This is a genomic window from Cyanobium sp. ATX 6A2, from assembly GCF_024346355.1.
Classification (GTDB): Bacteria; Cyanobacteriota; Cyanobacteriia; order PCC-6307; family Cyanobiaceae; genus NIES-981.
This window is the reverse complement of record NZ_JAGQCU010000008.1, coordinates 1-54071: the sequence shown is the minus strand read 5'-3', so window position 1 is coordinate 54071 and position 54071 is coordinate 1. Positions and strand designations below refer to the sequence as shown.

57 protein-coding genes and 3 pseudogenes are annotated in these 54071 nt (G+C 68.0%); 26 read left to right on the top strand and 34 right to left on the bottom strand.

Translation table 11 applies throughout. The annotated features are described in order from the left end of the window. Nucleotides 1-31: 31 nt before the first annotated feature. Entirely contained in the window at nt 32-1540 is a 1509-nt protein-coding gene (locus KBY96_RS09065; protein WP_254979033.1) for a glycoside hydrolase family 13 protein, read from the bottom strand. Between the two features lie 70 nt (nt 1541-1610). Between KBY96_RS09065 and glpK the strand changes: the two genes are divergently transcribed. Further along, a complete protein-coding gene (gene glpK, locus KBY96_RS09060) occupies nt 1611-3173 on the top strand; it encodes a glycerol kinase GlpK (protein WP_254979032.1) in 1563 nt (520 codons plus the stop codon). Continuing rightward, nucleotides 3173-4663, top strand: a pseudogene (locus KBY96_RS09055) (FAD-dependent oxidoreductase); the annotation flags it as partial. The gene glpK and the pseudogene KBY96_RS09055, both read left to right, overlap by 1 nt. Here the strand turns inward: KBY96_RS09055 and KBY96_RS09050 are convergent. The 9 genes from KBY96_RS09050 to KBY96_RS09010 form a co-directional block, all read right to left on the bottom strand. Continuing rightward, the gene (locus tag KBY96_RS09050) at nt 4557-6428 is read right to left on the bottom strand and encodes an alpha-amylase family protein (RefSeq protein WP_254979031.1); all 1872 of its coding nucleotides are present in this window, start codon (nt 6426-6428) and stop codon (nt 4557-4559) included. The pseudogene KBY96_RS09055 and the gene KBY96_RS09050 sit on opposite strands and share 107 nt — an antisense overlap. 88 nt (nt 6429-6516) lie before the next feature. Beyond that, entirely contained in the window at nt 6517-7542 is a 1026-nt protein-coding gene (locus KBY96_RS09045; RefSeq protein WP_254979030.1) for an ABC transporter ATP-binding protein, read from the bottom strand. Continuing rightward, entirely contained in the window at nt 7539-8360 is an 822-nt protein-coding gene (locus KBY96_RS09040; RefSeq protein ID WP_254979029.1) for a carbohydrate ABC transporter permease, read from the bottom strand. The genes KBY96_RS09045 and KBY96_RS09040 overlap by 4 nt, the downstream gene beginning before the upstream one ends. Next, nucleotides 8357-9196 carry a carbohydrate ABC transporter permease gene (locus KBY96_RS09035; protein ID WP_254979107.1) on the bottom strand — a complete coding sequence of 280 codons (840 nt, stop codon included), beginning with the start codon at nt 9194-9196 and terminating at the stop codon, nt 8357-8359. The genes KBY96_RS09040 and KBY96_RS09035 overlap by 4 nt, the downstream gene beginning before the upstream one ends. 14 nt (nt 9197-9210) lie before the next feature. Continuing rightward, a complete protein-coding gene (locus tag KBY96_RS09030) occupies nt 9211-10512 on the bottom strand; it encodes an ABC transporter substrate-binding protein (RefSeq protein ID WP_254979028.1) in 1302 nt (433 codons plus the stop codon). Between the two features lie 8 nt (nt 10513-10520). Continuing rightward, complete coding sequence (gene ggpS / locus KBY96_RS09025; RefSeq protein WP_396122309.1) at nt 10521-11969, bottom strand: glucosylglycerol-phosphate synthase; 1449 nt, start codon at nt 11967-11969, stop codon at nt 10521-10523. A gap of 497 nt (nt 11970-12466) precedes the next feature. Continuing rightward, nucleotides 12467-12658, bottom strand: a complete 192-nt coding sequence (locus KBY96_RS09020; protein WP_254979026.1) for a Thivi_2564 family membrane protein — start codon at nt 12656-12658, stop codon at nt 12467-12469. A gap of 136 nt (nt 12659-12794) precedes the next feature. After that, nucleotides 12795-12941 (bottom strand): lmo0937 family membrane protein, encoded by a 147-nt coding sequence (locus KBY96_RS09015; protein ID WP_254979025.1) that lies wholly within the window; start codon nt 12939-12941, stop codon nt 12795-12797. 29 nt (nt 12942-12970) lie between these two features. Then, entirely contained in the window at nt 12971-13414 is a 444-nt protein-coding gene (locus KBY96_RS09010) for a CsbD family protein (RefSeq protein ID WP_254979024.1), read from the bottom strand. A gap of 240 nt (nt 13415-13654) precedes the next feature. On the opposite strand from KBY96_RS09010, the gene KBY96_RS09005 reads away from it, so the two are divergent. Next, entirely contained in the window at nt 13655-14377 is a 723-nt protein-coding gene (locus tag KBY96_RS09005) for a transglutaminase family protein (protein ID WP_254979023.1), read from the top strand. A 109-nt stretch (nt 14378-14486) separates the two neighbouring features. Next, complete coding sequence (gene argS / locus KBY96_RS09000) at nt 14487-16304, top strand: arginine--tRNA ligase (RefSeq protein ID WP_254979022.1); 1818 nt, start codon at nt 14487-14489, stop codon at nt 16302-16304. A gap of 26 nt (nt 16305-16330) precedes the next feature. Here the strand turns inward: argS and KBY96_RS08995 are convergent. The 4 genes and pseudogenes from KBY96_RS08995 to KBY96_RS08980 all read right to left on the bottom strand — a co-directional run bounded on the left by KBY96_RS08995 (nt 16331) and on the right by KBY96_RS08980 (nt 19088). Next, nucleotides 16331-17353, bottom strand: a pseudogene (locus KBY96_RS08995) (NAD(P)-dependent alcohol dehydrogenase). Nucleotides 17354-17532: 179 nt separating this feature from the next. Next, complete coding sequence (locus KBY96_RS08990) at nt 17533-18096, bottom strand: VOC family protein (RefSeq protein WP_254979021.1); 564 nt, start codon at nt 18094-18096, stop codon at nt 17533-17535. A 146-nt stretch (nt 18097-18242) separates the two neighbouring features. Then, on the bottom strand, nt 18243-18338 hold the full coding sequence (locus KBY96_RS08985; RefSeq protein WP_315859486.1) for a hypothetical protein: 96 nt from the start codon (nt 18336-18338) through the stop codon (nt 18243-18245). Between the two features lie 36 nt (nt 18339-18374). Continuing rightward, entirely contained in the window at nt 18375-19088 is a 714-nt protein-coding gene (locus KBY96_RS08980) for a phage integrase N-terminal SAM-like domain-containing protein (RefSeq protein WP_254979105.1), read from the bottom strand. Between KBY96_RS08980 and KBY96_RS08975 the strand changes: the two genes are divergently transcribed. Next, nucleotides 19071-19223, top strand: a complete 153-nt coding sequence (locus KBY96_RS08975; protein WP_254979109.1) for a hypothetical protein — start codon at nt 19071-19073, stop codon at nt 19221-19223. The genes KBY96_RS08980 and KBY96_RS08975 overlap by 18 nt on opposite strands. Further along, complete coding sequence (locus tag KBY96_RS08970) at nt 19220-20329, top strand: histidinol-phosphate transaminase (RefSeq protein ID WP_254979020.1); 1110 nt, start codon at nt 19220-19222, stop codon at nt 20327-20329. The genes KBY96_RS08975 and KBY96_RS08970 overlap by 4 nt, the downstream gene beginning before the upstream one ends. On the opposite strand, the gene KBY96_RS08965 is transcribed toward KBY96_RS08970, so the two are convergent. The 6 genes from KBY96_RS08965 to prfB form a co-directional block, all read right to left on the bottom strand. Further along, nucleotides 20330-21064 carry an MBL fold metallo-hydrolase gene (locus KBY96_RS08965; RefSeq protein WP_396122308.1) on the bottom strand — a complete coding sequence of 245 codons (735 nt, stop codon included), beginning with the start codon at nt 21062-21064 and terminating at the stop codon, nt 20330-20332. It abuts the gene before it with no gap. A 38-nt stretch (nt 21065-21102) separates the two neighbouring features. After that, on the bottom strand, nt 21103-21729 hold the full coding sequence (locus tag KBY96_RS08960; protein ID WP_254979019.1) for an aminodeoxychorismate/anthranilate synthase component II: 627 nt from the start codon (nt 21727-21729) through the stop codon (nt 21103-21105). 63 nt (nt 21730-21792) lie between these two features. Further along, complete coding sequence (locus KBY96_RS08955) at nt 21793-22206, bottom strand: diacylglycerol kinase family protein (RefSeq protein WP_254979103.1); 414 nt, start codon at nt 22204-22206, stop codon at nt 21793-21795. Between the two features lie 112 nt (nt 22207-22318). Beyond that, on the bottom strand, nt 22319-22903 hold the full coding sequence (gene ybeY, locus KBY96_RS08950; RefSeq protein ID WP_254979018.1) for an rRNA maturation RNase YbeY: 585 nt from the start codon (nt 22901-22903) through the stop codon (nt 22319-22321). 1 nt (nt 22904) lies between these two features. After that, entirely contained in the window at nt 22905-23075 is a 171-nt protein-coding gene (locus KBY96_RS08945) for a DUF3285 domain-containing protein (protein WP_254979017.1), read from the bottom strand. Beyond that, nucleotides 23068-24196 (bottom strand): peptide chain release factor 2 gene (gene prfB, locus KBY96_RS08940; RefSeq protein ID WP_254979102.1). Its coding sequence is split into 2 segments (ribosomal slippage): nt 23068-24120 and nt 24122-24196, totalling 1128 coding nucleotides; the frame shifts between segments, so codons are not numbered across the junction. Before prfB ends, KBY96_RS08945 begins: the two co-directional genes overlap by 8 nt. Nucleotides 24197-24453: 257 nt before the next feature. On the opposite strand from prfB, the gene grxC reads away from it, so the two are divergent. The 3 genes from grxC to KBY96_RS08925 all read left to right on the top strand — a co-directional run bounded on the left by grxC (nt 24454) and on the right by KBY96_RS08925 (nt 26437). Next, nucleotides 24454-24714 (top strand): glutaredoxin 3, encoded by a 261-nt coding sequence (gene grxC, locus KBY96_RS08935; protein ID WP_254979016.1) that lies wholly within the window; start codon nt 24454-24456, stop codon nt 24712-24714. 3 nt (nt 24715-24717) lie between these two features. After that, nucleotides 24718-25698, top strand: a complete 981-nt coding sequence (gshB, locus tag KBY96_RS08930; protein WP_254979015.1) for a glutathione synthase — start codon at nt 24718-24720, stop codon at nt 25696-25698. 64 nt (nt 25699-25762) lie between these two features. Next, nucleotides 25763-26437, top strand: coding sequence for a Coq4 family protein (locus tag KBY96_RS08925; protein ID WP_254979014.1), 675 nt, complete (start codon nt 25763-25765; stop codon nt 26435-26437). Here the strand turns inward: KBY96_RS08925 and KBY96_RS08920 are convergent, their stop codons facing one another. Genes KBY96_RS08920 through KBY96_RS08910 form a run of 3 tightly spaced genes read right to left on the bottom strand, consistent with a single transcriptional unit; the run spans nt 26438 to nt 30523 of the window. After that, complete coding sequence (locus tag KBY96_RS08920) at nt 26438-28150, bottom strand: patatin-like phospholipase family protein (RefSeq protein ID WP_254979013.1); 1713 nt, start codon at nt 28148-28150, stop codon at nt 26438-26440. It lies immediately after the preceding gene. After that, nucleotides 28147-29049: an ion transporter gene (locus tag KBY96_RS08915; protein ID WP_254979012.1), complete on the bottom strand. Its 903-nt coding sequence runs from the start codon at nt 29047-29049 to the stop codon at nt 28147-28149. Before KBY96_RS08915 ends, KBY96_RS08920 begins: the two co-directional genes overlap by 4 nt. A gap of 40 nt (nt 29050-29089) precedes the next feature. Further along, entirely contained in the window at nt 29090-30523 is a 1434-nt protein-coding gene (locus KBY96_RS08910) for an isochorismate synthase MenF (protein ID WP_396122307.1), read from the bottom strand. Between the two features lie 65 nt (nt 30524-30588). Here KBY96_RS08910 and menA point away from each other — a divergent pair, with 65 nt between their 5' ends. The 5 genes from menA to KBY96_RS08885 are packed head-to-tail and all read left to right on the top strand — an operon-like array spanning nt 30589 to nt 34318. Beyond that, nucleotides 30589-31548, top strand: coding sequence for a 2-carboxy-1,4-naphthoquinone phytyltransferase (gene menA / locus KBY96_RS08905; protein WP_254979011.1), 960 nt, complete (start codon nt 30589-30591; stop codon nt 31546-31548). A 4-nt stretch (nt 31549-31552) separates the two neighbouring features. After that, nucleotides 31553-32563 (top strand): enolase C-terminal domain-like protein, encoded by a 1011-nt coding sequence (locus KBY96_RS08900; RefSeq protein WP_396122306.1) that lies wholly within the window; start codon nt 31553-31555, stop codon nt 32561-32563. Next, a complete protein-coding gene (locus KBY96_RS08895) occupies nt 32553-33851 on the top strand; it encodes an AMP-binding protein (protein ID WP_254979010.1) in 1299 nt (432 codons plus the stop codon). The genes KBY96_RS08900 and KBY96_RS08895 overlap by 11 nt, the downstream gene beginning before the upstream one ends. After that, nucleotides 33832-34110, top strand: coding sequence for a TM2 domain-containing protein (locus tag KBY96_RS08890; protein ID WP_254979009.1), 279 nt, complete (start codon nt 33832-33834; stop codon nt 34108-34110). The genes KBY96_RS08895 and KBY96_RS08890 overlap by 20 nt, the downstream gene beginning before the upstream one ends. Nucleotides 34111-34141: 31 nt before the next feature. Then, complete coding sequence (locus KBY96_RS08885; RefSeq protein ID WP_254979008.1) at nt 34142-34318, top strand: hypothetical protein; 177 nt, start codon at nt 34142-34144, stop codon at nt 34316-34318. Between the two features lie 15 nt (nt 34319-34333). On the opposite strand, the gene KBY96_RS08880 is transcribed toward KBY96_RS08885, so the two are convergent. Genes KBY96_RS08880 through KBY96_RS08860 form a run of 5 tightly spaced genes read right to left on the bottom strand, consistent with a single transcriptional unit; the run spans nt 34334 to nt 37194 of the window. Next, nucleotides 34334-34798 (bottom strand): thioesterase family protein, encoded by a 465-nt coding sequence (locus KBY96_RS08880; RefSeq protein WP_254979007.1) that lies wholly within the window; start codon nt 34796-34798, stop codon nt 34334-34336. Nucleotides 34799-34839: 41 nt separating this feature from the next. After that, a complete protein-coding gene (locus KBY96_RS08875; RefSeq protein WP_315859484.1) occupies nt 34840-35301 on the bottom strand; it encodes a DUF2752 domain-containing protein in 462 nt (153 codons plus the stop codon). Beyond that, complete coding sequence (locus KBY96_RS08870) at nt 35291-36475, bottom strand: NAD(P)H-quinone oxidoreductase subunit H (protein WP_254979006.1); 1185 nt, start codon at nt 36473-36475, stop codon at nt 35291-35293. Before KBY96_RS08870 ends, KBY96_RS08875 begins: the two co-directional genes overlap by 11 nt. 36 nt (nt 36476-36511) lie before the next feature. Next, on the bottom strand, nt 36512-36928 hold the full coding sequence (locus KBY96_RS08865; RefSeq protein ID WP_254979005.1) for a type II toxin-antitoxin system VapC family toxin: 417 nt from the start codon (nt 36926-36928) through the stop codon (nt 36512-36514). Beyond that, nucleotides 36925-37194, bottom strand: a complete 270-nt coding sequence (locus KBY96_RS08860) for a type II toxin-antitoxin system VapB family antitoxin (protein WP_254979004.1) — start codon at nt 37192-37194, stop codon at nt 36925-36927. Before KBY96_RS08860 ends, KBY96_RS08865 begins: the two co-directional genes overlap by 4 nt. Before the next feature lie 61 nt (nt 37195-37255). Here KBY96_RS08860 and rsmH point away from each other — a divergent pair, with 61 nt between their 5' ends. Both rsmH and KBY96_RS08850 read left to right on the top strand, forming a co-directional pair. Next, a complete protein-coding gene (gene rsmH / locus KBY96_RS08855) occupies nt 37256-38209 on the top strand; it encodes a 16S rRNA (cytosine(1402)-N(4))-methyltransferase RsmH (protein ID WP_254979003.1) in 954 nt (317 codons plus the stop codon). 15 nt (nt 38210-38224) lie between these two features. After that, on the top strand, nt 38225-38788 hold the full coding sequence (locus KBY96_RS08850) for a DUF456 family protein (protein ID WP_254979002.1): 564 nt from the start codon (nt 38225-38227) through the stop codon (nt 38786-38788). A 19-nt stretch (nt 38789-38807) separates the two neighbouring features. Here KBY96_RS08850 and KBY96_RS08845 read toward each other — a convergent pair whose 3' ends face one another. Both KBY96_RS08845 and KBY96_RS08840 read right to left on the bottom strand, forming a co-directional pair. Further along, on the bottom strand, nt 38808-39560 hold the full coding sequence (locus tag KBY96_RS08845; RefSeq protein WP_254979001.1) for a hypothetical protein: 753 nt from the start codon (nt 39558-39560) through the stop codon (nt 38808-38810). Nucleotides 39561-39598: 38 nt separating this feature from the next. Then, nucleotides 39599-40735 carry a cysteine desulfurase family protein gene (locus tag KBY96_RS08840; protein ID WP_254979000.1) on the bottom strand — a complete coding sequence of 379 codons (1137 nt, stop codon included), beginning with the start codon at nt 40733-40735 and terminating at the stop codon, nt 39599-39601. A 21-nt stretch (nt 40736-40756) separates the two neighbouring features. Here KBY96_RS08840 and KBY96_RS08835 point away from each other — a divergent pair, with 21 nt between their 5' ends. From KBY96_RS08835 to KBY96_RS08815, 5 genes are all read left to right on the top strand, one after another. Beyond that, nucleotides 40757-41290 (top strand): hypothetical protein, encoded by a 534-nt coding sequence (locus KBY96_RS08835; protein ID WP_254978999.1) that lies wholly within the window; start codon nt 40757-40759, stop codon nt 41288-41290. A 20-nt stretch (nt 41291-41310) separates the two neighbouring features. Beyond that, nucleotides 41311-42093 (top strand): response regulator transcription factor, encoded by a 783-nt coding sequence (locus KBY96_RS08830; RefSeq protein ID WP_254978998.1) that lies wholly within the window; start codon nt 41311-41313, stop codon nt 42091-42093. Between the two features lie 9 nt (nt 42094-42102). Further along, nucleotides 42103-43146, top strand: coding sequence for a pseudouridine synthase (locus KBY96_RS08825; protein WP_254978997.1), 1044 nt, complete (start codon nt 42103-42105; stop codon nt 43144-43146). Beyond that, nucleotides 43139-43831 (top strand): alpha-ketoglutarate-dependent dioxygenase AlkB, encoded by a 693-nt coding sequence (locus KBY96_RS08820; protein ID WP_254978996.1) that lies wholly within the window; start codon nt 43139-43141, stop codon nt 43829-43831. The genes KBY96_RS08825 and KBY96_RS08820 overlap by 8 nt, the downstream gene beginning before the upstream one ends. A gap of 147 nt (nt 43832-43978) precedes the next feature. After that, entirely contained in the window at nt 43979-45511 is a 1533-nt protein-coding gene (locus KBY96_RS08815) for a DUF6398 domain-containing protein (protein ID WP_254978995.1), read from the top strand. Here KBY96_RS08815 and bchM read toward each other — a convergent pair whose 3' ends face one another. Next, nucleotides 45512-46237 carry a magnesium protoporphyrin IX methyltransferase gene (bchM, locus tag KBY96_RS08810; protein ID WP_254978994.1) on the bottom strand — a complete coding sequence of 242 codons (726 nt, stop codon included), beginning with the start codon at nt 46235-46237 and terminating at the stop codon, nt 45512-45514. It lies immediately after the preceding gene. Between the two features lie 124 nt (nt 46238-46361). Here bchM and KBY96_RS08805 point away from each other — a divergent pair, with 124 nt between their 5' ends. Continuing rightward, complete coding sequence (locus KBY96_RS08805) at nt 46362-46631, top strand: type II toxin-antitoxin system VapB family antitoxin (protein WP_254978993.1); 270 nt, start codon at nt 46362-46364, stop codon at nt 46629-46631. Next, nucleotides 46631-47047 (top strand): type II toxin-antitoxin system VapC family toxin, encoded by a 417-nt coding sequence (locus tag KBY96_RS08800; RefSeq protein ID WP_254978992.1) that lies wholly within the window; start codon nt 46631-46633, stop codon nt 47045-47047. The genes KBY96_RS08805 and KBY96_RS08800 overlap by 1 nt, the downstream gene beginning before the upstream one ends. Nucleotides 47048-47087: 40 nt before the next feature. Here the strand turns inward: KBY96_RS08800 and KBY96_RS08795 are convergent, their stop codons facing one another. Continuing rightward, nucleotides 47088-48332: an amidohydrolase family protein gene (locus KBY96_RS08795; protein ID WP_254979098.1), complete on the bottom strand. Its 1245-nt coding sequence runs from the start codon at nt 48330-48332 to the stop codon at nt 47088-47090. Between the two features lie 45 nt (nt 48333-48377). On the opposite strand from KBY96_RS08795, the gene purE reads away from it, so the two are divergent. The 3 genes and pseudogenes from purE to KBY96_RS16535 all read left to right on the top strand — a co-directional run. Further along, nucleotides 48378-48920: a 5-(carboxyamino)imidazole ribonucleotide mutase gene (gene purE / locus KBY96_RS08790; RefSeq protein ID WP_396122305.1), complete on the top strand. Its 543-nt coding sequence runs from the start codon at nt 48378-48380 to the stop codon at nt 48918-48920. A gap of 92 nt (nt 48921-49012) precedes the next feature. Further along, nucleotides 49013-49228 (top strand): hypothetical protein, encoded by a 216-nt coding sequence (locus KBY96_RS16540; RefSeq protein ID WP_396122304.1) that lies wholly within the window; start codon nt 49013-49015, stop codon nt 49226-49228. A 12-nt stretch (nt 49229-49240) separates the two neighbouring features. Then, a pseudogene (locus KBY96_RS16535) lies at nt 49241-49384 on the top strand (transposase); the annotation flags it as partial. 258 nt (nt 49385-49642) lie between these two features. On the opposite strand, the gene KBY96_RS08780 reads toward KBY96_RS16535, so the two are convergent. Next, a complete protein-coding gene (locus KBY96_RS08780; protein WP_254978991.1) occupies nt 49643-51364 on the bottom strand; it encodes a hypothetical protein in 1722 nt (573 codons plus the stop codon). Nucleotides 51365-51435: 71 nt separating this feature from the next. Continuing rightward, a complete protein-coding gene (locus tag KBY96_RS08775; protein ID WP_254978990.1) occupies nt 51436-53289 on the bottom strand; it encodes a hypothetical protein in 1854 nt (617 codons plus the stop codon). Between the last annotated feature and the right edge of the window lie 782 nt (nt 53290-54071).

The following is a 54071-nucleotide window of genomic DNA, read 5'->3' as shown; positions in this document are numbered from 1 at the left end:
GGCCGGGGGCGGCGGTGGTGCCGGCGGCAACTTAGGGGCCGGCGGCGGTGTCGGCGGCCGCGCTCGCCGCGTCGCGGTCCGGCTCCAGGGCCAGGATCAGGGCCGACCGCCCCGGAACCCTCGCGACGCGCGGCTCCCCGTCGTGGCTGCGCTCGCCGTCCCCAGCCGCGCTGTCTGGCGTCTGGGGCCACAGCCGGTGGCCGGCCCCGGCCGGCGCCGCCACGGCCAGCGTCTCGTCGCCGCGGTTGATCGCCACCCACAGCCGCCCGGCCCCGGCACCCCGCTCCAGCAGCACCAGGTCGTTGTGGGGGCTGGGCAGGAAGCGCAGCTCGCTGGAGCGCAGCGCCGGCTGCTCCCGGCGCAGGGCGCTCAGCCCCGCGATCCACTCCGCCAGGGGGCCGGGGTTGCGCTCCCAGGGGTAGGCCTCGCGGCAGAGCGGCTCCGGCCCGCCCGCCAGCTCCAGCTCGGTGCCGTAATAGAGGCAGGGGGCTCCGGGCAGCAGGAACAGGAACAGCAGGCAGAGCCGCAGCGCGTCCGTGTCCCCCTTCAGCACGTGCAGGGCTCGGGGGGTGTCGTGGCCGTCGAGCAGGTTGAGCTGGGCCCGCCGGGTGGCGGCGGGATACCAGCCCAGCACCGTCTCCACCTGCCTCTCGAAGGCGGCCCGCTCGAGGGGCTGGTAGGGAGCGCTGTTGAGGGCTGGCAGCACCAGGTCGCTGCGCAGGCTGGCGGCCCCGAAGTAGCCCAGCACCGGCCAGGCCAGCGGGTAGTTCATCACCCCGTCGAACAGCGGCGGACTGGCCAGCCAGGGGCGGCCGTCGCGCCAGATCTCGCCCACGATCCAGGCGTCGGGCCGCTCGGCCCGCACCACCTCCCGGAACTCCCGCCAGAAGTCCACCGGCACCTCATCGGCCACATCCAGCCGCCAGCCGTCGATGCCGGCCGCCAGCCAGTGGCGGGCCACCGCCAGCAGGTAGCGCCGCACCCCCGGGTGGGCGTGGTTGAACCGGGGCAGGGCCGGATCGTTCCACCAGCAGTGGTAGCCGCAGTCCTCGCCCGGCCCCGGAAAGGGGTTGAGGGGCCAGCGCTCCACGTGGAACCAGTGCCGGTAGGGGGAGGCCTCGCCGTTCTCCAGCAGGTGGTGGAAGGCCCAGAAGCCCCGCCCGCAGTGGTTGAACACGCCATCGAGGATCAGGCGCATGCCGCGGGCGTGCACGGCCTCGATCAGGGCCGCCAGGGCGCCGTTGCCGCCCAGCAGCGGATCCACCTGGAAATACTCGAAGGTGTGGTACCGGTGGTAGGCCGCCGAGGCGAACACCGGGTTCAGCGACAGGGCGGTGATACCCAGGGCCTGGAGGCGGTCGAGACCCTCGATCACGCCCAGCAGGTCGCCCCCCTGAAAGCCCCGTTGCTCAGGCGGGCTGCCCCAGCTCAGCAGCTCCAGATCCCGCTGGGCCGCTACCCGGCCGCTGCGGCGAAAGCGGTCGGGGAACACCTGAGCCACCACCGCGTCGGCCACCCAGGCCGGTGTTGCAAGCCCCATCGATCGCCTTGGTGCAGTGCTCCCGCAGCGCTAGCAACAACTCAGGGACCCTCGCCATGGATGCCAGCCCATGACCCAGCCGTTGCTGCTCACCCTGGATCAGGGCACCACCAGCTCCCGGGCGGCCCTGCTCGACAGCAGCGGCCGGCGGCTGCAGAGTTGCAGTGCCCCCCTGGCCAGCCGCTACCCCGCCGACGGCTGGGTGGAGCAGGACGGCGCGGCGATCTGGCAGAGCCAGCTGCAGGCGATGGCCGCCCTGGAGCAGCTGCTCAGCCCCGAGCAGCGGCGCGCCGTGGCCGCCTGCGGCATCGCCAACCAGCGTGAAACCACCCTGCTCTGGCGCCGGGCCGGCGGCGAGCCGATCGGCCCGGCGATCGTGTGGCAGGACGGCCGCACGGCGGCGATCTGCGCGCAGTGGAAGCGCGAGGGGCTCGAGCCGCTGCTGCGCCAGCGCACCGGCCTGCTGGCCGATCCCTACTTCTCCGCCAGCAAGATCGTGTGGCAGCTGCGCGAGCACGGGGCCGCAGCGGCGGCCAGCTCCGGTGACCTGGCCTTCGGCACGGTGGACTGCTGGCTGCTCTGGCAGCTCACCGGCGGCCGCCGCCATGCCAGCGAGCGCAGCAACGCCAGCCGCACCCTGCTGATGGACCTGGAGTCGGCCCGCTGGGACGGGCTGCTCTGCGAGGCCCTGGGGGTGCCCCAGGCCCTTCTGCCCGAACTGCTGCCCAGCGCCGCCGACTTCGGGACGATCGCCGCCGGCCTGCCCTTCGCCGGGGTGCCGATCACCGCCATGCTCGGCGATCAGCAGGCCGCCACCCTGGGCCAGAGCTGCCTGGCGGTGGGCGAGGCCAAGTGCACCTACGGCACCGGCGCCTTCCTGGTGATCAACACCGGCCGGGAGATCCGCCGCTCCAGCCAGGGCCTGCTCAGCACCTACGGCTGGCCCGACGCCGACGGCCGGGCCACCTACTGCCTCGAGGGCAGCCTGATGAACGCCGGCACCGTGATCCAGTGGCTGCGCGACGGGCTGGGGGTGATCGAGCAGGCCGATCAGGTGAATGCCCTGGCCAGCAGCGCGCCGGCCCGCAGCGGCCTGATGCTGGTGCCGGCCTTCACCGGCTGGGGCACCCCCCACTGGGATCCCCTGGCCCGGGGGCTGCTGATCGGCATCACCCGCGACACCGACGCCGCCCAGCTGGCGCGGGCGTCCCTGGAGGGCATCGCCCTGGCGGTGGCCACCCTGGTGCAGCTGGCCAGCGAGGCGATGGGCACCCCCCTGGCCCAGCTGGCCGCCGATGGAGGTGCGGCGGCGGCCGATCTGCTGCTGCAGGCCCAGGCCGACGCCACCGGGCTGGTGGTGCGGCGGCGTGCGGATCTCGAGAGCACCAGTCGCGGTGTGGCCCTGCTGGCCGCTAGGCAGGCGGGATTGGTGGCGGATCTGGCGGCCTGGCGCCAGGTTCCCGGCGAGGAGCCGGCCAGCCGCTTCCAGCCCCAGCTGGGCGCGGCCGAACGGGAGCGCTGGCTGGGCCGCTGGCAGGAGGCGCTGCGCCGCAGCCTCACCTGGCACACCTCCGCTGCCCCCAGCACAGCCGCTGCCCCCAGCACCGCCAGCACCACCGCTCCCCAGCCCTGATGACTGCCAACGACCCCACGCCCCGCTTCGACCTGCTGGTGATCGGTGCCGGTGCCAGTGGCGCCTCGATCGCCTTCGAGGCGGCCCGGCGCGGCCTCTCGGTGGCGCTGGTGGAGGGCCGCGACATCGCCAGCGGCACCAGCAGCCGCAGCACCAAGCTGCTGCACGGCGGGGTCCGCTACCTGGAGCTGGCCTTCCGCCGCTTTGATCGGCGCCAGCTGCTGCTCGTGCGTGAGGCGCTGGCCGAGCGCGGTCACTGGCTGGAGGCGGCGCCGTTCCTGGCCCGGCGTCTGGAACTCCTGCTGCCCACCCGCCAGCCGACCGCCAAGCTCTACTACGGCATCGGCCTGGCCCTCTACGACGCCCTGGCGGGCCGGCGCAGCATCGGCGCCAGCCGCTGCGTGTCGGCGGCGGAGGTGAGCCGGAGCCTGCCCCAGCTCGCCCCCGGCCACGGCGGGGTGGCCTACAGCGACGGCCAGTTCGATGACGCCCGCCTCAACCTGCTGCTGGCCCGCACCGCCGCCGGCCTGGGGGTGCGGGTGTGGACCCACACGCCGGTGATCGAGCTGCTGCGCAACGGGGCTGGGCGGCTCAATGGCGCGGTGCTGCAGCTGCCGGATGGCGGCAGCCAGCGGCTCGAGGCGGCGGCGGTGGTGAACGCCACCGGCATCGGCGCCGACACCATCCGCCGCCTGGCCCAGCCCGACGTGGCGCCCCGGCTGCAGGTGAGCCGCGGGGTGCACCTGGTGCTGGAGGCCGATCTCTGCCCCGGTGGCACCGGCCTGCTGGTGCCCTCCACCGATGACGGCCGGGTGCTGTTCGTGCTGCCCTTCCATGGCCGCACCCTGGTGGGCACCACCGACACCGCCTGTGCCGGGGAGGCGGCCGAAACCCCCAGCGCCGCCGAGGAGGCCTACCTGCTCGACTACGTGCGGCGCTGGTTCCCGGCCCACGGGGAGCCGGCGGTGGCCAGCCGCTGGGCCGGCGGACGCCCCCTGCTGCTGCCGGAGGCCGGCGAGGCCGGGGGCACGGCCGGCATCGTGCGCGAGCACGCCGTGGAAACCCTGCCCTGCGGGCTGGTGAGCCTGATGGGCGGGAAGTGGACCACCTGCCGGCCCATGGCCCTCGACGCCCTGGCGGCGGTGGCCGAGCAGCTGGGCAGGCCCCTGCCGGAGCCCCAGGCCGCCACGCCGATCCACGGGGCGGTGGCCGATGGTCCCAGCACCCGCGAGCAGCTGGCGCTGCTGGAGCAGACCCTGCTGCAGCGCCATGCCCCCGCCCTGGTGGCCCACCTGCTGGCCGGCCACGGCCTGGCGGCTGAGGCGGTGCTGGCCTGCGCCACCTCAGCCGCCGAACTGGAGCCCCTCAGTGCCGCGATTCCCCTCACCGCTGCCGAGGTGCGCCACGCCGCCCGCCACGAGTGGGCCCGCGAGCCGGCCGACGTGCTGGAGCGTCGCTGCCGGCTGGGCTTTGTGGATCGGGCCGAGGCCGAGCGTCTTTGCGAGCCGGTGCGGGTGCTGCTGCTGCAGGAGCTGGAGCGGAGCCGGGAGTCCCAGCCCTGCGGCTGACAGCCTGGGGCGCCTCAGGGGTGTCCGCACTGTCTACCCGACTGTCTTCGCTGCGCACCAGCCACCAGAAGAAGCCGTAGGCCGGCAGGTACACGAACCAGTCGGCACTGGCCCTGGGAAACTCGCAGCCCCAGAGCACCTCCCGCACCTGGCTGCCCTCCCAGGGGCTGAGGTCGAGGCGGGTGGCGGCGCCGGCGCCCGACACGTTCGCGGCGATCACCAGGGTCATGCTGGCGCTGCTGCGGGCGTAGCAGAGCACACTGGGGTGGTCGCTGGGCAACAGGCTGAAATCGCCGTGGCGCAGGGCCGGCAGCAGCCGCCGGCTGGTGAGCATGCGGCGGTGCCAGTTGAGCAGTGAACCGGAGAGCTGCTGCTGCACCTCCACGTTCACCACGCGGTAGTCGTAGCCGGGGGCGGTGATCGGCGGCAGCACCAGCAGCGGCTCTGGGGCACTGGAGAAGCCGCCGTTGCGATCGCCATTCCAGGCCATCGGTGTGCGGTTGGGGTCGCGGTCGCGCAACCCCGGCCAGTCGCCCATGCCCAGCTCGTCGCCGTAGTAGAGGCAGGGCAGCCCCGGCAGGCTGTAGAGCAGGGCGTGCAGCAGGGTGTTGGGGCGGGGATCGCCGTTGAGCAGGGGCGCCAGGCGCCGGTTGATGCCCCAGTTCAGCCAGTGCCCCTCGCCGTTGGGGAAGCCCGCGCGGATCGTCTCGATCACCGACTCCTCCACCAGGTGGCCATCGCCCAGCCAGAGCTCGTCGTGGTTGCGCAGGGGTAGGGCCCAGCGGCAGCCCGGCACCAGCTCCTGGGCATGGGCCAGGCAGGCACGCAGGTCGTCCACCTGGCCATGGGCCAGGGCCGCGAACAGCTGGGCGGTGAGCACGAAGTCGAAGGCGGCGTGCAGCTCGCCCTCGCCCAGATAGGGAGCCGATTCGATCACCGGCTGAATCGCCTCGGCCAGCAGCAGCACGTCGCGGCCGCAGGACTCCACTTGCTGGCGCACCCGCTGCAGGAAGGCGTGGGTTTCGGGCAGGCCCTCACAGCGACTGCCCTCCTCCTCGAACAGGAAGGGCACGGCATCGAGGCGGAAGCCGTCCACCCCCCGCTCCAGCCAGAAGTCCACCACGTCGAGCATGGCCGTCTGCACCGCCGGATTGGCGTAGTTGAGGTCGGGCTGGTGGCGCAGGAAGCGGTGCAGGTAGTACTGGCGCACCACAGCGTCCCACTCCCAGTTCGACTCCTCGAAGTGGCGGAACAGCACCGGTGCCTCCGGGTAGCCGCGGTCGTGATCGCGCCACACGTAGAAGTCGCGCTCGCTGCTGCCGGGGGGGGCCCAGCGCGCCCGCTGGAACCAGGGGTGCAGCACGCTGGTGTGGTTGAGCACCAGATCGAGGATCACGCGGATCCCGCGGGCGTGGGCCTGCTCGATCAGCTGCTCCAGGTCGTTGAGGTTGCCCAGGTCGGGGTGGATCGCCGTGAAGTCGGTGATGTCGTAACCCCCGTCCCGCAGCGGTGAGGGGTAGATCGGCGTCAGCCAGATGGCGTCGATCCCCAGCCACTCCAGATAGGGGAGGCGGGTGGTGATGCCGGTCAGATCCCCGATGCCGTCGCCGCTGGCGTCGTTGAAGCTGCGCGGCATCAGCTGGTAGATCACGCATCCTTCCCACCAGTGCCTGGGCTGGTCTGGCATCGGCGCGTTGCGGTTGCGATTCACGGATCTGGTCTAAGCAAAACGGCTGACGCTGCCAACCGCGCTGGCGGGCTCGGTGCAGGTGGCCTCAGCAGCGCTCGCCGCTGGCCTGCTGAAAGCGGTGCTCGTGGCGGCGCTCCCAGTCCAGGCGCAGGCCGTCGCCCAATGCCTGGTTGCCGTCACAGGTCCAGCGCAGCGGCCCCTGCTCACTCTCCAGCAGCAGCAGCTGGCTGGCGCCGTGCCATTCCCGGTTGAGCACCCGCACCGGCAGGCCGCCGCTGCTCACGGCCTTCAGGTGCTCGGGCCGGATGCCCACCACGGTGCCGTCGGCGCGGGGCAGCAGGTTGATCTGCGGGCGGCCGATGAAGCCGGCCACGAACAGGTTGGCGGGGTGGTGGTAGAGCTCCTGGGGCGTGCCGCACTGCTGCAGGCGGCCGTCCTCGAGCACGGCGATGCGATCGGCGATGCCCATGGCCTCCTGCTGGTCGTGGGTCACGTAGATCGCCGGGGCCCGGCCGCCACAGAGGATCGCCCGCAGCTGGGGCCGCAGCTCCTCGCGCAGCTGGGCATCGAGGTTGCTCATCGGCTCATCGAGCAGCATCAACTGGGGCTTGCGCAGCAGCGCCCGGGCCAGGGCCACCCGCTGGCGCTGGCCCCCGGAGAGCTCCGCCGGGCGGCGCCGGCGCAGGGCGCTGAGCTGCAGCAGCTCCAGCACCGCCGCCAGCTCCCGCTCGCGCTGCTCGGGAGCCACCCCGCGCAGCTCCATCCCCAGGCTGAGGTTGCGCTCCACGCTCAGATGGGGGTAGAGGGCGTAGCTCTGGAACACCATCGCCACCCGGCGCCGGGCGGGCTTCTGCTCGGTGATGTCGCGGCCGTCGAGCACAATGCGGCCGCCGTCGCAGGGGTCGAGGCCGGCGATCACCCGCAGCACGGTGCTCTTGCCGCAGCCGCTGGGACCCAGCAGGGCCAGGCACTCGCCGGCGGCCACCTCGAGCGTGATGCCGTCGAGAATGGGACGGCCGCCGATGCGGCGGCAAAGCCCCTCCAGCCGCAGGCTGGTGGCGGTGGTGTGCTCCTTGGCCGTGGCCGTCGCGGGGTCGCTGGTGTTGGTCATCCCTTGATCGCTCCCTGGGTGAGGCCGGCCACGATCTGCCGCTGGAACAGCAGCAGCAGGGCCAGCAGGGGCACGCTGCCAAGCACCGTGGCCGCGGCGAAGGCCCCGTAGGGCACGGTGTACACCGAGGAGCCGGCGATCCGTGCCATCGCCGGGGCCAGGGTGAGCAGTTCGCTGCGGCTGATCCAGGTGAGGGCGATCGGGAATTCGTTCCAGCTGAACAGGAACACCAGCAGGCCCGTGCTCACCACCGCCGGCCCCATCAGCGGCAGCAGGATCCAGCGCAGCCGCTGCCAGAGGCTGAAGCCCTCCAGCAGCGCGCTCTCCTCCAGTTCCGGCGGCAGCTCGGCGAAGGCGGCCTGCAGCAGCAGCACTGCCAGCGGCAGCTGCAGCCCGGCGTAGGGCAGGCAGAGGGCCAGCAGGTTGTTGGCCAGGCCGAGCTGGCGGGCCACCTGCAGCAGGGCCAGGAACAGCAGCACGTAGGGGAACACCGCCGCCGCCAGCAGTCCGCCGCCCACCAGCAGGCGCAGCAGGCCGCCGCGGCGGCTGAGGGCATAGGCGCAGGGAATCGCCAGCGCCAGGGTGAGCAGGGTGCTGAGCGCGCCCACCACGGTGCTGTTGAGCAGGTAGCGCCAGAAGGGCGGATCACCGCTGAGCACGGCCCCGTAGTTGGCCAGGGTCCAGCCGCCGCCCAGGCCGCCGGCGCTGGCCAGCAGGGCCTCGGGGGTGCGCAGGGAGGTGTAGAGCTGCCAGAGCATCGGCCCCAGGCTCCAGAGCAGCAAAAGGGCCACCAGGCCCGCGCGGGTGGACACCCTCATGCGCGCACCTCCGTGTGCCGGCGCCAGAGCAGCAGCGCCGCCGCTCCGGCCAGCAGCAACAGGAACATCCCCAGCATCACCGTGGCGCTGTAGCCGAAGTCGAGGAAGCGCATGGCGTTGAGATAGGCATACACCGCCAGGCTCTCGGTGCTGCTCGCCGGACCGCCGCCGGTGAGCACGGCGATCAGGTCGAACACCCCCAGGGCCTGGGCCAGGCGGAACAGCAGCACGATGAAGATGTAGGGGCGCAGCAGGGGCACGGTGATGCGCCACAGGCCCTGCCAGGGGGTGCCGCCCTCCAGCGCGAAGGCCTCGTAGAGGTCGTGAGGGATCATCTGCAGGCCGGCCAGCAGCAGCAGGGCCACGAACGGGGTGGTCTTCCAGACGTCGGCCACCACCGTGGCCAGCCAGGCCAGCTCCGGGGCGGCCAGGAAGGGCACCGTGGCCAGTCCCAGCAGCTGCAGCAGGCCGTTGATCGGTCCGTAGGGATCGTTGAAGATCCAGCGCCAGCCCAGGGCCATCACGGTGGTGGGCAGGGCCCAGGGCAGCAGCGCCAGGCTGCGCGCCACCCCCCGGCCGCGCCAGCGCTGATGCAGCAGCAGGGCGATCGCCAGGCCCGCCACCAGCTCGAGTGCCACCGACACGACCGCGAAGCGCAGCGTCTGCCAGGCGTCCTGCCAGAAGCGGCCGTCGGCCAGCAGCCGCTGCCAGTTGAGCGTGCCCACCGGCACCTGCTCCAGGCCCGTGAACACCGACTGGGCCTGCAGGCTCAGCCAGGCGTAGTCGAGCAGCGGCCACACGAACACCGCCAGCAGCAGCAGCAGGGCCGGGGCCATCAGCAGCAGACCGCTCACGGGCTCACCTCCTGGGGCCGCGGGGCCAGGCCCTGGCCGCTGGCGCGCAGCAGCAGATCGCTCTCGCGGCCCGCCCTGGCCATGGCCAGGGCGGGGTCGCCGCGGCCGGTGATCAGGGCGCTGAGCTGGCGCTGGAGGATGTCGCTGAGCTGGGCGTAGCCGGGATTCAGCGGCCGCAGCACCGCCTGCTCCAGGGCCTGGCGCAGCTGGGGCAGCAGCGGCCGTTCGGCCACCAGCTCCGGGTCGTCGAACAGGGCGGTGAGCGTGGGCGTGTAGCCGTAGCGGGTTACCAGCTGGCGCTGGCTGGCGTCACCGGTGAGCGCCTGCAGCACCTGCACGGCCGCTTCCGGGTGGGGGGTGCCCGTGAGCAGCGAGAACCCCCAGCTGCCCTGGGTGGCGGCATGGGGCTCGCCCGGCTCGGCCACCATGGTGGCGATGCCCACCTTGCCGGCCACGGCGCTGCCCTCGCGCTGCAGTTCCTGCCAGGCATAGGGCCAGTTGCGCAGGAAGGCAGCCTCCCCCGCCTCGAAGCTCTGCAGGGCCTCGGGTTCGGCGAAGTTGGCCACCGCCTGGGGGCTGATGCCCTCGCGCACCAGCTGCTGCAGCCAGCCCGCTGCCCGGGCCGCGGCGGGGCCGGCCAGCCCGAAGCCCTGCTCGCCGCTGGCCTGGGCCGTGGGGCCCCAGTGGCCGCCGAAGCCGGCGATCAGCTCCAGGAACACGCAGCTCAGCCCCTCGTACTGGCGGCCCTGCCACACATAGCCCCAGCGCACCCGGCCCTGCTCCTGCAGGCGCCTGGAGATCGCCACCAGCTCGTCGGGGGTGCGGGGCGGCGCCTCCATCAGGTCGGTGCGCCAATAGAGCAGGCCCATGTCGGCCACCAGCGGCAGCCTGTAGAGGCGGCCGTCGATGCGGTTGCCGGCGCGGGCACCGCTCACCAGTGGTTCGAGGGCCTCCGCTCCAAGCCAGGGATCCAGCGGCTGCAGCCAGCCGGCGGCGGCGTACTTGGCCGTCCAGGTCACGTCCATCAGCAGCAGGTCGTAGGGGCTGTCCCCCAGCAGCAGGCTGCTGATCGCCAGGTCCGACACCGCGTCGGTCTCGAACGGCCCGCGGGTGACGGCGATGCGCACATCCCGGTGGCGGCCGTTGAAGGCGGCCACCAGATCGGCAGTGGCATCGGCGAAGGGAGCGGGCATCAGCACCCGCACCACGGCCGCGGGCCGGGCCCAGGCCCAGCTCAGCAGGCCGATCGCCAGGGCCAGAGTCAGCCCCAGCCCGATGGCCGCCAGCCGCCCCCTCAACCCGCCCCTCAAAGCGCCCGCAGGGCTCCCAGCTGTTCCTCGGCCCAGTGCTGCACCGTGAACGTGTCCACCGTGCTGGCCATGGCGGCCATGCGCTCACGCTGCTCCTGCTCGGGCATCTCCAGGGCCGCCAGGATCGCCGCATCCATGCTGCGGTGGGAGTAGGGATTGGTGAGCAGGGCCTGCTCCAGTTCCACTGAAACGCCGGTGAACTCCGAGAGCACCAGGGCGCCACCGCGGCCCTGGCGCACGGCGATGTATTCCTTGGCCACCAGGTTGAGGCCGTCCCGCAGGGGGGTGATCCAGCACACATCGGCCTCGCTGAACCAGGCCAGCAATTCCTCGTAGGGCACCCGCAGCGTCGAGAGGCGGATGGGAGTCCAGTCGATGCGGCCGAAGCGGCCGTTGATGCGGCCCACGATCTCCTCCACCGAGCGCTGGATGTCCTCGTAGATGCGCATGCCGGTGGCGGCGGCCACGCAGGCCAGGAACAGTTCCACCCGGCCGTGCCAGTCGGGATGCTGCTCCAGCAGCCGCTCGTAGGCCAGCAGCATCTCCTCGTTGCCCTTGGTGTAGTCGACCCGAGAGGCCGAGAGGATCAACTTGCGTTCGCTGTGCTGCTCGGAGATCTGGGCGGCCAGAGTGCGCACCTCAGCGCTGGCGGCGATGTCGCGCAGGGTCTGGGGTGAGGTGCCCACCGGCGAGGACAGCAGGTGCACCTTGCGGCCCTCGTGCTCCAGCCAGGGCACGGCGGTGGGTTCGGCCAGGGCGCAGCCCACGCGGCGGAACTTGCCATCCACCGGGATCGGCTCGGCTCCCTTCACACCGCGCAGGTTCATGGCGTTGCGGGCGAAGTTGTTGGCGTAGCGGGGAATGTGGAACCCCACCAGATCGCAGCTCAGCAGGCTGTCGAGAATCGCGTCCCGCCAGGGCAGGATGCTGAACACGTCGTTGGAGGGAAACGGCGTGTGGTGGAAGAAGGCGATGCGCACATCGGGCCGCTGTTCGCGGATGTAACCGGGCGTCAGCCAGAGGTTGTAATCGTGCACCCAGATCGTTGCCCCCGGCGCGGCTTCCTCACAGGCGGCGCGGGCAAAGGAGCGGTTCACTTCCTCGAAGATGGGCCAATCGGAGTTGTCCACACTGAACAGCCCAGGAAAGCTGTGCAGGATCGGCCAGAACGACTCCTTGGAGGTGACGTGGTAGAAGCTGGAGATCTGCTCCTGGGTCAGTGGCAGGCGGCGCAGGTTGAAGCAGAGGCCGTCCTTGTCGATGCTGTCGCGCTCGTCGGGGGTGGCGGCTTCGGGATCTTCCCGCCATGAGATCCAGGTGCCCGAGCGCTCCTCGCGGAAGAGGTTGCGCAGGGTGGGGATGATGCCATTGGGGCTCTTCTGATCCACCCACTCACGACAACCGCTGGCATCAACGTGGTCGTCGTAGGGGGAACGGTGATACACCAGCACGAACTTGCTTCTGCCCGGGGTTGGGTCGAGCTCTGGCGCGGAGTGTTTCTGGTCTTCGATTAAGCGCTGTTGAAGTTGATTAACCATGCTTTCTGTGTCTTTTCGGGCAACCCTCGTCGAGCGCATGATGCTATCTGCGGCATCACTCGGAAGGACGTGAAGGATTGCCAGTAAACAGACGCACCTTTCTTATGCTTCATCCACCACACCATGGAACCACAATCCTGTCAACCCGCGTTTCCGCCCGCATTCGTTGTGTTCATCGCTGAAAGCCCTGGGCTGGCAAGGGATGCTGGCTGGTGCGATGCGTCGTGACGCCCGCTGATCGGTGCAGGGTCCAGCCGGCTTCCGCCCACTGTGGGCGGCGCATGCGCGCCCTGCCCTCCTGCTCCAGACCGCCTGATCCAGCCCATCGACGCCACCCACGACTGGACATCACGGATCCCACCGCTCACAAGCCCGACGGGCTGGGCCGAAGCTGAGGGGCCTACCTAATTCCCCACTCGGACGCCTCGAATCGAATCCATCAGTCCGAGAACGTTGAGAAGCCAGACAACCACCGCGACAACAACCACGATGTTCAGGATTCGCTTGATCTTGTGATCCATCGGGATGTAGCTATTGACGAGCCACAACAGCACGCCAATGACGATGAGCGTGACGATGAGTGAAATAAGGTCCATGGGCTGATTTTGGATCGTGAATAATTGGAGCCATGTAGCGTATCAACGGACCCTGAAGGTCACCGCGGCCTGAGGGCCACCGTGCGGAGAGAGTCGGCCTCCCCAACCAGCCTCAGGCACGGCACTGTTCCTCTGTTCAGGCTCGCCTACCACTGATGAGCCGAAAGACGATAATGATCACGGCAATCACAAGGAGGAGGTGAATCAAGCCGCCTAGTGATGTCGAAGTGACCAGGCCAAGTAGCCAGAGCACAACCAGCAGAACAATGCTCGTTTTGAGCATCGTGATTCTCCAGATTGCAAAGGGATCAATCAGTCGATTTTGTCGGCCAGTCGGTCGGCAGCATCAGCGACTTTTTGGGCCGCTGACTTGGCTCCCGCCTTAAGGTCTTCTGCCGCGTTCATGGCTGATCCCTGCACTTGTTTGGCTTTGCCTTGGATCTGGTGTCCGGTATCGCCGGTGAGGTCGCCATAAGCTGATTCAAGGCGACCTTCTGCTTCTTTGGCTTTTGCGTCGGCTCGGTTAGACATGGTACTCAGTGTGATAGGGCTGTAGGAAGAGTAGTCAGACGCTGCCATGGCAGGCCATGACAAGAGCTGTGAGCTGAAGATCGCTGCTAATGCAAAAGCGAGCACAAGATTCCTCATTACAAAGCTCTTCATGACGTCTCGATAGGCCTTCCAATAAAAACCTAGGCATGTCACTGCGCTCTGTCCAAGCGGCGCTGCTGCTCCTGCCGGCAGCTTCGCCGGCACCGCGGAAAACCCAGTCCCCAACTGGCGTGTGGGTTGCCTAGCGATTTGTTGCACACCTGCTGCTGTGGAGAATTCAAGCCAGGATGACGAGGTCCTTCGCCGCAGGTCCTGCCGGACTGTCAGCCAGTGCCACGGCGGCTGTCAGTATCGGTTGGGCGCCAGCACCACAGCAGAGATATGCGTCTCCATGCAGGTTGCCAACTTCTGTTTGAGGCCACCGGTCCTGCGGCGCTGATCCTGATGCTGCGTCCTCGCAGCGGCCCGGGACAACGGGTTGTGCGTGAGGGCAATGAATACGAACCCGACACGGTTGCTGCTGACTTCATCGACAGCAATGGCAATTTCTGTCAGCGCCTGCTGGTCAATCCAGGTCGCTTTCAAATTGAAAGTACCGTCACTGTGGACACCTCCGATTGCATCGACACAGCGCCTGGGGCTGCTTTCGTACCCGTGCATGCGCTGCCTGAATTTGTCCTGCCCTTTCTGCTGCCCAGCCGCTACTGCCAGTCTGATCTGCTGGATGAGCTTGCGCAGACGATGGTGGAGGGCCAAGAGCTTGGCTACGACCAGGCTGAAGCCATTCGCGGCTGGATTCATGCCAATATTGAGTATTGCTATGGCACCAGCAGCGCCTCAACCTCCGCCCTGGATACAGTCCATACGCGCGTTGGTGTCTGCCGTGACTTTGTCCATCTGGGCATTGCCCTCTGCCGCAGCCTGAGTATTCCGGCTCGGATGGTTGTTGGTTATCTGTACCAGCTTGAACCGATGGACCTCCATGCCTGGTTCGAAGCCTTTGTGGGAGGTCGATGGTATACATTTGATGCCACGCAGGCTCAGCCAAGAGGCAACCGTATTGCGATTGCCTACGGCAGGGACGCAGCTGATGTTGCGCTCGCCAATCAGTTTGGACCCGTCAACCTCATGGAGATGAAGGTGTGGGTTCATGCCGCCCACTCCTAACGTCATGGCTTGCCTGCAGGTGTTGCCAGCGTCTGGGCTGCACACCCCGGGCACAGGGCCGAAGGATGATCCTGGGCTGAGTCCGTCGCCCCTCCGGCCCGTCCCCGCCATGCTTTCCGTCCTCGATGCCCTGAACGGCCAGCTGCAGGCAGCGATGGAGCGGGCGTTCCCAGAGGCAACGGCCGAGGCCCGGCAGTCGGGCGTTCCCCTCGACCCCCAGCTGGCGCCTGCCAGCAAGCCCGAATTCGGCGACTTCCAGGCCAACGGCGCCCTGCCCCTGGCCAAGCCCCTGGGCCAGCCGCCCCGCCAGATCGCCCAGGCGATCGTGGTGCAGCTCAAGGCCGATCCCTCCTTCGCGGAGCTGTGCCTGGATCCGGTGATCGCCGGCCCGGGCTTCATCAACCTCACCCTGAGGCCCGAGCGGCTCTGTGCCGAGGTGGCGGCGCGGCTGGGCGATCCGCGCCTGGGAGTGCCGCGGGTGGCCGAGGCAGGGACCGGGGCCGGGCGGGACGGGGCGCCGGTGGTGGTGGACTTCTCCAGCCCCAACATCGCCAAGGAGATGCACGTGGGGCACCTGCGCTCCACGATCATCGGCGACTGCCTGGCGCGGGTGCTGGAGTTCCGCGGCCACCCGGTGCTGCGGCTCAACCACGTGGGCGACTGGGGCACCCAGTTTGGGATGCTGATCACCCACCTCAAGCAGGTGGCACCCGAGGCCCTCGACACGGCCGATGCGGTGGATCTGGGCGATCTGGTGGCCTTCTACCGCCAGGCCAAGGCCCGCTTCGACGCCGACGAAGCCTTCCAGGCCGCCTCGCGTGAGGAGGTGGTGAAGCTGCAGGGCGGTGACCCGGTGTCGCTCAAGGCCTGGCGCCTGCTCTGCGACCAGAGCCGGCGCGAGTTTCAGACGATCTACGGCCGGCTCGACATTGCCCTCAGTGAGCGCGGCGAGTCGTTTTACAACCCCCACCTGCAGGCGGTGGTGAACGACCTGCGCGCCGCCGGGCTGCTGGTGGTGGACGACGGCGCCGGGTGCGTGTTTCTCGAGGGGGTGAGCGGCAAGGACGGCAAGCCCTTGCCGCTGATCGTGCAGAAGCGCGATGGCGGCTTCAACTACGCCACCACCGACCTGGCGGCGATCCGCTATCGCTTCGCCCCCGCGCCCGAGGGCGACGGCGCCGGGCGGGTGATCTACGTGACCGACGCCGGCCAGGCCAGCCACTTCGCCGGTGTGTTCCAGGTGGCCCGCCGCGCCGGCTGGATTCCCGAGGGCACCAGTGTCAACCATGTGCCCTTCGGGCTGGTGCAGGGCGACGACGGTAAGAAGCTCAAAACCCGCTCCGGTGACACGGTGCGCCTCAGGGACCTGCTTGATGAGGCGGTGGAGCGCGCCGAAGCCGACCTGCGCCGCCGACTGGCGGACGAGGAGCGCACGGAAGGGGACGCCTTCATCCAGCAGGTGGCCACCACCGTGGGGCTGGCGGCGGTGAAGTATGCCGACCTCTCCACCAACCGGATCACCAACTACCAGTTCAGCTTTGATCGCATGCTGGCCCTCAGCGGCAACACGGCGCCCTATCTGCTGTATGCGGTGGTGCGCATCGCCGGCATCGCCCGCAGGGGTGGCGACATGGCGGCTGCCAGCGGCGACCTGCAGTTCAGCGAACCCCAGGAATGGGCCCTGATCCGCGAGCTGCTCAAGCTCGATGCGGTGATTGCTGAAGTGGAGGAGGAGCTGCTGCCAAACCGCCTCTGCAGCTACCTGTTCGAGCTCAGCCAGGTGTTCAACCGCTTCTACGACCAGGTGCCGGTGCTGAAGGCCAACGAGCCCGCCCGGAGCTCCCGCCTGGCCCTCTGCCGCCTCACTGCCGACACCCTCAAGCTGGGCCTGGGCCTGCTGGGGATTCCCACGCTGGAGCGGATGTGAGGGGTTGACGCGGCGAACGGTCGGGTTCAGCCGCGCAGCGGAGCAATGTTGGCCCCACCCATTGTAAGGCTATGTTTCACAATAATGACCACATTTCCTTTTTTGTGTCCTTTATCAATATACCTGTGAGCCTCAGCAGTTTGTTCGAACGGATAGCGCCGGTCAATGACTGCTTTTATCTTCCCCGCCTCAATAAGCTCTTTGAGGAAAATTAGATCTTCTTTGCTCTCAGTGGCCGAGCCAAATAATACTTTCTTGCCGCCTATTATTGAAGTCTATAACATTTTAACCGCGTCTTTCGGCCCGCCGGCCACTGCAAGATAAAGCCCTTCTGGTGTTAGCGAGCCTTTACAGCGTGAAAACGAAGACTTGCCTGCTACCGTGTCCAAAATGATGTCATAGGTCTCTCCGTTTCTGGCGAAATCCTCTTGGGTGTAATCAATGACCTGATCTGCTCCTAGGGATTTCACCAATTCTAGGTTCTTGGTACTGCATACCCCGGTGACTTCTGCCCCATAGTACTTGGCAAGCTGTATCGCATAGGTACCGACCCCTCCAGAAGCGCCAATGATCAGGGCTTTTTGTCCGTTCTGAATATGCGCCAATCTCAGGAAAGACAATGCGGTACCTGCCCCAAAAGGCACTGCAGAGGCTTCATCATAGGTCATATTGGCTGGCTTGATTGCCAGTGCCCCAGCTTCAGTCCGACAGGTATACTCGGCATAAGCACCCCAGCGATCTGAGTCTATTCCGAAAACTTGGTCGCCTTTCTTGAATAGCGTCACATCTTTGCCCACCGCTTCAATTTCTCCGGCTAGCTCAACCCCCAAGATTGTTCTTTTGGGTTTTCTAATACCAAGCATTAAGCGAGGGAGGGGCCCGAACCCGGGAGGGACAAAGGTAAAGCCTCGAACGTTACAATCCCCTGTGGTTACTGATGTCGCATAGACCCTTATCAGGACTTCATTGTCCTTGGGAACAGGTTTTTCTACTTCTTTGAGTTGAAGAACATCGGGTGCTCCGTATCGTGTGTATACAACTGCTTTCATAGATGTCTTCCAGATCTGCCTTGATCCGATGATTTTCGATATAGTCCACTGCATTCTGGTTGTCAATTTTGTAACAACCTAGCGCTCCAGATCGGAAGCGGGGAGGAGTGAATTAGTCTGGATAGCAACTTGCGCCATCCGCCTTCTGAATCGGAATGTTAGATCGCTGCCCGATTTCCTCAGAAGTTGCCAGACTTCAGATTGCGCCTGAGCTCATGGCCCGCTTCGGTGGAACCGAGAATCTCGGTTGCGACGCCAATAACTTGACGCGTGTCATAGTAGCCGACACGTAAGATGGGCAACCGGAAGCTCTGAATTAGGGGATAGCCTGAAGACTCCAAGTGAGCGGCTGCGGCGTCATAGTCTGCATCGTCTAGCCAGTACGCCACGTGCTGAACGGCGTCGCCATGGAGTTCAAGTGACTCCTGGTAAATGCTGGCTCCCGAGACAGGCTGGATCAATTCGATCTGGGTGTCCCCCGCGCAGGCGATGTGAAGGTTGCAAACCCAATCACCCGGCTTTCCGAGGTAAGTGCCTTCCGTATCCTTTGCGGCGAGGTTGTCCATGTGCATGAAGCGGCTGATCCCCATCGTTTCAACGAAGAACTTCTCTGCTGCCGCAAGGTCTCGGACAACCCAGGCAACTTGACAGAACGCTGGAGCGAGAATTGGCGTTGTCATGTTTGAACTTGAATGCTTTCTGTGTGTACCGAGTCGGTCGAACGGTGTTTCGGCAGTTCGCATAGGCTGCCGGCTGAGTCTGTACCGCTATAGATCCTGCGCTTTCTGGGCCCCCGTGCAGTTCGCTTCTGTTGTCTAACAACGCTTCTCGGGGAACCCCTGCTGATTCATCATCTGTTACGTGGTGCGTAGATGAACCCTGGGGCTTGTCAGAGCAGATCGGCGGGGCTGCGCACTCCTGTCGGCCCTCGGTTCAGCAGATGGGTATGGATCATTGTGGTTTTGACCTCACTGTGGCCGAGCAGCTCCTGAATCGTGCGGATATCGGCACCCTGCTCCAGCTATGCGTGGCGAAGGAATGGCGGAAGGTGTGGCAGGTGGCCGGTTTGCTGATCCTCGCCGCCTGCACCGCCGCGCGTACGGCACGCTGCACAAGGCTGGGTCCAGATGGTGTCGCCCTTCGATGCTCCTGCGTGGATCCCGCCAGCGTCGGCACTGTGGAAACAGCCATTGCCAGGCCCATTCCCTTGAGGCATTCGGGTATGTCCTTTCCAGGGCATGGGGCAGCTCCACTGCGCCCCACCCCGCAGCGAGATCGGCTTGGTGCACACGCCGCGCTGCTCCAGATCCACGTCCTGGATCCTCAGGCGCAACGCCTCCATCAGTCGCAGGCCAGCCCCGTACAGCAGCTGGGCAACCAGGGCTTCTGTCCCTTCGAGATGCTTCAGCACCGCTCGAACTGTCTCCACCGTGAGCACCACAGGAAGGCGCTGTTTCCGGCGGGCGCGAATCACCCCCTCCAGGCTGCCCACATCACTCCCGAGCACATGCCGGTAGAGACACAGCAACGCGGCCAAGGCCTGGTTCTGGGTGGAGGTGCTCACCCGCTCCTCTGTGGCCAGGTGGCTCAGGGCTGCATTGATCTCTGCCTTCCCCCAGTTCCTCCCGGTAGCGCTGGAGCAGGTCAGGATTCCCTCCAGCTCAGCAGCAGGCGTGGCTACCCCTACCCTGAGTTGGGTTGCCGCTGCGCTGCCGCCGTGTCCACCTCCCTGCATAACCAAGTGTCCTGCGGCTGCGCGCAGCAGCAATGCGCTGCTCTGCCGGTGGCGTCTCCCTGGTCGCTCACCGAGGCCCTCGATCCAGCCAGCGTCTGCGACACAGGGCCCGATTGGGGTGATCTGGGCCTGTGACCAAGCCTTTCCCCCCGGCGCGTCAGGAGGTGGAGCACCTGCAGGCCTACAGCGCGCCGCTGGAGGGCCGGCGGGGCCTGCTGCGGCTCGATTTCAACGAGAACACCGTCGGCCCCAGCCCCAAGGTGGTGGCGGCCCTGCGGGCGATCCCCGCCGATCACATCGCCATCTATCCCGAATACAACGGCCTGCGCGAAGCGGTGGTGGCCAACCTCAGCGCAGGCGGGCTGGCCCATCCCCTCCGACCTGATCAGATCGGCCTGTTCAACGGCGTCGACGCCGCCATCCACGCCATCTTCCACGCCTACGGCGAGCGCGGCGACACCCTGCTCACCACCAGCCCCACCTTCGGCTACTACACCCCCTGTGCCCGCATGCAGGGCATGGCGATCGAGACCATCCCCTACGAGGGTCCTGAGTTCGCTTTCCCGCTGGCGGCCATCCGGGGTGCCCTGGTGGATCAGCCCTGGCCGCGCGTGCTGCTGATCTGCAACCCCAACAACCCCACCGGCACCCGCCTGGCCCCCCACCAGATCCTGGAGCTGGCGGCCGCCGCGCCCCACACCCTGGTGGTGGTGGACGAGCTGTATGAGGCCTTCACCGGCGATAGTGTGCTGCCGCTGGTCGACTTCGCCGCCACCCCCAACCTGGTGGTGCTGCGCTCCCTGGCCAAAACCGCCGGGCTGGCGGGTCTGCGCATCGGCTTCGCCATCGGCGCCGCGCCGGTGATCGACCGCATCGGCCGCGTCACCGGCCCTTACGACATCAACAGCTTCGCCGTGACCGCCGCTCTCGCCGCCCTGGCCGACCAGCCCTACACCGATGCCACTGTGGCCGAGGTGTTGCGGGCCCGCAGCTGGCTGGTGGGTCAGCTCCAGGCCGCGGGGGTGCGCCACCACGCCGCCGGTGGCAACTACCTGCTGATCTGGCCGGAGCTCGCGGCGGCGGAGGTGGAGCGGCGCCTGCGCGAGGCCGGCATCCTGGTGCGTTCCATGGCGGGCAAGGCGTTGATCGACGGTTCCCTGCGGGTGAGCATCGGCACCACGGAGCAGATGCAGCGGTTCTGGCGCGATTACCAGGTGGCCGACCTCAGCCCAACACCTTGATCACCGCAGCACCTTGATCGTTGGCCCCTCGCCCAGGCTGCCGGGCAGGTTGACGGTGCGGCCCGGGCGTTGCACCGGGGTGCCGCTCATCGCCTGCAGGAAGGGCTCCACGCCGCCCTGATCGCAGTTGGCGGGTACGGCGCCGCTCACGTACTGCACCGGAATCACCACCCGGGGGCGGAGCTCCCGCACCACCTCGGCGGCCTCAGCGCCATCAAACACCTTGGCGCCGCCGCCCACCCCCAGGATCAGCACGTCCGGGCGGCTGAGCATCACCTTGTCGGCAGGGGTGAGGGGCCCGGCGGTGCCGCCCATGTGCACAAAGCTCAGGCCCCCCTGCTGCCAGCGCCAGATGGTGGCCCGCCCGAAGCGCCGCCCGCCGAGGCGATCCCTGGGGGTGCTGAGGCCCTCGATGCGCAGCCCGCCCACCTGAAAGCTGCCGGGATCGGCCAGGAACCGCCCCGAGGCCACCGGTGCCCCCTCATCCAGCAGCCGGCTGCTGGCCAGAATCACGCTCGCGCTCACCCTGGGCTCGGGCAGGCCGGCGGCGCAGCCCACGGCCTTGAAGGGATTGAGCAGCACCCGCGTGCCGCTGCCCTGGATCAGCAGGGCGCTGTGGCCGTAGCTGGTGATCGACACGCCGCTGGCGGCGGCGGCCGGCGGCAAGGCCATGGCCTGCAGCACGACGGCCGGTAGCGCCACGGCGGTGGCGGCAAGGGTGGGCAGCAGTCGCATCGGCGCAGCCAATCAGGGCAGCCAGCAAGGGCGCGACGCTACTGCAGGCGTCGGAGCGACGCATCCGCACGGGGACGCTCAGCGAGGCGGAGGAAGTTGGCAAGCAGCTCGTGCCCCGCCTCGGTGAGCACGCTCTCAGGGTGAAACTGCACCCCCTCGATGTGGGGGTACTGGCGGTGGCGCAGGCCCATGATCGTGCCGTCCTCGAGCCAGGCGGTGATCTCCAGGCAGTGGGGCAGGCTTGCGCGCTCGGCGATCAGGCTGTGATAGCGGGTGGCGGTGAGCGGGCAGGGCAGCCCCGCGAACACGCCCTGGCCGCCGTGCAGCACCGCTGAGGTCTTGCCGTGCATCAGCTCAGGAGCCGGCACCACCCGGCCCCCATACACCTGGGCGATCGCCTGGTGCCCCAGGCACACCCCCAGGGTGGGCACGGTGGGGCTGAGCTCCTTCAGCACCTCCAGGCACACTCCCGACTGGTTGGGATCGCCGGGGCCAGGCGAGATCAGGATCGCCGCCGGCTGCAGCGCTCGGATCTGCTCCAGGGAGAGCGCGTCGTTGCGCTCCACCCGCAGCTCGGCCGCAACGGGGTGGTCTGTGGCCAGTTCGCCCAGGTACTGCACCAGGTTGTAGGTGAAGCTGTCGTAGTTGTCGAGCACCAACAGCATCAGCCTCTTTCCTCAACGCCGGTTCGGCGCCGCGTGCGTGTCCCCATTCAAAGGCCGAGCGGGTCAGAGCCCGAGGCGAGCCAGCAGCGGCGGCGCCAGCAGCAGCACGGCGATCAGCAGCGAGGCCATGGCCCCCACCAGCACGGCGGCGGCGGCGCAGTCCTTGGCGATGCGGGCCAGGGGGTGGAACTGGCGGCCGATGGCCAGATCCACCACCGCTTCGGTGGCGGTGTTGATCAGTTCCAGCACCAGCACCGCCGCCACCGTGAGCACCAGCACGGCCAGCTGCGGTGCCGGCAGTTGCAGCACCAGGCCGAGGCCGAACACCACCCCGCCGGTGAACACATGGATGCGGAAGTTGCGCTGGCTGCGGAATCCATACGCCAGCCCCTGGGCCGCGTAGCGGAAGCTGGCGGGCAGATCGTTGGCCACCGTCCAGGCGCCCAGCCGTGCCGTGCGCCCACGTCGCCTCAGCATCGGCGCCGCCGCCAGGGGGCCGCCCTGGGGGTCAGGAGCAGGCAGGGGCAGGGGCAGCGCAGTTCTCCCGGGCACCGCTCGAACCCTAGCCCTGTTGTCCAGGCTGAACGGATCAAGTGAGCAAACGCTCCTGCAGCGCCAGCATCGCCGCCAGGCTGGCGTCGTCGGGGTGGTCCCAGCCCAGGAGGTGCAGCAGGCCGTGGCTGGCCAGGACATGCAGCTCCCGGGTCAGATCGTGGCCGTGCTCGCGGGCCTGGCGGGAGGCCGTCTCCAGGGAGATCACGATATCGCCCAGTTCCAGGGGTTCCGGGGCCACCGCCTCCCCGTTGTCCTGGTCTTCGTACCGGTCCTCGTCATCGTCGGAGCTGTCCCAGCGGGGCAGGGGCGGCGGCGGCTCCAGGCCCGCGTCGCGGGCTGCGAAGGCCAGCACGTCGGTGGGGCCGGCCTGTCCGCGCCAGTGGGCGTTGAGCTCGGCGATCTCCTGATCGTCCACCAGGTTCAGCCCGAGGCTGTAGGCGGGCGCCCGCAGATCCGGTGGCAGTGTGGCGGCCAGCTGCCCCAGCCAGCCGCTCAGCAGCTGATGCCAGGGCGCGGAGCCGGCCTCGCCATCGGCCCACAGTCCAGCGGCGGCGCTGGGGGCCGCCGGCAGCACCGCCCCGGCGGTGAAGGCCAGGTCCAGAACCACGGGCGCGGCCACCTCAGCCGCCCGGCAGCTGGGGCCGGCCCAGCCAGGCGATCAGGGTGAGGAAGGCCATCAAGCCCACCGCCGTGAGCCCGAAGTGCACCAGGCTCTGGCGGCCCTTGCGCACCATGTTGCGCATCGCCAGCTTCACGAAGCTGGGCTTGTCCCCGGGTGTCTCCTCAGTCATCGCCGGAGCCTCCCGCCACGTCCACGCCGGCGTGCAGCAGGCTCTGGATGAAGGGATCGAGGTCGCCGTCCATCACCCCCTGCACGTCAGTGGTTTCGTGCTGGGTGCGCAGGTCTTTCACCATCTGATAGGGGTGGAACACGTAGTTGCGGATCTGGTTGCCCCAGGCCGCCTCCACGATGTCGCCGCGGATGTCGGCGACCTCGGCGGCCCGCTGCTCCTGGGCGATCACCAGCAGCTTGGCCATCAGCAGGGCCATGGCCTTCTCCTTGTTCTGCAGCTGGGAGCGCTCCTGGGTGCAGCGCACGGCCAGGCCTGTGGGCACGTGCAGGATGCGCACGGCCGTTTCCACCTTGTTCACGTTCTGGCCACCGGCGCCGCCCGACCGTGACGTGGTGATCTCCAGATCCTTCTCGGGGATGTCGAGCTTCACCTCCTCCTCGAGCTTGGGCATCACCTCCACGCCGGCAAAACTGGTCTGGCGCTTGTCGTTGGCGTTGAACGGTGAGATCCGCACGAGCCGGTGGGTGCCCTTCTCATTGCGCAGGTAGCCGTAGGCGTAGCGGCCCTCGATCTCGATGGTGGCGCTCTTGATGCCCGCTTCCTCGCCCTCGCTGAGCTCGTCCACGGTCACCTTCATGCCGTGGTCCTCCGCCCAGCGGGTGTACATGCGCAGCAGCATCTGGGCCCAGTCCTGGGCGTCGGTGCCGCCGGCGCCGGCGTTGATGCTGATCACGGCGCCCTCCTTGTCGTAGACACCGGAGAGCAGGCGCTCCAGCTCCCAGCGATCGAGCTCCACGCGCAGGCCCTGCAGGCCCCTGTTGGCCTCCGCGAGCAGGTCGGCGTCGGGCTCCAGTTCGTAGAGTTCGCGGGTGGCTTCGGCGTCGCCCACGAGCGTGCGCCAACGGCCCAGCTGCTCCAGCTGAGCCTTCACGTCATCGAGCTGGCGCATCTTCGCCTGGGCCGCTTTCTGGTCGTCCCAGAAGTCGGGCTGGGAGGCCAGTTGCTCCAGGTCCTGCTGCCGGGCTGTCAGGGCGGCTTCGTCAAAGACAGTCCTGGGCTTGGCCCAGGCGGTCGGTGAGCTCGGAGAGGTCGCGCTTGAAGTCGGTGAGGTCGAGCACCGGCGCGGCGGCGCCGGTGGCGGCGGTGGCGGTCACGGTGATGTGCGCAATGCTGCTTCGACCGTACTCAATGGCGGCTTGGAGGGCGGCTTGCGGGGCAGCTTGTGGGGCGGCTTCACGGGCCGGGCCATGGCATCCATCCGGCGGCGGCAGCGGGCTTGCAACCGGCTGGCGCTGATCTGCTGCATCGCAACCGTGGTTGGCGGTGTCTCTCGGCGCGTCACTTCTAGGATCCGCCCACCTGCGGAGCGGCCCCGATGGCGGCGAAGGTCGAGATCTACACCTGGCGGTTCTGTCCCTTCTGCATCCGCGCCAAGGCGCTGCTGGATCGCAAGGGGGTGGCCTACAGCGAATACGCCATCGACGGTGACCGGGGTGCCCGTGCGGCCATGAGTGAGCGGGCCGATGGCCGCAGCACCCTGCCGCAGATCTTCATCGACAACGCCGGCATCGGCGGCTGCGACGAACTCCATGCCCTGGAGCGCAGCGGCCGGCTCGACGCTCTGCTGGTGGCCTGAGGTATGGCCAGCGCCCCAGCGGCGAGCGGCGCGGGCAGCGGCGCCCAGCTGTTCGTGATCGATCCGATCGAGCGCCTCAATCCGGCCAAGGATTCCAGCGTGGCCCTGATGCAGGCGGCTGAGCGCGCCGGCCTGCCGGTGTGGGTGGCCACCACCACCGCACTGCTGGCCCGCAAGACGGGCCGGGACCATACGGCCTGGGTCTGGGCCAGGCCGGTGCGCACCCAGCCCTGGCATGAGCTCGGGGATGCCCAGCTGCTGCCGCTGGCGGCCTTCGCCCACGTGTGGATGCGCAAGGACCCACCAGTGGATGAGGCCTACCTCTATGCCACCCACCTGCTGGAGCTGGCCGAGCGCCAGGGCGTGCGCGTGCTCAACCGTCCCTCCGCCCTGCGGTCCTGGAACGAGAAGCTCAGCTCCCTGCGCTGGAGCCACCTGATGGCGCCCACCCTGGTGGCCAGCCGGGTCGACAGCCTGGCCGCCTTCACCGCCGAGCACCGCGAGGTGGTGCTCAAGCCCCTGGGGGGGCGGGCTGGTCAGGGGGTGGTGTTCGCCGCCGCCGGCACCCCCGGACTGGGGGCCCTGCTGGAGCTGGTCACCGCCCAGCAGACCCTGCCGGTGATGGTGCAGGCGTTCCTGCCGGGGGTGAGCGCCGGCGACAAGCGCATCCTGCTGGTGGACGGGGAGCCGCTGGGGGCGGTGAACCGGGTGCCCAGTGGCGGCGCAGGGGGGGAGTTCCGGAGCAACCTGGCCGTGGGCGGCCAGCCCGAGGCCACCGAACTCAGCGCGGTGGAGCGGTGCATCTGCGCCGAGCTGGCGCCGGCCCTGCGGGCCGAGGGCCTGTTCTTCGTGGGCATCGACGTGATCGACGGCCGCCTCAGTGAGATCAACGTCACCAGCCCCACCGGCATCCGCGAGGTGGAGCGGCTGGGGGGCGTGCCCCTGGCGGATCTCACCCTGAAAAAGCTGGCCTGGACCCCGTAGCATCAGCTGGATTCATGGCTTCGAGCAGCACCCCGCCCGGGGGCTGGCGCGGTGCCCGGAGCCGATGGCTGCAGTTCGTCACCAGCGTCATCAGATCCACTACCTGCGCACCCTCAGCGGCGTGGTGGGCATGATCCGCAACCCCGAGGCCACCGATTCGGTCTTCGACATCGAGGACGGTCTGCGCCGCAGTGGGGCCATGGACAGCTTCCTGGAGCGGGTCTGCACCCTGCCCGGCGTGACGGAGCTGATGGCGGAGCGCTATCTCGCCCCGCCCCTGGAGGTCGATGCCCTCACCGCCATGCCCCGGGGAAGCCTGGGGAGCGCCCTGGCTGGCCACTTCATCGAGCATGGCTTCGATCCCGACTACTACCGCAAGGTGGAGGTGGTGAGCGATCTGGACTGGGTGCTGATGCGCATGCGCCAGAGCCATGACATCTGGCATGTGGTGACCGGCATCGGCACCGACCGGGTTGGGGAGATTGCGCTCAAGGCCTTCGAACTGGCCCAGACCTGGCGGCCGATGGCGGCGGTGATCACCTGCGGCGGGCTGCTGCGCTATCTGCTCAAGGACCCCGACCAGATGGGCGCTGTGCTGGCCGGGATCGGCCACGGCTACCAGCTGGGCTACCGCGCCCAGCCCCTGCTGGCCCAGCGCTGGGAATGCGACTGGGAGCGTCCCCTGGCTGACTGGCGCCAGGCCGTGGGGCTGCCGGAGCAGCCCCTGATGCCGGCCTGATCAAACGCCCCGGATCGGCCAACCCTCCTGCAGCTGTCTGAGGGCATCCTCATAGCCCACGGTGTAGATCTCGCGGTACCGCTTCCAGTCGAGGAAGGGGAACTGCTCGATGCGGGGCCGAACGACCAGATCGGCGAGCTGCTCCTGGGCCCGGGTGGCGGCATGGGAGCCGCACATCATGGCGTCGATGATCGTGCGGCCCAGCGCGAGCCGCCCCCGCGCCGCTGCATTCTCGGCCGCCGCCGCCGGAGCGGTCTGGGGGTCGGGGTCGAGGGAGATCGCCAGCACGCGCCCCTCGGTCTCCCGCCGCGCCTCGGCCACCGGCAGGTTGTTGAGGATGCCGCCATCGACATGCAGGTTTCCCTGCCCGTCGGCGACCGGCGGGAAGATGCCGGGCACCGACATGCTGGCGATCACGGCCGTGGGGATGTCGCCGCGGGTCCAGCTGTGCAGCCGTTTGCTGGAGAGGTTGGTGGAGAAGCAGCGCAGGGGCAGCCAGCCGTCCTGAATCTGGGCCGGGCCGAAGAAGCGTTGCAGTTCCTGGCTTGCGTTGCGCAAAGAGAACAGCGATTCGCGCGGCAGGGCGAGGGAGTAGGGCCGCGACTTGATGATCACCCGCTCGAGCTGCTCGAGGATCGCCGCGGCTGGGGTCTCGAAGGCCACCAGCGAGGCCACCAGCGAGCCGATGCTCACGCCCATCACCATGTCCACATCGTTCAGGCCCAGCTGCTCCAGCGCGGCGAGGGCACCGATGTGGGCGAATCCCCTGGCGCCGCCGCCACCGAGCACCAGCACGGTCTGGCGTCGCAGCACCGCCCGGGCCAGCCGTCCCAGGTGGCGAGGCCGCTGGGGCTGGATGTTGAGCACCTGGGCGAAGGGGGGCTGGGCGGCGCTCGCCTCGCCGGAGCCGGCACGCCCCTGCTGCTCGGGCCAGAGCCGCACCAGCAGCGCCTCGCGGTTGAGCGCCACGGGCAGGTTGAGGGTGGAAGCGCTGCCGTCGCTGAGAATCAGCAGCCGATCCATCAGCAGCAGGTTGCGCCGGCTCACCGCCTGCGGGTCCCGGTTGAACAGCACCTGCGGCCGCCCGGCGCGGCTGGCCTCCACCAGCCAGCGATGCAGATGCTCCTCATCGCCGCCGCTGGGGTGGATGGTCAGGTTCTCCAGCCCGCTCCAGTCGTGTCCCAGCCGCCGCAGTTCCTCGGGCAGGCGGGCGCGCACGGCGGCGGTGAGGGGGGAGTCCGGGCTGGCGTCGTGGATGACGACCGTCTCCAGGCCCATCCGGCCCGGAACCCGGCCGATGGAGGCGGCTTCCGCCAGGGCGGAGATCAGCCGATGCTCCACCGTTGGGGTTTCCTCCAGCAGCTGCTGCAACTGAGCGCGATCCAGCTCCAGAGCGTCGCCGGCCGTGAGCGCCAGGGCAGTGGCGGAGCGGGGTTCGCCGCAGAGGGGGCCGTATTCCCCCACCAGCTCCCCGGCCACCACCTTGCGGAAGAAGGGGCTGGCCTCGCTTCCCTCGCCGGTGTGCAGCCCGAGGATGCCGGCCAGGAGCAGGTAGGCGCACTCCCCGCTCTCGCCCTGGCGGAACAGCACCGCGCCCTCGGGCAGATGCAGGCGGCGGGGCTGCAGGGCCGTGATCCGCTCCGCGGCCACTCCCGCAAGCAGACCCGACCCCGAGAGGGTGGAGGCCAGCAGGGTCGTGAGCTCGCTGGTCATGGCTGGGGGCGGGGGATCAGGGTGGCGCCGCAGCGGTGGCAGAAGCGGGCGCCGGCCAGATGCTGAGGCTCGCCGCAACTGTCGCAGCCTTTGGGGCCTGGGCTGGCAGCAGCCTTGCTCCCGTCAGTGCCGGTTCTCCCCAGTTCGGCGGTGACGATGCCGGTGGGCACGGCAATGATGCTGTAGCCCAGCAGCATCACCGCTGAAGCCGCGATCCGGCCCAGGGGAGTGACCGGGGCCACATCGCCATAGCCCACGGTGGTGATCGTCACGATCGCCCAGTAGATGCCCGTGGGAATGCTGGTGAAGCCACCGGCCTCGCCCTCGATCACGTACATCAGGGCGCCGATGAGTACCACCAGATTCACCATCATCAGCAGAAAGATGAAAATCTTCCTGCGGCTGGCCAGCAGGGCCTCCTTGAGCCGGTCGGCCTCGCGGATGTAGAGCCCCAGTTTGAGAATCCGGAACACCCGCATCAGCCTCAGAATGCGGATCACCGTGAAATATTTGCTGCCCACGGCCCCCAGGCCCAGCAGCGGCGGAATGCTGGCGAGGAAATCGACGATGCCGAAGAAGCTGCGGGCATAGCTGAGCGGCCGCTCACTGCAGAGCAGGCGCAGAAGGTATTCGAGGCTGAACAGGCTCGAGAAGCCCACCTCCAGCCGAAGGAACAGGCCCTGGAAGCGGCCCTGCAGGCTGGGGTCGCTCTCCAGGCCCACCGCCACCACGCTGAGCACGATCAGCGCCAGCAGGGCCAGGTCGAACTGCTTCCCCGCCGGCGTGTCGGCCTCGAAGATGATTTGCCTCAGCCGCCGCCGACCCACCGCCTGGCGCAGCAGCAGGGCCGCGGCCAGCAGCGCCAGCAGCAGGGGGATGGGCAGCGTCAGCAGCGTCACGGGGAGCAGGCTCGCCTGAAGCGCCAGTGTCGCGAGCTGATCAACGGCCGGGAACCGGCAGGTTGAGCTGCTGCTGCAGCACCCCCAGTTTGAGAGCCACCTCCTGCAGTTCCCCCGCCACCGTTGAGCCCGGCACCAGGCCGGCCCCGGCGGTGAGCTCCAGCTCGCGGCCGCGCAGGGTGCCGCTGCGGATCGCCACCCGCAGGTCGGCATCGCCGGCGCTGTCGATCCAGCCGATCGGGGCCGCGTAGTGCCCACGCTCGAAGGGCTCCAGGCTGCGCAGCCAGCCCATCGCCTCCCGCCGCGGCAGGCCTGCCACCGCCGGCGTGGGGTGGAGAGCGGCCGCGATCGCCAGGGGGTGCCGGTCGGCCAGAGCCGCACTGATCGGCGTGTGCAGATGCACCAGCTGGCCATGGCGCGCCAGCCTGGGATGGCGCGGCCGCTGCGGCCGCAGGCCGGCCCGGCTGAGCACGGCCATGATCGTGTCCACCACCAGCTCGTGCTCGAGCCGGTCCTTGGCTGAGGCCAGCAGGGCCTCGCCCTGATCGGCGGGGGCGGTGCCGGCCAGGGCATCGCTGCGCAACTGGCCCTGGCGCACGGTGAGCAGCCGTTCCGGCGAGGCCCCCAGCAGGGCCGAGTTGTGGTCGCGTTGCCAGAGAAAGCGGCAACTGCCGCTCTGGTGTCGCCGCAGGGGGGCCAGCAGGGCCAGGGGGTCGGGCGCCCGGTCGAGCTGCAGCTGCTGGCGCACCGCCAGCACCAGCTTCTGCAGCCGGCCCTCATCCACCAGCGCCAGGGCCTGGCTGGCGGCCAGGCGGTAGCGCTCCTGCCAGGCGGAACGCCCCACCACAGCCGCCAGGCTGGCCCGCTCAGGGCACACGGCGATCCGCTCCAGGGTTCTGGCGGCATCCCACAGTTCCTCCGCCAGGCTGCGGGCCGTGGTGCCCCCACCCAGGGGACGCTGCAGGCGCAGCCAGCACTGGCGGCCGTGGCGGCTGAGCTGCCAGCGCGGCAACACCGCCTGCACCCCCGGGGCGGCGCCGGCCTCGGCCTCCAGGGGCGCATCGAAGAAGCTGAAGGCGAGCAGCAGCCGGGGCCGGGCGTGGCGGGGGCAGAACTCCATGCCCCCGCTGCCATCCCCCGCCAGGCGGGCCAGGGCGGCGCTGGCGAAGCGCCGGGCCAGCTCGAAGCGCCGCGGCCCGCTCAGCTCCAGGCTATGGGTGCGGCCGCTGGCGGCGATGCACAACCCCGGGGCGCCGTCCCAGAGGAAGCGGAAGCCGCCACCCCCCTCGCTAGGGCAGCCCTCGCCACCACCCTCCAGGTGGGGCAGCAGGGTGAAGGGGTCCCCGCCGGCCAGGGGGATCGCCAGGCTGAGCACGCCCTCCTCGTCCAGCCGGCCGGCGAGTCGCTGGGCCCGCTCCAGCAGGGCGGAGAAGCCAACGCCTGCCTGCACCTGTTCGGGGCCGGTGGTTGCCAAGCCGTACCGCTCCGTTGGGCTGCTCAAATGTATGGGCACTGCTCACGTCCCAGCCCCCGGCCCCCATGCCAGAGCCCGAGGTCGTCGCAAGCCGTTACGCCCGCCGGCAGCTGTGGACCGCGGCGATCAAGTGGCCGATGTACGCGGTGGCGGTGATGCCGGTGCTGCTGGCGGCGGGCTGGCGCTTCGGGCGGGCCGAGCCGGTGCGCCTCGATCAGCTGTTGCTGTTCCTGCTGGCGGCGGTGCTGCTGCTGGCCTGGGAAAACCTGGCCAACGACGTGTTCGATGCCGACACCGGGGTGGACACCCACGGCAAGCCCCATTCGCTGGTGAACCTCACCGGCCGGCGCGACCGGGTGGCGGCCCTGGCCAACGGCTGCCTGGTGCTGGGGCTGGCGCTGATGGGCCTGGTGGCCTGGCGCAGCAGCCCGGCCGTGCTGCTGCTGGTGCTGGCCTGTTGCGGCCTGGGTTACCTCTACCAGGGACCACCGTTCCGGCTGGGCTACCGGGGCCTGGGCGAACCGCTGTGCTGGCTGGCCTTCGGGCCCCTGGCCACCGCCGCCGGGCTGCTGGCCCTGGCCCCGGCCGCCCCGGCCGCGGTCGCCTCGGCGGTGCCCTGGGCTGAGGCCCTGGAGCTGGGCAGTGGCGCCGCCCTGGCCACCACCCTGGTGCTGTTCTGCTCCCACTTTCACCAGGTGGACGACGACGCCGCCCACGGCAAGCGCTCGCCGGTGGTGCATCTGGGTCCGGCGGCGGCGGCGGCCCTGGTGCCCTGGTTCATCGCCGCCACCCTGGCCTTCCAGTGGGCGCCGGTGCTGGTGGCCCCCGCCGCCCAGCGCTGGCCGCTCACAGCCCTGCTGGGGGCCATCGGCCTGCCGCCGGCCCGGCGGCTGATCCAGCTGCTCAGCCGCCACCACCACGAGCCGGAACGGATCAGCGGCAGCAAGTTTCTGGCCCTGCGCTTCCAGGCCCTCAACGGCCTGGGGTTGGCGGCGGGTCTGGCCCTGGGCCGCTGGCTGGGCTGAGCCGGTGCCCGCCATCGCGCCCCTCACCGAGCCCGCAGGCGATCCCGCCGGCGAGCGTCTGGGGTTGCAGTGGCGGCCGTTCCGCCTGGCCCTGCCCCAGCCGCTGCGCACCGCCCGCGCTCTGATTGCTGAGAAGCGCGGCTGGCTGCTGCGCCTGGAGGGCCACGGCGGTGCCCTGGGCTGGGGCGAGGCGGCCCCGCTCGATGGCGAGCTGGAGCCCCTGGCGGCGGCGCTCGCCCACCTGGGCGCCACCCGGGCGCGGAGCGAGCTGGAGCGGGCGCTGCCAGCCCTGCCGCCGGCCCTGGGCTTCGCTCTGGGCGCGGCGTTGGCGGAGCTGGATGGCCTGCCCCGCCGGCGCTGGCTCAAGGCCCCGCGAGCGGCCCTGCTGCTGCCGGCGGGGGAGGCGGCCTTGGAGGTGCTGGCCGCTGTTGCGGGCGATGGTGTGCTGCCGTTCAGCTGCAAGTGGAAGGTGGCCAGCGCCGGCGATGCCCTGGAACGGCAGCTGCTGGAGCGCCTGCTGGAGCGCTTGCCCCCCGGGGGCCGGCTGCGCCTCGATGCCAACGGCGGTTGGGACCGTCCCACGGCCGCCGCCTGGGCTGAGCGGCTGCGGGGCGATCCCCGGCTGGAGTGGATCGAGCAGCCCCTCCACCCGCGGGATCAGGAGGGCCTGGCGGAGCTGCTGGAGCGCTATCCCGGCCTGCCGGTGGCGCTCGATGAGGCGCTCCAGTGCCATCCCCAGCTGCGCGAGGGCTGGGGGGGCTGGCAGGTGCGCCGGCCAGCCCAGGAGGGCGACCCCCGGCCGCTGCTGGCGGAGCTGGAGCGGGGCCGGCCGCGGCTGATGCTGAGCACCGGCTTTGAAACGGGCATCGGCCGGCGCTGGCTGCACCACCTGGCGGCCCTGCAGGCCGAGGGGCCCACCCCCGTGGCCCCGGGGCTGGCCCCCGGCTGGCAGGCGGCGGGGGATCTGGCCAGCGCCGATCCCGCGCGGGTGTGGCGGGCGGCCCATGACGCCTGAGCCGATCACCCCGGCGGCCCCCCAGCCGCTGCAGCTGGCGCGGGCCTGGCGCCGGGGACGGATCGTGCCCCTGGCCGCGCCGGTGGCGCAGGAGCAGGCGGCCCTGGCGGCGGCGATCGGCCCTGGCGGTGTGGAGGCCCTGGAGTGCCGCTGGGGCCCGGGGGTGGTGCTGGGCAGCGGCGGCAGCCGGGGCGGCGGTGGCGCCGGCCGGCGCTGGTGCCTGTTGCCCCTCGGCCGGCTGCAGGCCTCGGCTGCGGCCACGGGCCAGTGGCTGGAGGGGCTGGGGCTGGATCCCGCCGCCTGCCTGCACCTCAACCCGCTGCCGCTCCATCACGTGAGCGGCCTGCTGCCCTGGCTGCGGGCCCGCCAGTGGGGGGCGCGGCACCGGCGGCTGGAGCCGGCCTGGATGCGCCAGCCGGCGCTGCTGGCCCAGGCGGCCCCCCTCCCCAAACACCGGCCGGTGCTGCTCTCGCTGGTGCCCACCCAGCTGCAGCGCCTGATGGCCGCGCCGGAGGGGGAGCGCTGGCTGTCGCGCCTGGCGCTGATCTGGGTGGGGGGAGCGCCGCTGCCGGTGGAGCTGGCCCAGCGGGCCCGGGCCGCCGGTTTGCCCCTGGCCCCCTGCTATGGCGCCACCGAAACCGCCGCCATGGTCACGGCCCTGCCGCCGCGGCGCTTTCTGGCCGGCGTCGAAGGCTGCGGCCCAGCCCTGCCCGGGGTGGAGCTGCGCTGCGCGGCCTCTGCTGGCGTGGCCCCTGGTGGGGCCGTGGAGCTGCGCTGCGGCCGGCTCAGCCCCGGTTGGCTGGAAGCGGGCCGGCTGCGGCCCCTGCCCCTGGGCCCGGACGGCTGGTGGCGCAGCGGCGATGCCGGCCGGCTGGGGCCGGACGGCCTGGAACTGCTGGGCCGGCTCGATGGCGCCATCCACAGCGGCGGCGAAACCCTGTTTCCCGAGGAGCTCGAGCAGCGGCTGCTGGCTGCGGCCGCGGCGGCAGGTCTGCCGCTGCAGGCCTTGCTGCTGCTGGGTGTGGCAGATGCCGAGTGGGGCCAGCGGCTGATCGCCCTGGTGCGGCCTGGGGCGGGAGCCGACGGGGCGGCGCTGCTGCAGCGACTGCAGGGGCTCTGCGCCGGCTGGGCCCCGGCCGAGCGGCCGCGGCGCTGGCTGCTCTGCCCGGAGCTGGGGCCTTCCTCTCTTGGCAAATGGAAACGGGGCCATTGGCAGCGCTGGCTGCAGGCGCTAGAAGCAGGCCACAGCCCTGTTGATTCCGGCGCCGATGAGCACCTTCAGCGATAGCGAAGTCAGCAACAAGAAGCTGGCAGCTGGGCTCACCGGCATCTTTCTGGGCGCCTTCGGGGTGCACAAGTTCATCCTTGGCTACACCAAGCCGGCGATCATCATGCTGGTGGTGTCGCTGGCCGGTGGTGTGGTGACCTGCGGGATTGCCAGTTTCGTGATGGGCGTGATCGGCCTGATCGAGGGAATCATCTATCTCACCAAGACCAACGAGGAGTTCGAGAGCACCTACCTCGATGCCGAAAAGCCCTGGTTCTGAGGGGAAGGCCCTCAGCCGCCCCCAGCTCGCCGTGGTGCTCCGGCATCGGCGCCTGCCGTTGTTTGTTCTGGTGGGGGCGGGGCTGCTGAGTGTGGGGGCGATGGGCGCAGTCCCTGATCAAGGGTTTCAACTCCCCGTGGCCGCGGTGATGGCGGCGCTGCTGCCCCTGCAGCTGGCGGCCCTGTGGTTTGTGTTCCGCCGGCCCTGAACCGGGACCCCCTCCTCAGAGCGGCTGAATCCCCCGCCCCACGGCCGAGGCCTCCAGCCAGCGCTGGATCCCGGCGGGCAGGGGGCAGCGGCGGCGGCTGGCGGCCTCGATCGCCAGATGGCGGGTGAGGGCGAGGGCCGCTTCCCGCTCGCCGCAGTGAAAGCTGTAGTGGAGCTCGAAGCTGCCGGGGTCAAGGCGCCGGGGCTCCAGCTGGATGCGCAGGGGGTCGCCGCACACCAGCGGCGCGCGGTAGTCGGCCTGGCAGTGCACGATCGGCAGGGCCACGGCGGGCAGTGGCGTTCCGGAGCCGGCTGCGGCGGCCGGAAACACCTCGGCGGCGGAGATCCCGAAGCGCTCCAGGCTCTCCTCGTAGGCCTCGTGGCACCAGCGCAGCAGCTGGTGGAAGTGCATCACCCCGGCGGCGTCGGTGTCACCGAAGCGCACGGTGCGGCAGAGCAGCAGCCAGCTGTTGGGATCCATCACCGCCATGCTCCCACCTCGGCCCAGCTGCGCAGCTGGGCTCAGAGCTCAGGGAAGGTAGCCCAGCCCAGGGCCAGCTTCAGGGTCAGCCGAGCTCCCCAGTAGCCCACCAGCCCCACGGCCGCCGCCGCCAGCGGCCAGGCCGGGAGCTGCGCTGCGGGCAGGCGTACCAGCAGGCGTGGCACCAGGCGCCGCTGGCGGATCGCCAGCACCGACCAGCCCACCAGGGCGGCCGCCGCCAGGGGCCCGAAGGCATGGTGCTGCAGCGAGCCCGCCAGATCCCCCCGCAGCGCCAGTTCGGTGGCGCGGGTGAGGAAGCAGGTGGGGCAGGGGATGCCGGTGAGGGCCCGCAGCGGGCAGGGCCAGCCCGGCAGGGCCGGGTGGCCGCCCTTGAGCCACAGGTAGCCGGTGAGGGCGGCGGGCAGCACAAAGCCGGCGTGCTGGAGGCGGCGCAGGTAGCGGTTCAGCGGTCCAGGCTTCTCGCCGGGCTGTTCATCGGTCAACAGATCCCATGATCACGTCGATCGAGCCCAGGATCGCCATGATATCGGCCACTTTGTGGCCCTTGAGGATGTGGGGCAGGATCTGCAGGTTGTTCTGATCGGCGGCGCGGATCTTGAAGCGCCAGGGTGTCACGTCGTTGTTGCCCTGGATGAACACACCGATCTCGCCCTTGCCCGATTCCAGCCGGGTGTAGAGCTCGCCCTCGGGAATTTTGAAGGTGGGGGCCACCTTCTTGGCCACGTATTGATAGTCGAAGCCGGCGAATTCGCTGCCCTTGCCCTCGGCCATCCGATGGGCCTCCAGGTTTTCGGTGGGGCCGCCGGGGATCATGGCGCAGGCTTGGCGCAGGATCTTCAGCGACTCACGCATCTCCTGCACCCGCACCCGGTAGCGGGCGTAGCAGTCGCCCTCTTTGTCCCAGGCCACATCCCAATCGAAGTCGTCGTAGCACTCGTAGTGGTCCACCTTGCGCAGATCCCAGGGCACGCCGGAGGCGCGCAGCATCGGGCCCGACAGGCTCCAGTTGATGGCCATCTCGCGCGTGATCGTGCCCAGCCCTTCGATGCGCCTGCGGAAGATCGGGTTGTTGGTGATCAGCTTTTCGTATTCGTCGATCTTGGGGCCGAACCAGTCGCAGAAGTCGAGGCACTTCTCCAGCCAGCCGTAGGGCAGATCGGCCGCCACCCCGCCGATGCGGAAGTAGTTGTTGTTGATCAGCCGCTGGCCGGTGGCCGCTTCCCAGAGGTCGTAGATCATCTCCCGCTCACGGAAGATGTAGAAAAACGGCGTCTGGGCGCCCACGTCGGCCAGAAAGGGACCGAGCCACAGCAGGTGGTTGGCGATGCGGTTGAGCTCCAGCATCAGCACGCGGATGTAGCTGGCGCGCTTGGGCACCGGCACATCGGCGAGCCGCTCGGGGGCGTTCACCACAATCGCCTCGTAGAACATGCCCGCCGCATAGTCCATGCGGCTCACATAGGGCACGTACATCACGTTCGTGCGGTTTTCGGCGATCTTCTCCATGCCGCGGTGCAGGTAGCCGATCACCGGCTCGCAGTCCACCACGTCTTCGCCGTCGAGGGTCACCACCAGCCGCAGCACCCCGTGCATCGAGGGGTGATGGGGCCCGAAGTTCACCACCATCGGCTCCGTGCGCGTCTCCAGTTGCGTCATGGGGCCGAGAGGGGCAAAGAGCTCGTTGCCGGGATCTTAGGAAGGCAGGGCCGGCTGAACGTCCGTGGCGGCGAAGTCGTCGCCCTTGAACAGCAGGGGCAGATCGAGTGCCATGGCCAGGCCGTAGCTGAAGCAGTCGCCGACGTTGAGCGCCGCCTCGTGGCGCCCCTTGCCGAAGCGCCGCCAGCCCGCAAGGGCCCAGTGCAGCTGGTGCTGGTCAAAGGGAACCAGGCGCACCTCCAGGGCCAGCAGGAGCTGCTCCACCTCATGGCCTTCGACGCCGTGGCGGGCGCTCTCCGCCATCAGGCCCAGCTCCAGGCGAGACGCGGTGCTGAGATGCACCTTCGATGCCCGCGCAGCCGCATCGAGCAGGGCCTCGGCGTCGCTTTCCTGCAGCAGCAGGGCCATCAGGGCCGAGGTGTCAATCACCAGCTCGTTGGCCACCCTGCTCATGTCGGCAGCCCGTCCTCGTCGTAGAGGGCGTCCTGCAGCTCCTTGCTGGTGCGGCCCTGCCATCCGGGCCTGGCGCTGACCCGTGCACAGATCGCGCGGATCACGGCTTTTCTGGCCTCGAGGGCCCCAGGGCCGTTCGGGCTGGGGGAGCGCTCCAGCTCCGCCCGCAGGGCCTGGCGCACCGCGTCGGTCACCGTGGTGGAGCGACGGGCCGCCAGCTCCCGGGCCATGGCGTGGACCTCGGGGTCCTTGATGTTCATCCCCATGGACCCCAGGGTAGAAAACCGGCTGAATTCTACCGTCGCCGTGTGGGTTGAGGATGGCCCCATGGCCGATGCCACCACCCCAGCCATCACCGCCGCCGCCCCCTCCCCTGACGCTGCTGGGGTCTTCGCCCATCGGCCCGTGCTGGCCGAGCCGCTGCTGGCGGGTTTGGCGCCCCTGGCGCAGTTGCTGGCGGCGCGGCCTGAGGGCGGCCTGCTGATCGACTGCACCCTCGGCGGCGGCGGCCACAGCGCCCTGCTGCTCGAGGCCCATCCCGGCCTGCGGGTGCTGGGGCTGGATCACGACCCAAGTGCCCGCGCCGCCGCCGCCGCGCGCCTGGCCCCGTTCGGCGATCGGGCCGCGGTCGTGGCCGCCAACTTCGCCGCCTACCAGCCCCCGGAGCCGGCCCTGGTTGTGCTGGCCGACCTGGGGGTGAGCAGTCCGCAGCTGGATGTGGCGGCGCGGGGCTTCAGCTTCCGGCTGGCCGGCCCGCTCGACATGCGCATGAACCCGGAGGGCGGCGAGACCGCCGGTGAGCTGATCGATCGGCTGCCAGAGAGGGAGCTGGCCGATCTGATCTATGGCTACGGCGAGGAGCGGCTGTCGCGGCGCATCGCCCGGCGCGTCCAGGAGCAGGGGCCCTGGGCTGATCCGGCCCGCCCGCGCAACACGGCGGAGCTGGCCTACCTGGTGGCCGGTTGCTACCCGCCGGCGGCGCGTCGGGGTCGCATTCACCCGGCCACGCGCACCTTCCAGGCCCTGCGCATTGCCGTGAACGACGAGCTGGGCGCGTTGGACAGGTTGTTGCAGAGGGCGCCCGCGTGGCTGGAGCCGGGGGGGCTGCTGGCGATCATCAGCTTCCACTCCCTCGAAGACCGGCGCGTGAAAACGGCGTTCCTGGGCGATGAGCGCCTGGAGCGCATCACCCGCAAGCCGCTGGTGGCCAGCGCCGAGGAGGCGGAGGCCAACCCCCGCAGCCGCAGCGCCAAGCTGCGGATTGCGCGGCGGCGGCCCTGAGCAGGCGGATTGGAGATGGGCAACCCCATGGACGGCCTCAGCTCTCAGGATCTGCTCTGGTGGGGGGCCCTGCTGATCCAGCTGCTGGCGATTCCCGGCAGCCTGCTGCCGGTGCTGCCCGGCCTGGCCCTGCTGCCGGTGGGGGCGGGACTGTGGCTGTGGGCGGTGGGCTGGAGCACCGGCTGGCCCGCCTTCGCCCTGGCCTGCCTGCTGCTGGCCCTCGGCTGGGGTGCCGACGCCCTGGGGCTGGTGCTCGGCCCGGCCCGCCTGCAGGCCACCCGCTGGGCCTACATCGGTGCCGGGCTGGGACTGCTGGTGGGGTTGCTGGGCCTGCTGCCGGCCCTGCCCTTCGGTGGGCCGCTGCTGGGGGCCCTGGTGGGCCCGCTGCTGGGAGCCGGCCTGGGGGAGCTGCTCACCGCCCCCACCTCCCTGGGCCCGCTGGGGCTGCTGCGCCTGCGCCGCTCGCTGCTGGTGGGCCTGGCGGTGGTGGCGGGGATGCTCGTGAGCCGGGCGGCCCAGGCCGTTCTGGCCCTGCTGGGGGTGGGCGGATTTGTGTTGCTCACCACCTGGGGGCACTGACGCTCCAGGAGCGGCCCGCTCAGCCCACCAGGCCGGTGCGGTCTTCCGTGCCGAACAGCTGGCGGTAGGCGGCGGTGGCCACACACAGGCTCAGGGGCGCCGCCGCCAGCAGGCCCACGCCGCAGAGCAGCGCCCCGATCAGCACGATCGCGGCCTGCACCAGCAGCAGCAGCAGCACCTGCCACCACTGGGGATCCACCAACCGCCGGCCATGCTGGAGGGTGTCGAAGGGGCCGTCCCCTTCCAGCAGGGCCAGCTGGGGCAGGAAGGTCTGGTTGACCAGCAGGTAGATCAGCACCAGGAAGGCGACAACGGCCGGCACCACCGCCAGGGCACTGGCCAGCTGGCCGGCGCCGAAGGCCACCAGGGCCGCCACCCCGAGCAGCACCAGCAACACCAGCGCCAGGGTGAGCTGGCGCAGCAGCAGCCGGCCGGCGGCGGCGCTGTCCCAGCGGGTGAAAGTGGCGAAGTCGGGCCGCCCGCCCGCCAGGGCCGTCCAGGCGCCGCGCACCAGCCCCACCGTGGCCCACAGGCTCACCACCACGCTGCCCACCGTTCCCACCAGGGCGCCCACGGCCTGCACCGGCAGGGGCGGCTGACTGGCCTCGGGCAGGCTGTCGAGGCTGGCCAGCGACTGGAACAGCAGCGACAGGGCGCCGGTGAGCAGGGTGAACAGCACAAACGGCCAGGGTGCGCGGATGAAGGCTGCCCAGCCCTCCTCCACGGCCCGGCCGATCTGCAGGCGGCCAGGGCCGTTGGGGAAGAGGGCCATGGCCGGATGCGTTGCTGAGCGGGACAATACCCGCGGTGTCAGCCCCGGAGCTGGCCCACGGCCTCCCGCACCGCGGTGATCGCCAGCGCGATCTCGACCGCCGTGGTGCCGCGCCCCAGCCCGAAGCGGATCGAGGCGGCGGCCTCGGCCCGGCTGCGGCCCAGGGCCGCCAGCACGTGGGAGGGGGAGCCCTGGCTGCAGGCCGAGCCGCTGCTCACGGCGATCGAGCGGCGCAGCAGCCGGTGCAGGGCGGCGCCGTCGACGCCGGCCACGGTGAGGTTGAGGTTGTGGGCCAGCCGCGGTGCGGCGGCGCCGTTGCGGGCGATGCCGCCGATCGCCTCCAGATCGCTCCAGAGCCGGTCGCGCAGGCCGCCAAGCCGGCCGGCCCGCTCGCCCTGATCGGCCACGGCCCGCGCCAGGGCTTCCCCCAGCCCCACCACCAGCGGCACCGCCACGGTGCCGGCCCGCCGCCCCTCCTCCTGGCCGCCGCCGTGGATCTGGGCCGCCAGGGGCAGGCCCGGCCGCACCAGCAGCGCCCCCACCCCCTTGGGCCCGTAGCACTTGTGGCCGCTGAGGCTGAGCAGATCCACCCCCAGCTCCGCCATCGCCAGGGGGATGTGGCCGGCGGCCTGGGCGGCGTCCACGTGCAGCAACACGCCGTGCCGGCGGCAGAGGCGGGCGATCGCCGCGATCGGCTGCAGCACGCCGATCTCGTTGTTGGCGGCCATCACGCTGACCAGCAGCACGTCGGGGCTGAGGGCCGCCTCCAGGGCCTCCAGATCCACCAGGCCGCCGCCGTCCACCGGCAGCAGGCGCAGCGGGAAGCCGTGGCGCTCCAGGTAGTGCAGGGGATCGAGCACCGCCCGGTGCTCGATCACCAGGCTGACCAGGGTGCGCCGCCGCTCGCCGCGCTCCAGGGCCGCCTCGGCCACCCCCTTGAGCGCCAGGTTGTTGGCCTCGGTGGCGCCGCTGGTGAACACCACCCAGCCCGGCTCGGTCCCCAGGGCGGCCGCCACCTGAGCGCGAGCCCGCTCCACGGCGGCGGCGGCGCTGAGGCCGGGCCGGTGGCCGCGGCTGGAGGGGTTGGCGCACTGTTCGCTCCACCAGGGCGCCATCGCCGTGAGCACGGCCGGATCGCAGGGCGTGCTGGCCTGGTGGTCGAGATAGGCGAGCATGGCGGTGGATGCCTGCGGCCCATGCTGACAAGCCCCCTGCTGCCCTGGCGCCCACAGCTGCCCTGGCGCCTGTTGCGGCCTGCCCTGCTGGCCCCGATCCTGCTGGCAGCGGCGCCGCCGGTTGGCGCGGCGCCCAAGGCGCCACCGGAGCGGCCGCCCGGGCTGGTGGTGCTCGAGGAGCGGCCCAGCCCCCAGGGCCTGCGGGTGCTCGCTGTGTACGGCGTGCGCAGCGATCCGGCCAGCGCCGATGTGCGCCGCGTGCAGCTCTGGCAGCAGCACGGCCATGAGGTGAGCCTCTCCGCCGACACCCTGAACTGCTCCGCCACCGCCCCCCTGCGCATGACCCGCGAAGGCGACCGCTGGATCGTGCGCGAGCTCAACCCCGGGGGCCTGGTCACGCCCGTCAACCGCCTCGATCACCTGGTGTGGTGGGCCGTGTGTCACCCCGAGCAGGCGGGCCGCGACCCCGCCGCGCTGGGCGGATTGGCCCGGGAGCTGGGCTACAGCGGCACCCTGCCGGAATCCGAGCAGGTGCTGCCTGGACGGGCCCGCTGAGGATCTGCAGACTGACTGCCATGAGCACCGACCCCACCACCAGCCCCCAGGCCGCCGAGGACCTTGGGGCGGACGCCGCCGCCGAGGCGGCCGAGACCAGCCCCCCCACCCCGATCCGCCTGCTGCTGGTCGACGACGAGCCCGGCCTGCGCACGGCCGTCACGGCCTATCTGGAGGATGAGGGCTTCGCGGTGACCACCGCCGCCGACGGCGAGGAGGGCTGGCAGAAGGCCCAGGACCTGCTGCCCGATGTGGTGATCAGCGACGTGATGATGCCCCGCTGCGACGGCTACGGCCTGCTCAAGAAGCTGCGGGCCGACGAGCGCCTGGGCGGTACGCCGGTGATCTTCCTCACCGCCAAGGGCATGACCGCCGACCGCATCGCCGGCTTCCAGGCCGGCTGCGACGACTACATCCCCAAGCCCTTCGACCCCGACGAACTGGTGGCCCGGGTGCGCAACGCCGTGCGCCGCCAGGAGCGCCTGCTGGCCGAAGCCGCCCGCTTCGCCGACGCCGACATCGGCCAGATGGCCCGCCAGATCACCGAGATCCGCTCCCTGCTGGCCACGGGCGGCTCGGCGAAAAAGCCCGCCGCCGCCACCCCCGGAATCAGCTTCACGCCGCGGGAGGCCTCGGTGCTGCAGTTGGTGGCCGAGGGGCTGATGAACAAGGAGATCGCCCGCCGCCTGGAGACCTCGATCCGCAACGTGGAGAAGTACGTGAGCCGCCTGTTCATCAAGACCGGCACCTCCAGCCGCACCGAACTGGTGCGCTATGCCCTCGAAAATGGGTTGGTGGAGTAGCGGCGGCTGGTGCAGGCCCGTTGGCTACCGGCGGCCATCAACGCTGGCCACACCTACCGCGATCGGATGGGCCCCGAGGCAACCGGCCTGGCGGTGAGCGCCTTCTACGCCGGTTGCTACCGGCATTCGGATCAGGACGTGTGGCGGCAGCGGCTCGCCGCCGGCGAGATCTGCAGGAACGGCCAGCAGCTCCGGGCCGATGTGGTCCTCGCAGCCGGCGATCGGCTGAGCTGGCATCGGCCCCCCTGGCACGAACCCGCCGTGCCGGTGCTGCCCGGCCCCCTGGTCGATGACGGCGACCTGGTGGTGTTCAACAAACCCAGCGGCCTGCCGGTGCTGCCCGCCGGCGGCTTTCTCGAGCACACCCTGCTGCGCCAGATCGAGCACCAGCTGGCCGCAGCTGAGCTGGACGGCGCCGCCGGCCTGCCCCGCCCGGTGCACCGCCTGGGCCGCTTCACCTCCGGCCTGCTGCTCTGCGCCCGCCGTCCTGCCAGCCGTGCCTGGCTGAGTGCCCTGCTGCGGGAGAGCACCGCCGCGCCCGCCCGTGCCGACGCTGCGCCTTGCCGCAAGACCTACCGAGCCCTGCTGCAGCCCCCCGCCCCCGGCTCGCCGCTGCTGGCGCTGCTGCCCGGCACCAGCCTCGATCTCACCACGCCGATCGGCCGCCGGTCCCATGCCTTGCTCGGCCAGGTGTGGGCTGCGGCCGAGTCGCAGGATCCCTCGGCCCTGCCGGCCCGCAGCAGGTTGCGGCTCCTGCGGCGCGGCGGCGAGGGCTGCGGTCGGGACGACCAGGCTGCTGAGGCCTGGCTGGTGGAAGTGGCGATCGCCACAGGCCGTCCCCACCAGATCCGCATCCACGCCGCCGCCGCCGGGGCGCCACTGCTGGGCGATCCGCTCTACCGCCGCGGCGGCATGGCCAGCGCTGAGGCGCTGCCGGGCGATGGCGGCTACCGGCTGCACGCCCACCGGCTGCGGCTGCCCACCCCGGAGGGCGGGGTGCTGGAGCTGGAGGCGCCCCTGCCATCCGACCTGCTGGGACCCAACGATGGCTGAGGCCGTGGCCCCTGCCGGCGCAGCGCCCGGTCGACGCATCGAGCGGCCTGGGCTGCGCCTGCGCCACTGGAGCGCCTGGCTGACGCCAGAGCGGGCCGAGACCCTGGAGCGGCAGCTGGCCGCCGAGGTGCCCTGGAAGCAGGAGGCCATCACCCTCTACGGCCGGCGCCACCCGCTGCCGCGGCTCACCTGCTGGATGGCCGACCCGGGCTGCGGCTACCGCTACAGCGGCCTGGAGAACGTGCCCGAGCCCTGGTCGTCCGCCGCCGCGCAGCTGCGCCAGGAGCTGGAGGCCCTCTGCGGCTGGCGCTTCAACTCCCTGCTGCTCAACCGCTACCGCCACGGGCGCGACGCCATGGGCTGGCACGCCGATGACGAGCCCGAGCTGGACCCCGCCGCGCCGATCGCCTCCCTCAGCCTGGGGACCTCCCGGGACTTCCGCCTGCGGCCGCGGACCAGCCCGCGCAGGCCCCCCGCCCTGCCGCCGCCCGAGGGCTACCCCACGGCGAGCGACCACACCGCAGCCAGCCCCTGCACCCCCTTCAACCTCGCGCTGGCCCACGGCGACCTACTTCTGATGGAGCCGCCCAGCCAGCTGTGGTGGCAGCACGCCGTGCCCCGCCAGTTGCGGGTCCAACGGCAACGGCTGAACCTCACCTTCCGAATGGTGCGGCCGGGCCGCTGATCGCACCACGGTGCGGTGGCCTCCGGACGTTGAAGGGGGAGACAATGCCCCCAGCTGCCCATGGCGTCCATGGCCCGACATCGTCATCGCCCCAGCGGCTTCGGTCAGCCTTCCGGGGGTGATGTCTGGGAGATCGGTCTGGCACCGATGCCTGCGTTTGTGCCGGGGGATGACGGGCAGCCCGTGCGCCCGCTGCTGGCGATGGTGATGGAGGCCAGCGGCCGCATCCGCGGTTCTGCCGTCGGTCATCCCGATCGCCCGTTGGAGGCGCTGGAACCCGCGATCGAGATGGCGATCGAGGAGCCCCAGTCGCCCTGCGTGCCGGGCCTGCCCCGGCGGGTGGTGGTGGGCAGCTCCCGGCTGCTGAAGCTGGTGCCGCCCCTGCTGCCGGGTGTGATGGTCACCCGGGGGGACACGCCCCGGCTCGATCACGCCACCAGCAGCCTGCGGGAGCACATGGCTGGGGCCGAGGGGGAGCCTGGTCTGGGGGGACTGTCGACCTACCTCACCGCCGATGTCACCCCTGAGGAGGTGGCCAGCTTCTTCAAGGCTGCGGCGGCCCTCTATGAACGGCGGCCGTGGCAGCACCTGCCCAGCGACGGCCACCTGTTCACCGTGAGTTGTGCGGCCCTGCGCATCAAAGGCTGGGTTGGCTGTGTGATCGGCCAGAACCGCGAGAACTACGGCGTGATCCTGTTCCAATCGGTGGCGGATTACGACCGCTATGTGGACCTGGCGGAACGCGTCGAGACTGAGGGGCTGGAGGTGATGGAAGCGGCCCCGCCCCATCGGGCCCTCAACTTCGAGTCCAAGCGGGCCATGCCCCCGGCCTTTCTGGAAGAGATCCAGCGCCATGGCTGGCCTGTGGCCAAGGGAGACGCCTACCCCACCGTGATGCTGGTGCAGCCCGATCTGGGGCTGGCGCCGCCCACCCGGGCCGATCTGGCCCAGCTGGAGGTAGTGGCAGGGGCCCTCACGCAGTGGCTCGATTCGGAGCCCGATCTGGCCCGCTGCTGGGCTGGGCCCAACGTGCGCCGCCGCCGCTTCCGGGTGCCGGTCGGCGCCATGGAGGTGCCGGTGACGATCGGCGTGGCGACGGAGGTCATCCAGTCACCAGACCCACAGCTGGAGGCTGACCTTGCCCGGTTCGCCGAGACGGCGCCGCGGTCGCTGAAGGTGCCCGCGGCGCTGCAGCCCAAGGTCACCAGCTTGCTGGCATCGATCGATGGTTTTTGCGCCAGCCATCTCAATGGGGAATACCGCCAGCTGATCCACGCGGCGGTGGCGGCCCTGGCGCGCAAACGGCCCTCACCCCTGCTGGGCGGTCGGGAACCGTCCTGGTGCGCCGGCCTGGTGCACGCCATCGGCAGCGCCAACTTCCTGTTCGACAAGTCCCAGACACCCCACTGCAAACCAACGCAGATCTACGAGCACTTCGGCGTCTCCGCCGGCACCGGCCAGGCCCATTCCAAGACGGTGCGCGACCTGCTGCGCATCGCCCCCTTCTCTCCCGACTGGACCCTGCCCAGCCAGCTGGACGACTCGCCCCTGGCCTGGATGGTGGAGGTGGATGGCTTCATCCTTGATGTGCGCAGCCTGCCGCTGGAGGTGCAGCTGGAAGCCTGCGCCAAGGGCCTGATCCCCTACGTGCCGGCCCTGCGGGATCGGGCCTCGCGCTGATCAGCCCCGCTCGAAGGCGATCAGTCGGGAGAAGTAGAAGGGGGCCTGGTTGAGGTTGCGGCGCACCGGCTGGAAGCCGGCCTCGGCGGCGGCGGCCACGATGCCGGCTTCCTTGAGGGTGTAGGCGCGGGTGGTCTTGCTGGGACCGGGGAACAGCTGGCCGATCCCCTTGAGCAGCGCCAGCAGGGGCGTGTAGGGAGCGAAGCTCACGATCAGGTGCTTCTCGGCCATGCCCGCCAGGTGCCGCACCATCTCCTCTGCGGGGGCCTGGGGGTAGTGGATGAACACGTCCAGGCAGATCACCGTGTCGAAGCGGCCCTCCAGGCTCTCCAGGTCGGAGGCGCTGAACTGCAGCCGCTCTCGGCTGATGCCCGCCCCATCCGCGCGGCGCCGGGCCTCGCTCACCATCGCCTCGGAGAGATCGCTGGCGGCGATGGATCCGGCACCAAGCTGGGCCAGGGGGATCGCCAGGCTGCCCACGCCGCAGCCGGCGTCGCAGAAGCTGCGCTCAGCCAGGTTGCCCTGCTCCTGCAGCCAGGCCAGCACGTTGTCCACGGTCTTCTGGTGCCCGATGCGGATGTTCCGCTGCACCTTGTTCACATCCTCAGACTCGCTGTAGATGCGGTTCCAGCGCTCGAAGCCGGTGGTTTCGAAGTAGCCCTTGACCTCCTGCTTCTCGGCGGCTTTCTCAGCGGTGGTGGGGGTGCTGACGGGCGCGTTGGACATCGAGCGCGACACTCCAGGGCCGAGAGGTGGAGCGGATCCTAGGGAGCTGCAGCGGCGGAGCCCGGGGCCACAAACCCAAAAAGCGTGTCTACACTGACAGGTGCCCGTCTACACAGCGGTGACCATGGCTCTGAACATTCGCAACCCAGAAGCCAACCGCCTCGCGGCAGAAGTGGCTGCCCTTGCCGGTGAAAACAAGACGGATGCGGTGATCGTGGCCTTGCAGGAACGCTTGCAGCGGCTGCGCAGCCAGCAGGCAGCCCAGCCCGATGCCCGGACGCTCCTCGCCGATCGACTCGATCAGATCGCCTTCCGCTGTGCCGCCCGGCCGATCCGCGATCCGCGCAGTGCTGAGCAGATCCTCGGCTACGACGCCAGTGGCCTGCCCTCCTGATGGTGATCGATTCCTCTGCCGTTCTGGCGATCCTTCAGAACGAACCGGAGCGCAGGGCCTTCAACGAGGCGATTGCGGCGGCTGAAACCCGTCTGCTCTCGGCCGCCTCCCTGGTGGAGCTCTCGATTGTGCTGGAAGCCCGCTTCGGACCTGATGGCCAGGGCGACCTGGATCTGTTCCTGAGCACCGCCCAGATCGAGATCGTCGCTCTTGATCGCGATCAGGCCGAACTCGCCCGCAGCGCCTTCAGCCGATACGGCAAGGGGCGCCATCGCGCTGGCTTGAATTTCGGTGATTGCTTCTCCTACGCCCTGGCCCAGTGGGCTGGCGCCCCGCTGCTGTTCAAGGGTGACGATTTCATCCACACCGATCTGGAGCCGGCCTGGACGCCTGTCGGGTTTTCCGGTCAGGAATAGAGCGAAACGCCCAGATTTCCAGCGGCACCGATGACAAAGGTCAGCGGCGCCCCTCCGCCACGAAGCTGGTGACGTCGGCATCGCTGATGCCACCAATCCGTGGGACGGACTGCAGCGCCTGGATGGAGGCGGCCACGGCCCGTTGCCATTCCAGGCCCTCGGCCCCCTGGCTCCAGCGCAGGGTGTCGCCTATGGGTCGCCCCAGCAGCAGCCCCGCCCCATCCCGCTGATCTCCCAGCACCCGCCGCGGCGTCACCGTCGCGGCCGCGATCGCCTGCTCCGGCTGCGTCCCCCAGCTCGCCAGCCGTCGCACCCCCTCCAGCAATGGCAGCGTCACACCGGCCAGGGTGCCGTCCTCGAGCCGGCAGCTGCCGTCGGCCACCAGCAGCAGGCGCTCATCCCAGCGGTGGCGGCCTTCGCCCAGGCCGTAGGGGCCGAGCGCGTCGCTCACCAGCACCAGCTGATCAGGGGCCAGCCGCTGCAGCAGCAGGGCCATCGACGGCGCCACGTGCACCCCGTCGGCGATCAGACCCAGGGCCACATCCCCGCGCAGCACCGCCGCCGCCACCGGTCCCGGGTCGCGGTGCAGCAGCCCGCCCATGGCGTTGAAGGTGTGGGTGAGCATGCCCACGCCGGCTTCGAAGGCGGCGGCGGCCTGCTGTTCGCTGGCGGCGCTGTGGCCCAGGCTCACCACGATCCCCCGGCGGCGCAGCTCACCGATCACCTCGGCAGCCCCCGCCAGTTCGGGCGCCAAGGTCACCAGGGCGATCTGGTCCTCGAAGCCGCCGATGCGCTCCTCCAGGGCCGCCAGGCTGGGGGCGGCCAGGTGCTGCTCGGGGTGGGCGCCGCGCCGCGCCGGATTCAGGAACGGCCCCTCCAGGTGGGCGCCCAGCAGGCGGCAGCGGCCAGGCCGGTGCTGCTGGCGGGCCTGCTCCAGCACGTCAAGGGCCTGGCGCAGCGGCTCCACCCCACAGGTCACCAGGGTGGGGCAGATCGCCTCCACGCCGTCGCGCCAGAGCAGCTCCAGCAACTCGCCCAGCTTCGGCAGGTCGGCGGGGGTGAGTTCGGGGAAGGCCAGTCCCAGGCCGCCGTTGATCTGCAGGTCCACCCCGGCCGGGCTGAGCCAGTCGCCACCCCAGTCCTCGCCGGCGGCGGCGCTGCCGGCCGGGATGGGCGCCAGCACCTGGATCACCCCGTCGGCGTCCACCCCCACCCGCCAGCGCTGGTCGGCGCCGTGGCGGCAGCGTGAGCTGCGGGGCAGGCGCACGTTGCGGATCCAGCGCATCGCTGCCTCAGGCACGACAATGCCCCCATCCTCCGCCCTCGCCTCTTGAGCGCCACCCTCTCCAGCCCAGCCCCGCCCCGGGTGGCGGTGGTGATGGGCAGCGATTCCGACCTACCCACCATGCAGCCGGCCGTGGCCGTGCTGGAGCGCTTCGGGGTGGCCCACGAGGTACGCGTGCTCTCTGCCCACCGCACGCCCCTGGAGATGGTGGCCTTCGCCCAGGAGGCGGCCGGACGGGGACTGAAGGTGGTGATCGCCGGCGCCGGCGGCGCCGCCCACCTGCCGGGAATGGTGGCTTCCCTCACCACCCTGCCGGTGATCGGCGTGCCGGTGTCCAGCCGGGCCCTTTCCGGGGTGGATTCGCTGCACTCGATCGTGCAGATGCCGGCCGGCATCCCGGTGGCCACCGTGGCAATCGGCAACGGCACCAATGCCGGCCTGCTGGCGGTGCAGATCCTGGCCATCGCCGATCCGGCCCTGGCCGAGGCTCTGGCTGCTTACCGCGCTGAGTTGAATGCGCAGGCGCGCGCCAAGGATTGCCGGCTGCATGAGCTCGGCAGCGCCGCTTATTTGGCCAGTATGAGTTAAATCCGGCGCTCTGACAGGGCCTAAGGAAACCCTGGAAAACCCAGTCCGATCACGGGACAATGACCCTGTGATCACAGGCCAGGACTGGGGTGATGTGCGGAAAGCTGCTGGGATTCGGCGATTACGAGCAAACCACCTCCAATTATTTTGCCAAGTGTGAGAAGTTCTTGGCTGACATGGACTTGGTGGTGCCTTGGCTGGCTCTGATCAAACTGATCGAGCCCCACTACCCCAAGACCGGCAGCATGGGCGGCCGCCCGCCCTACCCAGTGGCCACCATCTTGCGGATGCACCGGTTGCAGCAGTAGTATTCACTCAGAGATCCAGCAATGGAGGAGGCACTTATAGAAGTGCCGATCATGCGCTGGTTTGTCGGGATCGACATGCTCAGCGACCGGACCCCAGATGAGACCACAATCCTGGAGTTACGGCACCTTCTGGAGAAGGCTATCGGCGACGGATAGGATAATTGACTGAGATAATATGCTACTTGAGGCACGCCTAAAGGCGATATCGTCTCTGCAGCATACTTCTTGGACGGGGTGGCTGGATTTGCTGCAAGCGATAAGGTTTATACCACATCTTTATCACTTACCGGGATAACTTTAGGGAGAGACTATCTGCATTGCGTTCTTTTAGAACTAATCCCGACCCCTAGAGCGCTCAAGGTCTGTAACAAAAAAAGAGCATCGTGCATTCCACAGACAACCAGAATTAAATTGCTAGACTTTAAATATAGCCTCTTCATGACTTCCAATGAAGTTTTTAGGTAATCCCTCAGCCATAAGGAAATTCTGAATCTCCTCGTCATCTAGATGCTGAGCATAAAAACTAGATAATGAAAAGTTGATTGGCCTTGACCTCCCATAGGGTATATTTAGATATCCAAAGGGTTGAAGGTCTCGCTCCATTTTTAACTCCGGTGAAAGCTCTCCGTCTGATTCAACAGAAGCAAGTAGTTTGTCAATGAATCTCTGAAGCGAACTCTTATGTACAATCATTAAGCTTTGCTGAAGCATTTTGGCTGCAGGTTTACCGCCTATGCCTTTACCGCCTTCAGTGTGCTTGCCTAATAAGATACTCTCAGTTGAGCCTTTAGTTGCCTCATCTAAAAAGTTTTCTCCCCGTATAAGACAGTCTTGCTCTACATATACAAAGTAGTCGGCGTCACAACATAGTGCATACATGGCGCCACTTAGCACGGATCTTGTGAATCCAGAATAGTGTGTCTTTATTTTTCCGACGCGAATATCGTTTGCATGTCCATAATTCTTGTCGAGCTCAATCCAGGTTAGGCAAGGATAACTTCTAAAGTCTGGTTTAAGAGGTGAATGGCTATCAGTGATTACAATTTGACTAGGGCGAAGATATTTACTGATCTGTCTGTACCAAAGAGGAAAAAATGCTGTTTGGTGTGCCAGTAGCGACCCCTTGGTCCAGTCGTGCGGCTGTTTACTGCACCACCAGCCAGAGCCAACAATTATTTTTGGTGTTTGTGGCGGGCCATTAGTCTCATGCATCTGCTTCACTGCTGAGGGAAAAAACTGGATGGATGATTTCTCCAGTCTTTGGCGTAAGGTTGCATTGAATATATCTGACCTCCTGGCTGCCATGCTAACGTTTAATGGCTGAATAAAGCCAAGTTCATTAGATAGCCAATGATAGTGGATAATCTTAGGATCTATTTCACTATAACGAGGCGGGTACATGCTTTCTGGGAGATGAACTGGAAAGTTTAATGCTGCGGGTAGCAGAGAAACTGGTATCTCAAGATCAGCTACTGTTATTGCAAGGCCGATCTGATTCAAGTGATACAATTCTCTTGATGACTCCATTGTCAATAGAAATGAACAATATTTGGCCCAAGTCCGATGCAAACGCGTCAACCAGGTTCTAGATATGATGACTACCCCCGAATTGAAGTAGCCTATTGTCTGCTCTGGAGACAAATCATAACGAAATTGTCGCTGAGGTATATCAACTTCAAGCTCTTTGAATAAGTCTAAAAGTTGATTGTCGCCAACTGTTGGAAGATCAGCAAGCTTGAGGCCTATGCCCTCAATAGATGCGCAGTCCTCAAGAATATCCTGGGCAATGATCGTATCACAGTCGATTAAAATAACGTGTTTAAATCTAGTTAGTTCAGGAATTTCAAGGCCCCGTAGCTTATTAGACGGAATATGTGGTTTGCTGTCGTCGAATGGGTTGCATTCAATAACTATGCAATCGTGCCGCTTGAAAAACCGCTTGGCACTAGGGGGGAGGGCTGAAGTTGTTGAAAGATAGAAAGGTGCTGTGCTGACTCTTCCTCCAAACCACCGTAACGAAAGTACTAGCCGTGCCGCTTGTAGAATGAAGCGATTTCCTTTGTCAATGACGCATGAAAAGGCAACTTTATGGCGACCGGTTAGTGCTGTTTTAAACCGAGTAGCAGTCGTTCCCATATCTGCGCTTATTCTGAGTTTCATCTTTCTTAGGATCTCCGTTTAGCAGAAAGTTCTTTGAATGGTAGCTGTTAGTCTGAACGAAATTGAGATTCTAGGAGACCAGGATTGATTAGCGGGTAATGGAGCGGGGAAATGCCACACCTCGCCAAGCACTTTCCGACAGCCACATCCTCGTAACTTAACTCCGATTTAATCTGATCAGGGTACAAAAGATACGAGATCGCTAAAATCCTTAGGGCTCGACTGCTAATTGCATAAGCTTGGCCTTCTGCATAGGAGACATCGGCATAGCGACTGTATGGCAAAAAATTTGAGCTGCTAGCGGTATACCTCCCACAATGCCACCATCGTGACAAGCCCGAAATCCCTGGATGCCAAACCCGTCCCACATAGTTGGAACATTTAGTTAGAGGGAAGACTTTGTTTGTAAGTTTTGCCGGATTGACGCAAGTGGTGTCGTCGTCAACTTTTAAAATTGAGGCATTAAGCTCTAGGCCGTACAAAAACAAGTACGCAAGAAAAGTCTTTTCGGTAAGCCGCTCGTAGGTGTCGCTATTCGGCACAAATAGAACCCTACTATCACTGTCGTAGCGATAACAATAAGGGCGAAGGGTTTTGTCACCGACAATAATAAGCCTGCCAAGTCTGTCAGATACTGGATCTAGTGATCGCACAAAGTTCTTTGCATATGATAAATACTTCTCGCAGCTCATGCAAACAACTATATCTGAGAACCTCGACAAATCATCGCTCACCGCAGAAAAAACATGAAGGTTTAACCTTCTAAGAGTATTGCAGAATACCTGAACGAGCTCTTTCTTGGTATTATCAAAACGCTTCCTTGATATTAAAAGCGATTGAACTAGCTCTAGTTTCACATGTGAGTATTCAACTTGATATTCGTTGATGTCAACAACTTCATCTATCTTGGCCAGGAGTGCGTTTATGTGACTTTTGAAAGCAGAGGGATAGCGTCGATCAGTTATACACTTATCTGCTAGCATGCGCCAGTCCAAAGCCGTTGAAGCTCTAGCGGGTATTTGAAGATTCCTAGCTGTTTCCCTGTTATGCTTATTGTAATATATGCGAATAATCTCTGCGATCTCCCTTAGCCGGAGTGAGATGATTATTGCATAATTCCATGTGGCTAATAGTATCCATGGCCTTCTATTTGTACTGCTAGTTCTGCAAGCAGAGTTGCTGCTGGCATATTGCCACTTCTCACGGAAAGGATGAAAAATACGCCTTCCGCTAGGATTGTTTAGTTGAAGAATTATGTCCGTTGCCTGTATTGGCTTGTTGGTCCTTGCGTTGAAATACCTTTCTGTTTCAGCACTGCGCCAATCCTTGCATAAACCCGTGTCTTTGCAACTGAATCCCCAAGCCCGAGCATAAAATGGAAGTCTAATCTCGTCATGGCAAAGCTCAGTGATGGCGCTAAAGCTATAGCGTTCTAAAAATGTCCGCGGCAGAGAGTAGAGAGGTCCTTGGCAGAAAGTAAAGCCATCATTCAATCCATGCACGAGTCGTGCATATTCCTTAAAGCATTCCCACTCTTTCTTGTTGTTACCTTGATTGGTCCACGCCCATCCAGAGGGGAGCTCTTCAAGAGAGGCTATTCCACTTAGGAGTAAATCATTCTCGTTGTGAGAAGGTAGAGAAGATGACAAGTCTCCAAGGACGAGAATGTCCCACTGTATAACGGTTAAAAAGTCGAAACTCTTGAGAAAAGCTCCGGTTTTCAGGTACCAGTATCGGACCATCAGATCTGTATTTTTCCATTTCCACCTTGGGGGATAGATGTCGGGAAACAGAGTATTCGTGGTCAACAAGGACTTGGTTCTGGATTTTGCGTAGTCAAAGGCGTTTGCAGGGCCTCCGAACAGGCCGTGTATGGCCACTCCCTGGTTGAACTGCTTCAAGAAGCTAAGATTGTGAGCACACGTATCAATATCCTTATGGTAGATATAAAGTATCGCACGTTGCGATTGCTTTTTTCTTGCGCTGGGGTCCATGATGTCAGTCTTCTATACGTTCACGAAGAAAGCGCTTCATTCTTTCGGTGCCGTACTGGCTCGGTTGGGGTTGGGCCGATTGGAGGATGCAGCATTGTTTGACTTCTTCTAATGGTATCATGGTCACCTGGCCACTCGTCTATGCCCGCAAGAATTAAGTACCTCTTAGGAGTTTGCGGAAAAACTGCCTGAGAGATGTCTCGGTTTTCCTCCCGCGAGCCGATTATTCGCTCTGCGGGCAGGATTTCAGTGATTTAGCGGCTCAGAACGCCCGATTTCACCCGTTTTGTACCTGTAATGCATTGGAGCCCGCCAACTGGTCACACCGCTGGGAAACCCGCTCTCCTTGCCTCCGCCATCGCCGGGTTGAGCAGGTTGCCCTGCCGAATCAGGTTGCAGGCGATCACTGAGTTGGGTGCCTCTTGCTGGGCAGTTCCGGCCCCTGACATCGTTAACCCCGGGCGGGAGGAACAGTGTTCAACCTAATTGTAGACCTCATGGGGAGTTCTGCCTCCCAGTGAGCTGTGTGGCGTCACTTCGCAGTACCTCCACAGGAAGCGAGCTGAGGTGGGTGCCTTTTATTGGACAGCTCTGGCCCCTGACATCGTTAACCCTGGACGGGAGGAGCAGGGTTCGGTCTCAGTGTAGACCTCATTGGGAGTTTTGCCTCCCAGAGAGCTGTGGGGTCT

What these genes read in the sequence shown, in the direction of transcription:
- KBY96_RS09065 (WP_254979033.1), bottom strand. Translation starts at nt 1,540, where the DNA reads ATGGGGCTTGCAACACCGGCCTGGGTGGCCGACGCGGTGGTGGCTCAG.
- glpK (WP_254979032.1), top strand. Translation starts at nt 1,611, where the DNA reads ATGACCCAGCCGTTGCTGCTCACCCTGGATCAGGGCACCACCAGCTCC.
- KBY96_RS09050 (WP_254979031.1), bottom strand. Translation starts at nt 6,428, where the DNA reads ATGCCAGACCAGCCCAGGCACTGGTGGGAAGGATGCGTGATCTACCAG.
- KBY96_RS09045 (WP_254979030.1), bottom strand. Translation starts at nt 7,542, where the DNA reads ATGACCAACACCAGCGACCCCGCGACGGCCACGGCCAAGGAGCACACC.
- KBY96_RS09040 (WP_254979029.1), bottom strand. Translation starts at nt 8,360, where the DNA reads ATGAGGGTGTCCACCCGCGCGGGCCTGGTGGCCCTTTTGCTGCTCTGG.
- KBY96_RS09035 (WP_254979107.1), bottom strand. Translation starts at nt 9,196, where the DNA reads ATGGCCCCGGCCCTGCTGCTGCTGCTGGCGGTGTTCGTGTGGCCGCTG.
- KBY96_RS09020 (WP_254979026.1), bottom strand. Translation starts at nt 12,658, where the DNA reads ATGGACCTTATTTCACTCATCGTCACGCTCATCGTCATTGGCGTGCTG.
- KBY96_RS09015 (WP_254979025.1), bottom strand. Translation starts at nt 12,941, where the DNA reads ATGCTCAAAACGAGCATTGTTCTGCTGGTTGTGCTCTGGCTACTTGGC.
- KBY96_RS09005 (WP_254979023.1), top strand. Translation starts at nt 13,655, where the DNA reads ATGCTGCGTCCTCGCAGCGGCCCGGGACAACGGGTTGTGCGTGAGGGC.
- argS (WP_254979022.1), top strand. Translation starts at nt 14,487, where the DNA reads ATGCTTTCCGTCCTCGATGCCCTGAACGGCCAGCTGCAGGCAGCGATG.
- KBY96_RS08990 (WP_254979021.1), bottom strand. Translation starts at nt 18,096, where the DNA reads ATGCGAACTGCCGAAACACCGTTCGACCGACTCGGTACACACAGAAAG.
- KBY96_RS08980 (WP_254979105.1), bottom strand. Translation starts at nt 19,088, where the DNA reads ATGCAGGGAGGTGGACACGGCGGCAGCGCAGCGGCAACCCAACTCAGG.
- KBY96_RS08965 (WP_396122308.1), bottom strand. Translation starts at nt 21,064, where the DNA reads ATGCGACTGCTGCCCACCCTTGCCGCCACCGCCGTGGCGCTACCGGCC.
- KBY96_RS08960 (WP_254979019.1), bottom strand. Translation starts at nt 21,729, where the DNA reads ATGCTGTTGGTGCTCGACAACTACGACAGCTTCACCTACAACCTGGTG.
- KBY96_RS08955 (WP_254979103.1), bottom strand. Translation starts at nt 22,206, where the DNA reads ATGCTGAGGCGACGTGGGCGCACGGCACGGCTGGGCGCCTGGACGGTG.
- KBY96_RS08945 (WP_254979017.1), bottom strand. Translation starts at nt 23,075, where the DNA reads ATGACTGAGGAGACACCCGGGGACAAGCCCAGCTTCGTGAAGCTGGCG.
- grxC (WP_254979016.1), top strand. Translation starts at nt 24,454, where the DNA reads ATGGCGGCGAAGGTCGAGATCTACACCTGGCGGTTCTGTCCCTTCTGC.
- gshB (WP_254979015.1), top strand. Translation starts at nt 24,718, where the DNA reads ATGGCCAGCGCCCCAGCGGCGAGCGGCGCGGGCAGCGGCGCCCAGCTG.
- KBY96_RS08925 (WP_254979014.1), top strand. Translation starts at nt 25,763, where the DNA reads ATGGCTGCAGTTCGTCACCAGCGTCATCAGATCCACTACCTGCGCACC.
- KBY96_RS08920 (WP_254979013.1), bottom strand. Translation starts at nt 28,150, where the DNA reads ATGACCAGCGAGCTCACGACCCTGCTGGCCTCCACCCTCTCGGGGTCG.
- menA (WP_254979011.1), top strand. Translation starts at nt 30,589, where the DNA reads ATGCCAGAGCCCGAGGTCGTCGCAAGCCGTTACGCCCGCCGGCAGCTG.
- KBY96_RS08895 (WP_254979010.1), top strand. Translation starts at nt 32,553, where the DNA reads ATGACGCCTGAGCCGATCACCCCGGCGGCCCCCCAGCCGCTGCAGCTG.
- KBY96_RS08890 (WP_254979009.1), top strand. Translation starts at nt 33,832, where the DNA reads ATGAGCACCTTCAGCGATAGCGAAGTCAGCAACAAGAAGCTGGCAGCT.
- KBY96_RS08880 (WP_254979007.1), bottom strand. Translation starts at nt 34,798, where the DNA reads ATGGATCCCAACAGCTGGCTGCTGCTCTGCCGCACCGTGCGCTTCGGT.
- KBY96_RS08870 (WP_254979006.1), bottom strand. Translation starts at nt 36,475, where the DNA reads ATGACGCAACTGGAGACGCGCACGGAGCCGATGGTGGTGAACTTCGGG.
- KBY96_RS08865 (WP_254979005.1), bottom strand. Translation starts at nt 36,928, where the DNA reads ATGAGCAGGGTGGCCAACGAGCTGGTGATTGACACCTCGGCCCTGATG.
- KBY96_RS08860 (WP_254979004.1), bottom strand. Translation starts at nt 37,194, where the DNA reads ATGGGGATGAACATCAAGGACCCCGAGGTCCACGCCATGGCCCGGGAG.
- rsmH (WP_254979003.1), top strand. Translation starts at nt 37,256, where the DNA reads ATGGCCGATGCCACCACCCCAGCCATCACCGCCGCCGCCCCCTCCCCT.
- KBY96_RS08850 (WP_254979002.1), top strand. Translation starts at nt 38,225, where the DNA reads ATGGGCAACCCCATGGACGGCCTCAGCTCTCAGGATCTGCTCTGGTGG.
- KBY96_RS08845 (WP_254979001.1), bottom strand. Translation starts at nt 39,560, where the DNA reads ATGGCCCTCTTCCCCAACGGCCCTGGCCGCCTGCAGATCGGCCGGGCC.
- KBY96_RS08840 (WP_254979000.1), bottom strand. Translation starts at nt 40,735, where the DNA reads ATGCTCGCCTATCTCGACCACCAGGCCAGCACGCCCTGCGATCCGGCC.
- KBY96_RS08835 (WP_254978999.1), top strand. Translation starts at nt 40,757, where the DNA reads ATGCTGACAAGCCCCCTGCTGCCCTGGCGCCCACAGCTGCCCTGGCGC.
- KBY96_RS08830 (WP_254978998.1), top strand. Translation starts at nt 41,311, where the DNA reads ATGAGCACCGACCCCACCACCAGCCCCCAGGCCGCCGAGGACCTTGGG.
- KBY96_RS08820 (WP_254978996.1), top strand. Translation starts at nt 43,139, where the DNA reads ATGGCTGAGGCCGTGGCCCCTGCCGGCGCAGCGCCCGGTCGACGCATC.
- KBY96_RS08815 (WP_254978995.1), top strand. Translation starts at nt 43,979, where the DNA reads ATGCCTGCGTTTGTGCCGGGGGATGACGGGCAGCCCGTGCGCCCGCTG.
- bchM (WP_254978994.1), bottom strand. Translation starts at nt 46,237, where the DNA reads ATGTCCAACGCGCCCGTCAGCACCCCCACCACCGCTGAGAAAGCCGCC.
- KBY96_RS08805 (WP_254978993.1), top strand. Translation starts at nt 46,362, where the DNA reads ATGGCTCTGAACATTCGCAACCCAGAAGCCAACCGCCTCGCGGCAGAA.
- KBY96_RS08800 (WP_254978992.1), top strand. Translation starts at nt 46,631, where the DNA reads ATGGTGATCGATTCCTCTGCCGTTCTGGCGATCCTTCAGAACGAACCG.
- KBY96_RS08795 (WP_254979098.1), bottom strand. Translation starts at nt 48,332, where the DNA reads ATGCGCTGGATCCGCAACGTGCGCCTGCCCCGCAGCTCACGCTGCCGC.
- KBY96_RS16540 (WP_396122304.1), top strand. Translation starts at nt 49,013, where the DNA reads ATGTGCGGAAAGCTGCTGGGATTCGGCGATTACGAGCAAACCACCTCC.
- KBY96_RS08780 (WP_254978991.1), bottom strand. Translation starts at nt 51,364, where the DNA reads ATGGGAACGACTGCTACTCGGTTTAAAACAGCACTAACCGGTCGCCAT.